This window comes from Methanoculleus sp. 10 (assembly GCF_913757945.1).
Classification (GTDB): Archaea; Halobacteriota; Methanomicrobia; order Methanomicrobiales; family Methanoculleaceae; genus Methanoculleus.
The window spans coordinates 53,642-109,996 of the sequence record NZ_CAJYDP010000007.1; the positions used below are offsets into that span (position 1 = coordinate 53,642).

Genomic DNA, 56,355 nt, shown 5'->3' on the forward strand with positions numbered 1-56,355 from the left:
TAGGCATCTTACTTGGTTCCCTGAATGATAACGGGGCCGTCTTTCCTCCGCGGATCGACAAGCCCGAGGATCTCTCTGTCGGCGTCAGGTCCGTACTTTGCGTAGTCGGACAGCGTCGGTCGGGTCTTCATGTACCGCCCCTGCTGGACGGTGCAGGAGAAACCCTTATCGGCAAAGACGTTGTCGACCGCCTCTCCGATAGCCGGGATGTACGACTCGTCCTCAAGCTCCAGGATGATTATTCCAACCTGTACCCGGAGCTGGACGTCCTGGTTTCCGACACGGATGATCTTACGGTCCGGGTGGGGGTTAGGTTGCCCCCGTGCCGGGCCGTATGGAACGGTGGCGGGAATACTCGGTCCGTTGATGGACATCCGGCGAATCCCGCCGACCTGAACGAGCCTGTTCAGGAGTTGTTCCGCTGTGTCGGGCCTGAGGAATCGCGCAGAAACGATTCGAACCTGAGGGTATATGGCTTCGGTCATCAGTATCCTTGTGTTATTTACACACCCTGTGCGATCTGCTGGAGCGGCTTGTTGAAGACGTCGACCTTGCCGTAGGTCTCGGCATAGATCTTCGAGGTGCTCTCGGGCGAGAACATCTGGGTTCCGGCATCGAGCGCCGCCGCGGCGACCACGCACGGGATAGCGACGCCTGCGGCGTGCCTGGTCACGACGTGGTTGCCGTTGAAGATACCGGGGCCGCCACCGCCGTAGATCGAGTGGCTGAAGAACGAGAACCCGACGGCAGTACCCATGACACGGCCGTAGTCACAGCCGGGGAGACCGGTCTCGTGCTCAAGCAGGTCGTTGAAGTACAGGAGCGTCGAGGAGACCGCCTGGGCGAACCGGCCGGCACCGCAGTTGACCATGGTGGCTGCCATGGTTCCGGCGGCGGCGTAGGCGTTCCAGAGCATGGGGTCCTTCGTGTCGTAGAACTGGAAGTACCCGCCCTTCTTGCCCGGAGCGATGACCTTGTCCTCGATGGCGCGCTCAACCAGGCTCTGGACGACCGTGCCGATGGTTCCGGTTGCTCCGTTCTTCTTGACGAGGTCGTAGACCAGGTTGTTCGCGTTCAGGCCCTGGTAAGCATAGGTGAGCAGATGGGCGCGCTCGAACGGTCCGATGGCGTTCCCCATCTCAAACATTCCTGCCTGCTCGAAGGTGGACGAGAGTGCGGCGCCTTCCATTGCGTTCTTGCCGGTCATCATGACGACGTGGTTGACCGGGATGTTCCGGAGCGCGTAGCCAAGACCTTCGTTGTTCTGGGGGATCGACAGGACGGAAGCGACGTTCGCGCCGCCGAGGTCCATCGTGTGCGGGTAGGAACCCCAGACTGCTGCCTTGACCATCGCTGCGTCGAACGCTCCGATGTTGAACTGCTCGACAAGCGAGTAGGTGGTCGCGGCTGCGACCGACGTGATCGTGGCATCGTAGGTGGATGCGGCCGCCAGGCGGACGCTCGGCACCTCAACGAGGATGAGTTTGCCGCCGTTGAACTCGCGGATCTTGGTGTCGTCACCCTCCTCGACCTGAACCATCTCCTTGATCTTGGCGATGACTGCGTCCTTGTTGCCGATGATGTCGAGGTTCATCTCGCGGCCGAGGACATAGCCCTTCGCTACCTTTCCGGTCTTCAGGGACTCCTGGATACCGTTCAGGTTGACAGCAACCGTCCTCTTGGTGAGGTCGATAAGCTTCCTGGTTGCCGGGTTGACCAGCGGGCTGATCTTCTCAAGCGGCACACCGCTCTTCAACTGCTTGCCTGCATCATCGTACAGGTCAATAGTTTCCTTGTATTTTGCCATAATTTTCCTCCATTACCCTCTTTGAGTGCATACAATCTGGAACTGTGAACTGAACGCTAAAAGTATCACTGACTGTGTCTGATGATAACTACTGCACGTCCTCGTGGGACAAAAAGATAATAACCTTCTCTGACGATATAAGCGTTGCTATTTACGCCTATGGTTAGATATATATCCGGTGTGCAATATTAGATATTTACTGAATATCGGTCAATCGCATCAGATACCGAATATTTCACACCGCCTGGGAGTGATGTGAAGTAATTAAAATAGTGTTACTTCGTGACACTCTGTGTTACAGTTTATCTGAGGGTCGCACCCAATCTCAAAAGATCGGCACCGCTCCATACGCGCGGCGAAAAAGGGGGAGATCAGGCCTCGACCCGCTGGTACAGCTTACCATAGATTGCCTGGCCTTTTCTCTTCCGGTGACGCTCGCCGAGATCGCCCTCGTAGAGAGCAAATCGTCCCTTGGTGCCGTCCACCTCGATATCGACGTCTTTGCGGTATGCAAACCCGGGCATCATGACATCGATGGTGCCAAAGACGTAGATCTCGCCTTCTACCATCTGGCCGCCGAGACGGCTCTTTGCATTGCCCTTGATGACGATCTTGCCGCCCTCAGCATGCGTGGCAACGTGGACGTCGACGTCTCCACCGACGATGATCTCGCCGCCGTTCATGAAGGTGCCGAGATCGCTCCCGGCATTGCCCGAGACAACGATCTTCCCGCCGGTCATGCCGCGCCAGTCCCCACGGTATGCAGCGCCGAGGTAGTTGCCGGCGTTGCCCTTGATGAGGAGCTCGCCGCCCTTCATCCCGGTCCCGGCAAAGGCGTCAACGTTTCCGTTCACCGTGATCCTGCCGCCCTGCATCCATGCACCGACGTACATGTCGGCGTTGCCGTTCACAACGACTTCGCCTGCGGTCATCTTCATGCCGATGTATTTGACCCGCGAGAGATCCCCGTTGACGATGATCTTCGTCTCTTCCGGGGTCGCCCCGGCCTTGCCGGAGACCTCAAAGAAGTCTCCGAGCCGGTGCTCTTCTCTTCCCACGTAGACCGGGAGGGCGGCGATCTCCTCCGCCTTCTTCCCGGCGAACGCATCGGGGGTGATACTGTCAGCCTCGAGGTACAGCCCGGGCTGGTTCTTTATGGTGAGTGTAACGGTTTCCATCCTTCTCTGCACCTCACTCTGTGGCGTCAACCTCAATCACGTACGGGTTCGGGAGGTAGTGGTGCCCCGTAACCTCGTAGTTGTTCAGGGTGACGGTGTAGTAGCGGAGGAACTTCTCCTTGACGTCACGCATCACCTGCGGGTTCTCATTCACCCTGGCGTTCACCCAGAGCGTCCGCTTGTTGCCGTTCGAGACGACCTCGTGGTCGCTGATGACCTGAACACCGGTCTTGAAGAGGTGGCGGGCGTTGCCGAACGCCTTCTCGATATCGTCGGGCGCGTAGGGCTCGTTCGGGTTGAAGTCAAAGACGGCCACATCCGCGTCGAGGCCGGGCGCGAGTCCGCCGTACATGTGCGCGAGGCCGAGCGCCTTTGCCGGTCCTGCGCGGGTCATCTGCGCGATCTCGTAGAGGTCGAGTTCGCGGTCGATGCCGGCAAGGTTGGTCGCATCGATGACTTTGTCCTTGTGCTTGAAGGCGTCGAACTGCTGCTCGCGCGCCTCCCTGCTCATCAGCCACTTCATGATCCGCGGGTAGCGGATGAACGGTCCGGCGTTCGGGTGGTCGGTGGTCATGAAGACCCGCATGGGATCCTTTGCAAGCAGCGCGAGTTCAAGACCGATGCACCACTGGATGGCGCAGACCTTGATGCTCGGGCTGTAGATATAGGGCACGACACCGGATCCGGTCTCGAGTTCCACGTCGGCGTTTGCCCACTTTAAGTGGTTCAGTTCGGTGAGATGGTGCTCGAACGGCCCGTCGGCGGTCATGGTCGTGGTCTCATCGAGCGTCACCTGACCCATGTCGATGGTGATGTTGTCGTGAGAGTTCACGTAGTCCATGATCTCCTTCGCCTTGGACTCCACGTTTGCCCAGGAGTCGCCGCCGTAGGAGTGGAACTGGACGTGGGTGTGGTGCATCACCTGGTCGCGGCCGAACTTGCTGTTCGGTTTGATGCCCTCCGAGAGCTTGAACGTATCGAGAGTCGTCGTATAGTTGCCGGGGTTCCCGAGGTTGTTCGCGTGCACGTGCATCGAGTGCGGGAGACCGAGGTACTCGTTCGCCTCGATGAGGCCTTTCACGATCTGCGCCGGGGTGATGTCGAAGTAGGGGACCGGGTCGTGAACGTTCTCACAGTTCAGGCCCCAGCCCCAGGCTTCGGTGCCGCCGGGGTTGACGACCTTGACCGCGTAGCCCTTCGTGGCGCGAAGCAGCCAGGCGATGTAGGCGACGGTGTTCTCGATCTCGTGGTTCTTCAGGTACTCGAGCACGAACCAGTTGTTGCCGAAGACCGGGTAGGCACCCTGGTCGAGGATCGGCGTGTCCCGCATCTCCTCATGGGTATGCCGGGCATACAACGGCGGCATGGCCGCTTCCATCACGGTGGTGTAGCCCATGCGGGCGTAGTTGTAGCCGGTTCGGATCACCGTCGGCACCGAGAACCCACCCTGCATCCGCTCGATGCCGCGTCCGGGCTTGTAGGTGAAGAGTTTATCTTCCGGGCGGAAGTTCCGGCCGATGTTCACCTTCGGGCCGGCAACGTGGGCGTGGATATCGACACCGCCGGCGAGGACGGTCTTACCCGTAGCGTCGATGATCTTCGGGCTCTTGACAGCCGTGGTCTCGACGATCTTCCCGTCCTTGATGGCGACATCGGTTGCATCGCCTTTGATCCCGAGAACCGGGTCGAAGACGAACCCATTCTTGATGAGATATTCTGCCATCGCTTATACCCCCTTGATCTCCCGGACGCGCGCAAGGACGCGGTCGAGGAACTCTTCATCGGTCAGCATGCCCTCCGGGGCATCGACGACCTTTCTGGTCTCAATCGGCACGTTGTCCATCCGGTAGGCGCACCCGCCCACCTCGACGCCCACGAAGGCGACCGGGACGTGGACATTGCAGACCTCGGTGGTCGGGGTCTCGTGCGGCTCGACGGCGACCGAAGGCAGATCGTAGATCTTCTTCACCGAGCTGAAGGGGAAGTGTGCACCAGGGTCGCTTCCGAGGACGAAGACGGCGTCCACCTCGCCCCTGCGGAGCAGGTCGTTTGATGTCGTCTCGCCGGGATTGTAGCGGGCAAAGCCACGGGAGAGGTCCACCGCGAAGGGGAACCCGAACTGCCAGCCCCAGACCTGGCCGGAGCCGGTGACGTTGTAGTGCCCGCGCATCGGCATAATGGCGGCTTTCGTGTACTCGTTTAAGTCACGGGTGACCGCGATGGCTGCATCGATGTTGTGGTTCTTTCCAATCGACTGGGTCACACCCATACCGAAGAAGATGATCGCGAAACGGCCGCTCTTGAGCATCTCGGCGGCCCCGTAGATCTTCTCCTTGGGGATGCCGGCGACGACGTCGGGGAGCTGCTCGCCCTTGAACGCCACGCGGAGCGCGTCGAGGAGTTCGTAGTCGCGCCCCTGCTCGATCTGGAGGTGGACGTCCGCGATCCGGGCGGTATCGGTGACCCGGGGATCGACGACGATCATCTTCCGGCCCGTGTGGCCCTTGCCGGTGAAGAAGCCCCGGGGGAAGATCGAGTAGCGGGACATGTGTCGCGGGTGAGCGTGAGCCGGGTTGCATCCCCAGAAGAGGATCCGGTCGGCACGGTTCTTGACCTCACCGAGCGTGCAGGTCGGGATGCCGATATCCTGGACTGCGATAAGGGATGTTCCGTGGCAGACAGTCGCCGTGTTGTCCATGACCGCCCCGACAAGCTCGCCGATCTCGGACCCGACAGACTGGGCCTCACAGTTTGTGGAACTCCAGCCGTACATCAGGGGCTTCTTTGCGTCGGCAAGCATCCTCGCCGTGTACTCGACTGCCTCGTCGTAGGAGATCTCCTTCCAGGAACCGTCGTCCTGCCGCATGCGTGGGCGGGTGATACGGTCCGCTGCCTGCGAGTGAAGAAACTTCTCGGCGCCGATGGCACACGCGTTGTAGACTTCAAAGAGCTTCTTTCCGTCATCACTGACGACGACCTCAAGGTCGTCGCAGAGTGTCCCGCAGAATGGGCAGACCACGTCGGTTACTGTCTTTGTCATGCTAGTTCACCCCTGCATCCTTTGCGCACCAGTTCAAGTGAGCCGAGGACAGGTTCGTTCTTGGCGACTTCCACCGTGACGGGCGTACCCTTAAACGTTGGCATCCCGGTCGAGTAGGTGTTCGGGTTGACCACCATGTTTGCCCATGGGCCCATCGGTATATACGCTACACCGGGATGGGGGCCCTGGGTTGCCTCGACCGCCTTGACAACGACGCTGCCGTACTGGCTGGTGACACGTACGTTCGTGTTGCGGAAAGCCCCGAGCTTCTTAAAGTCCGCCGGATCGAGCTCGATAATCCCGCAGGCGGCGGTGTAGGCGGGTTTTTCCTTCCCCGCCTCCATCGACACCCCCTGCTGGATGGTGCGACCCGTGATCAAATTTACTCTGATTGCCATTGTTATTCATCCCCTGTCTTATTGTATTATCTGGCAAACTCTTTGAGCGGGCTTGGGCCGAGCTCGTTGATGGTCTTGACGACGTCTTCCATGACCGTCCCCCACTTTGCACCCTCAGATGCGGAGACGAAGGTCATCCTGAGACGCTTGTCGTCAAGGCCGATGTTCTTGAGGACACTCTTCAAGAGGAACATCCTCTTTGCAGCCTTAAAGTTGCCCTCAAGGTAGTGGCAGTCGCCGAAGTGACACCCGGAGACCAGCACCCCGTCCGCCCCGTCCTGGAATGCCTTCAGGATGAAGAGCGGATCGATCCGGCCCGTGCACATTACGCGGACGGCACGGATGTCGGGGGGATACTGGATACGGGCACCGCCGGCGAGGTCTGCACCGGCGTAGGAACACCAGTTGCAGATGATGGCGATGATCTTTGGTTTCCAGTTCTCGTCTGCCATTTACTGTTCACCTCCAAGGAGGAATGCATCGATCTGTGCGATGATCTGCGGGGTTGCGAAGTGTTGCATCCAGATGGCACCGCCGGGGCAGAACCCGCCGCAGGTGCCGCAGCCCTTGCACTTGGCCTCGGTGACCTGCATGACCGTGCGGCCTTCCTTCTCGACGAGCGAGAGGGCACTGTAGGGGCACTGGTTGACGCACAGCCCGCATCCGGCGCACTTCTCCTCAAGGCACACGGCGAAGTAGGGCTCGAGCTCCACTTCTCCCCGGTGAATCGGGATGGACGCCGCGGACGCTGCACCCTCTGCCTGAGCGACCGTGTCGGGGATATCCTTCGGTCCCTGGCAGACGCCGGCGAGGTAGACACCGGCCGTGGTGGTGCCGCACGGGTTCAACTTCGGGTGGGCCTCAAGGAGCCAGCCGTCCTGCGAGCAGGAGACACCGAAGAGTCTCCGCGTCTTCTCGGTCTCGGCGGTGGGCTGGATAGCGGCTGCGAGCACGACCATATCGACCTCCATGTCGATCGGTCGTCCGAGCAGCGTGTCCTCCGCGTTGACGTGGAGGTTCTTCGTAACCGGGTCTTCGGTGATGTTTGCGACCCTGCCGCGGATGAACTTTGCACCCTCGTTCTGGATGCGGTAGTAGAACTCCTCGTACATCTTGCCGAAGGACCGGATGTCCATGTAGAAGATGTAGGGGATCGCGCCGGGGATCTTTTCGATGATCTGGTGGGCGTGCTTGAGCGAGTACATGCAGCAGAACCGCGAGCAGTACGGCTTGCCGACGCCGGTCGAGTCACGGGATCCTGCACAGAGGACGAATGCGATCTTCTTCGGGGTCTCGCCGTCGCTTGGGCGGATGAGGTGGCCGCCGGTCGGTCCGGACGCGCAGATCAGCCGCTCGAACTCGAGGCTCGTGATGACGTTGTCGTAGTTCTTGTAACCCCACTCGAACTTCTTCTCGATCGGGAAGATGTCGTATCCCGTGGCGAGGACGACGGTACCGACCTTGACGGTCATGAACTCGTCCTTCGCCTCGAGGTCGACCGCCTTCTTGTCGCCGCATGCCTCGACACAGAGGCCGCACTTGACGCAGGCATCAAAGTCGACGGTGTAGATCAGCGGGGAGACCTGCGGGTGGTAGATATAGATCGCCTTTCTCGGCGCCATGCCGAGCTCGAACGGGTTCGGCTTGATGACCGGACAGACCTCGACACAGTCGCCGCACCCGGTACAGCCGCCGCCGACGATGCCGAGGGCTGTGGCCTCATCAGGGGTGATGACGCCGCGCGCCTTCTTCCGGAGGGTCACGTCGAAGTTGCCGATGTAGCCCTCGACCGCCTCGACCTCGGTGTAGGTGAGGAGCTCGATGCCTTCGTGCCGGTAGACATCCACCATCTTCGGGGTAAGGATACACTGCGAGCAGTCCAGCGTCGGGAAGGTCTTGTCGAGCTGGGACATCCTGCCGCCGATGGAGGGGGTCTTCTCGACGAGGTAGGTCTTGATCCCTGCACTCGCAAGGTCGAGCGCTGCCTGCATGCCGCCGACACCGCCGCCGACGACCATCGCCGCCTTCTCTACGGGAACGCTCTTCGGTATGAGGTCTTCGAGGAGGGATGCCTTTGCTACGGCGATCCTGACTGCGTCCTTCGCCTTCGCGGTGGCCTCTTCGGGCTGGTGCATGTGCACCCACGAGTTCTGCTCGCGGATGTTTGCCATCTCGAACCGGAAGGGGTTTAAGCCGCCCGCCTTGGTCGCGTTACGGAACGTGGGCTCGTGCAGACGGGGAGAACATGCCGCGACGACGATCCCGGTCAGTTTCTGCTCGTTGATGGCCTCAGCGATCTTGTTCTGGCCGGGGGTCGAGCACATGTACTGGTAGTCATCAGCGACGATGACGTTCGGGAGCGTTCTCGCGTACTCCATTACTGCCTTGACGTCGATGGAGCCCGCGATGTTGGTACCACAGTGGCACACAAAAACGCCAATTCTTGGCTCTTCGTATTTCTTGACTTCTGCCATGTATTTGCACCTCACAGGATCTTCTTCAGGAACGGCTCAACACTGATGGCATGGAGGTCGAGCGCGAGATCGTCCGGGCTCATGCCCTGTGCCAGTCCCAGGAGTTCGTTGTAGTGCAGGACGGGGATGCCGTATTCGGCACCGAACTTCTCTTTGATCTCGAGCTGGCCGCGGTCGAACTGGAGCTGGCAGAACGGACAGACTTCGGTGACTGCATCGACGCCGACTTCCTGCATGTTGATCAGCTTCTCGTTCGTGATATCGAGCGCGTGCGCGAGATCGTATCCGCGGACACCGCCGCCGGCACCGCAGCACTGCATCTTGTTGCGGTACTGGACCGGTTCGGCGCCGAGCGCGGCGACAAGTTCTTCCATCCACATCGGGTTCTCGGTATCCCCGAAGTGCCGCTCTTTGCTGGGCTTCATCAGGTGGCAGCCGTAGTGGACGGCGACTTTCGCGCCGGTCAGGGGACGCTTGACGCTGTCGGCGAGCTTCCTGACACCCACGATCTCGGGGTCGTAGTAGAGCTCGGCGAGGTGCCAGACGTCGACGGTCCCCTTGAACTCCATATCGATCTCTTTGAGCACCTCGTTGACTCCGTCGCGGAGTTCATCGTTGTGCTTCAACTTGTGGTTGACCTCCCAGATGGACTTGTAGCACCCGTTGCAGATCAGGGCGATGTCCATCTTCATCTGCTCGGCGAGCACGACGTTCCGGGCCGCCATCGCGTACCAGACGTTTAAGTCGATCGAGCCGAACGCACCCGGTGCCGGGCAGCAGCTTGCGCCCTTCAGGGGCAGGAGGTCGATGCCGACGTTCTTGCTGGTCTGGATGGCCGCCGCCTCGATTCCCGGGTACCGGTTCGGGGCGATGCATCCGAGGAAGAATGCGTACTGGTGATTGTTCTTGCTCATGGTTTCACTCTCCCTCCGCGAGGATTCTGTCCGCGTTCTCTTTGAGCTTGTAGTGGTCGAGGATCTTCCTGATACCGGGCAGGTACTCGGGGTACTTGTGCGTCGTCTCGGGTTCGGCTTCGAGTCCGAGCCTCTTCCTCGCGGCGCGGTTCGCGTCGTTGTTCGGGACGCCGTGGCCCGTCTTGTAGATCAGCTGGACGGTCTGGAGGAAGTTGCGCGGTACGATGTCCCGCTTGAACGCAAGGTTCCTCATCGCCATGATCGCGTCGGTCGGCGCGAGATCCCGGGGGCACCGGTCGGTGCAGCTGTAGCAGGTGGTGCAGAGCCAGAGGTCCGGGTCGGTGAGGATCTCCTCCTCGAGGCCGAGGACTGCCTTGCGCATGAACAGCCGGATACGGTACGAACTCCGGGGTGCCGAGGGGCACGAGCCGGTGCAGGTGCCGCACTGGTAACACATGTGGGCGGCCGTCTGCCCGATCTTCTCCACATCCTTGATGAACTCGGGGTTGCTGTCAGGAATGTAGTATTTCCTGTCCCGGAGTTTCTCAGCGAGTTTCTGGTCCTTATAGTCTTTCTTCACTGCCATTGGCTATCCCTCACGCCTCTTCTGCTGCTCCCAGAACTTTGACCTCGACCTCTCCGGGGGCGGTCTCCTTGACCTTCGACGTCCTCGGGGTGAGCAGCTTCTCCTTGATCCTCTTGAAGAGGTCCGTTTCCTTATCCTGCATCCGGATACCCGTCCGCCGCAGGATGATCGCATCCTCACTCGGGCAGGCGTTGACGCAGGCGCCGCAGAGGATACAGAAGTCCTTGTTGATGGCGATGTTCGGCTCGATCTGACCCTTCATCTCCTTTGCCGGGAGGGGGGTGGGCAGGTAGAGCGCGTTGCAGGGGCAGACCTCAACACAGGTCGAACAACCGCCGGGACACTTCTCGGGGTTGATCTCGATGTCTCCCTCGAAGATCTTCTCGACGGTGATTGCCTCGGTGGGGCAGGTCTGGACGCACCACGTGCAGGTGCAGCAGTCGTCCTGCTGGATGTCGACCTTGCCGGGCAGCCTGTCGCTCACGACCTCGCGCTCGAGGGTGATGCACTCCTGGGGGCAGGCCTCTACGCAGATCTTACATCCGTCGCAGGTGCTCTCCTCCCACTTGACGTCCCCTTCGATCTTGCCGGTCTCGGGGTTTGCGGAGTTGCGGACGACGGTGATGCTCGGGCAGAGTTCGCCGCAGATGCCGCAGACGTTGCACTTCTCGGTGTCGACGGTGAACGTGGTCTTCGTCTGCAGTGCGGATTGGCGCGGTTTGCCGGCCTCGTCGCCACCCTCGAATGCGGCGACGTCGCGGTTGATGGCGTCTCTCGGGCAGACTTCCTCGCAGATGGTACACCGGTCGCACTTCTCTTCGTCGATTACGGTGACCATGTCGTATGTGGGGAATCCTTCTTTCTCGAGGATCGGGAGCCGTTCCTCTCCGTCGATCTTGAGTGTCATCGCATTGAAGGGGCACATGATGACGCAGACGCCACAGTACGAACACTTCTCGGGGTTGACATCGACAGGTGCTGCTTCGTCAACTGCCCCGCGGCGTGCCGCACCAACAGGTCCGAGCACGATTGCCTCCTCGGGGCAGGCGTCGACACAGATGCCGCAGCCTGTGCAGGTCTCTGCGTTCAGGATCAGGTCGTTGACTGCTTTGAGGAGCCTCTGCTCCATGACGACGTTCTGTCCTTCCCGCGTCTTGGAATACTTTGGAAACAGTGCCATATTCTAGTATCACTCCTAGGCTTCCACTTTTCGGGCCCTTGCCCGGCTCTCCCACGGTCCTGCAAGCTTGATGACTTCATAGGGGCACGCCTGAACGCATACGCCGCAACCGGCGCAGAGCTCGGAGTTAAAGTCAAGAATGACGGCTTTGCCGTCCTTGACTTTGTAGATCTTCTCCTTGGTTACCGGATCTTCGGTATGGAGCTCGAGAGCGTCGACCGGACATGCCACCACGCAGTTGTTGCAGCCTGTACATCGTTCCATATTGATGTGCAATGCAAATGCCATGGTTATCACGCACCAGATCTGATCGATTAAAAATCGATATAAAAAGAATTGTCAAAGAATATACATAAACTTTCTGAAATTCGGCAGTCTTATATTCCAGAACTATGATTATCCATCAAGTTTTATAAATTAAAACAGTTGTTATGTTAACCCGATGCCCCGGATATCGCCGTCAAACGCGCTTCGGGGCAGAAGGTCAAAGCGAAAACCTTAAATTTTAAATCGAGCAAACTGGTGAAAATCGGTGGCCAATCCGGGCCGGCACCGTTAAGAACCGGCCGGATCTCCCCGGGAATCGGCGATAGTTCCTGTCCTCCTGCCGGGAGGGGTCTCCCGCCTGTTGCGCGGTTTAGACGGCAACCGTTCATGCATCCATTGACTCTCCTCCCTTTGCGCCGGAGACGTGCGCTCATCTGGATGTGTCCACCACGAACCTGCGCCCGCGGTCCTTTGCCGCATCCCGGGCAGGCCTGCCCGGCGGGGATTATGGGGTCGGGATCAGTTAACCCGGCCCCCCCTGCCGAGGTCCGGGATACACGGATGTTCCACGCCCCGATAGCGCAACCGGGGGAGATCCCGGTGTCCTGCAACCCGGCCGCCGGTTCCCCGCGGGTTTACTCTGCCGTGGTGGTGACTATCGGTGGGTCGGCGGGGCCGCCGGGGGGGCCGCGCAGTCTGGCCCCCTGCTTTCCGGCAGCGCGGCGTACCGCCGTCGGGAGAAAAAGAAACCTTATTCTGTCCGCATCGTGACATTGTAGCAAACGAGGTGTATTCTGTCCATGGAACTGAATGGCGTTACTATCGACGATACCTATGCAGAGGCGTTCCCGACCTGGGTGGCGCGGCCCATCATCACCGCCGTCACTGAGGAATGGGCATACAAGGCAGCAGTGGAGGCTGTCGGCTTTGCCACCTCCACCATAGGATGTCCGGCAGAGGCAGGCATCGACTGCTTTGTCCCCGCCGACGAGACCCCCGACGGGCGGCCCGGCTATGCGATCATGATCTGTGCGAGCAAGAAGAAGCTCAAAGAGCAGGTAGTGGAGCGGCTCGCCGAGTGCGTCCTCACCGCACCGACGACGGCGGTCTTCGACGGCCTTGCCGACGTCGTCGCCGAGGTCCAGGAGAAGCTCCCGGTCAAGCTCCACTTCTTTGGCGACGGCTACGAGCAGAAGCGCGAGGTCGGCGGCAGGACGGTCTGGGCCATCCCGATCATGGAGGGCGAGTATATCGGTGAGGAGGAGTTCGGCGCCGTCAAGGGTGTCGCGGGCGGCAACTTCTTTATCATGGGCGAGAACCAGATGGCCGCTCTCGTTGCCGCGGAGGCGGCAGTCGACGCCATCAGCGGCGTCTGCGGTGTCATCACGCCCTTCCCCGGCGGCATCGTCGCGAGCGGGTCGAAGGTCGGGAGCAAGAAATACAAGTTCATGGGCGCAAGCACGAACGAGGCCTACTGCCCAACGCTGAAGGATAAGGTCGAGGGCAGCAAGGTGCCCGAGGGCGTCAAAGCGATCTACGAGATCGTCATCGACGGCGTCGATGAAGACTCGATCAAGACCGCGATGGCTGAGGGTATCCGGGCGGCAACCAAGGTGCCGGGCGTGAAGTTCATCAGCGCCGGGAACTTCGGCGGCAGCCTCGGGCCGTTCAGGTTCGACCTGAAGGACGTCCTTGCGGACTACCTTTAAACCTCTTTTTTCGTTGCGGTTTTTGGAGCCGCTGTTTGAGTTGATCCTGTTTTCAGCGCTGCGAGGATTGGGGATCGAGCGGGCGAGAGCGTTCAAATGCCCTGGAATATTTCAACCAAACTTCAGTCGCATGAGCATCCCTGAGCCAAAGTCCACTCCTTCGCATGTTGTTTTGCAAACCCAATCTACGGCTTTCCATCGGATATCGCCCCTGGGGGAGGCGGCTCGCGGGGAGGGGGGAGCATCCCCCCTCCCCTGTCTCCACCTGTAAAGGCTGACCTAAAACCCCACCCGGCCTTCGGCCTCTCCCCCGCCCCTTGGGCGGGGGCAGTGCGGCGATATCCCCACGAAATCCGTGCATCGGGGTAAGCGATGTCCCAGGAATAATGACACCCCCTCAACCACCCGCGCCTCCGGAGACCCTCAGGCGCGTATAACGCCTGCCTTTCTCTCTCGCCACCCCATCGGAGCCCGGTATCCGCCGCCCCTCTCGCCCCGACCGATCCCCTTAAATATCGATGTCAACGATAATCTTGTTAACGAAAATTTCGGTGACATCATGATTACACTCACACCCGATGACGTCAGGGCCCGGTTCGGGCCGTTGTTCTCGATGAAATACCTCGCCATGGTCGACCAGAAAGCCGGTCTCGCGGAGATCCGCGAGCATTGCCGGGCCCGGGGGACGATCGAGTGGGATGCGGCGAACCGCGTGCGTGCGGGCGGGGCAATCCAGTCCTGCCATGTCGAGGGCACGACGATGACGATGCTTGCCCGGCTGGGGGTATCGCCGGCAAAGTTCGGGGCGGCCGGCCTTGAGATCGGCGGGCAGGCGCTCGAAGGGGTCGAGGTCGACGGGGACGAAGTGGTGACGATCTGGTCCGGGATCGCAGGAGCAGGTGTCGGGGTCGCCGCCTGCCTGACCCAGGCGCCGGGGGTGATCCGGGCCGAGTACCCCACCGAGGAAGACCTCAGGATCGGCGGCGCCCGGGTCTGCCGGGTCCGGATCGTATCACCGCTCTACGAGAAGGTGACGATCGGGATCGACGACACCGATACGCGCGAGGAGGGTGCCACGTGGGTGCTTGCACTCAAGTGCGCCGAGGCCTGCACCCTTGGCGGGGTTGAGTACCTGGACATGCGCCTCGTGCAGCTGAACCCCGCTGTCCCGAAGAAGACCACCAACTGCGTCGGCTCCGCCCTGAACTTCGCCGTCCGGCCGGGGAGGGTGGACGCCCTCCTCGAGTACGTCCGCGACTTCATCGAGTCGGAGGCGGTCAGCAACGACACCGGCATCGCCGTGTACCGGGGGATTGCGTTTGCAGAGGAGTCCCCCTACATGAAGAGGGTCAAGACCGAACTCCTGACGCTCGATGAGGCGGAGGCGGAGGCCGCCCGGATGGGTGTTCGGTTCATCGACTCAAACAGGCGGAAGGGGCGGATAGGAGCACTTGGCGCCGTTCTCTGGGGGAACAAGGGCGTCGAAGCGGCAGGACTCTATGGAGAGACTCTCTGATCCCTACACGATACGGTATCCGCAGATCGTGGCGGTGGCTGACGAGAGCGCCGGGCACGTGGAACTCATCGAGTTCTTCGACTGCACCGGCGGCGCGATGTGGGTGAAGCGCCACTACGCGCAGAGTCCGCTCGTCCGCTCCGTCCGCACCGTGGGCGCGACCAACCGTTACCTCCTCTCGACCGGCAGCGTCGACCTCGCGCTCGAAGGTTCGGTCTTCCCGGCGGGGATCGCCGCCGTTGCCGTTCGGGGCGACGAGATCGCCATCACCTACCGGGGTCTTGGCGGCGGCGGCGTGGGGGCATCCATCTGCCGCGCATCGGCGCCGGGCGTCACCCGCTACGAAAGCGATCCCGCCGGCGGCGGGCGGCTCGCGGGCTCGACGATCTGGCTCCCCCGCCGCGAGCGTGTGATCGTCGGGATCGACGACACCGATACCCCGGAGGAAGGCGCCACCTGGACGCTCGCGCACAACATCGCGCGGGCCGTCGAGGACGACCATTCCCGCTACCTCTCCCACACCATCGTCCAGCTCTTCCCGGTCCCCTACCGGACCAAGAACTGTGTCGCCATCGCCTGTGAGTTCGCCACATCGGACCCGGACGGGCTCGCCCGGCACTACCGCGATCTCCTCGAGGAGTATACCCTCTCAGAGGAGACCGGGATGGCGGTCTGGCGGGGGTTCGACCCCTCCCCGCTCGAGGAGTTCGGCGGAAGGGTGAAGCGGGGCGAAGTCTCGCCAGAAGACCTTGCCGCCATAACCGATAGAAGGCTCTCCGTCCTCATGGACGGCCGGGGCGCGATCGGGGCGGTGGCGGCGATCCCGTTCGCCACGCGGTACGAGGAGGCACTGGCGTTATGGAATGGAGTCGGCTGAAAGCCCGGTTGCTCGAGGCGGGCTCTGTCCGCCTCTCCGGCGAGCCCGCGGACCGCTACGTCTCCCGCTCCGCCGCCGGCCCCTCGGCGGGGACGTCCGGTTCGCTCTTCTTCTCCGTCGGCAAAGGCCGGCGGGTCCGGGTCGGTATCGATGAAGCGGGTTCCATCGAGATCATTCACCGGGGAGGGGGCGAGGCGGACCTCTTCGTCGACGGTGATCTGGTCCGCGGCAGGCTCGAGCCCGCCGCGCTCCACTGCCCCCGCCAGGCCTACATCACCGTCAGCGGGACGTGCATCTTCCATTGCCGTTACTGCCCGGTGCCGGGCCTCCCCGGGCGGAGGAAAGAGATTGCCGAGATCGTGGAACTGGTCCGGAGCGTGGCCGACCGGATCGACGCCATTGCGATCACGAGCGGCGTCGCCTCCTCGATCGAGGAGGAGGAGGCGTACGTCCTCGACGTCGTCGCGGCGCTCGCGCCGTTCGGTCTTCCCATCGGTGTCTCGATCTACCCGGGCCCGGAGACTCCGGTCCGGCTCCATGCCCTTGGCGTCGTCGAGGTGAAGTTCAACCTCGAGACGGCGACCGAGGCGCTCTTTTGCGAGATGTGCCCCGGTCTTTCGTGGACGGCGATCCATGAGGCGCTCTCATCCTCCGTGGCGCTCTTCGGGCGCGGAAGGGTCTTTTCGAACATCATCGTCGGCCTCGGGGAGACCGACGAAGACCTGGAGCAGGTCATGGCCGATCTCGCTGCGGCCGGGGTCATCCCGGTCCTCCGCCCGCTCACCCCGGCGGCGTCTCTCGCCGGTCGGCCCCGGCCCTCCGCCGATCGGCTGCTCCGGCTCTGTGCCGCCCATGAACGAATCCTCAGGCAGGCAGGGCTCGACCCCCGCCAGGCGCTGACGATGTGTCCGGCATGCACAGGGTGCGACCTCGTGCCCGGGAGGGATGCATGAAGGCATGGAGGCGCTCGCTCTCGCCATCCTCCGGTCCGCCGACCGGTGCTACACCGTCCCCGGCTACCCGGTCTCGGGGCTCGCCGGGCGAGTGGGGCCGTGATCACCACAAACGAGAAGGTGGCGCTCGAGTACGCCCTCGGCGACTCGCTCGCCGGGCGGAGGACCGCCGTGATCGTCAAGCACGTCGGCCTCAACGCCTGTGCGGACCCGCTCGTGCACGCAACAGCCCAGGGCCTCCGGGCCGGCGTCGCGATCGTCGTCGGCGACGACGTGCGCGCAGCCGGATCAGACGTCGTGCAGGACTCCCGCTACTACGGCGAGGTCGCCCGGGTGCCGGTTCTCGAACCCGACGGTGAGACGCTCGCCCCGGCAGTCGAGGCGGCGTTCGAGGCCTCGGAGACCTTCTCCCGCGTGGCCATCGTCAGGGTCACGCCCGGCCTCCTGGACGCAGACGTCCCGGAACCCTCTCTCCCGTAACGACCGGGAAGGGAGCCTCGCGGACCCCGGGCTCACGATGGCCGGGCGGGCGCAGGCGGCCGACCGCCGGACGGCGGCCATGTTTGCCTGGTCGCGGTCCTCGCCCTCAACCGCTTCTCCGGCGGCACCGTCGGCACCGGCCCCGCGGGAGGAACGTCTCGGGCGGTCACCGTCTACCGCCGCCGGCGGACCCGGACGCGCTCGCCCTGACCCTTGAGGTCGGCCGCCCTTCCTCCGGGAGCACCGGCTGCTCGCGCCTCCCGACCCTGCCGGGGAGCCGGAGCGGTTCGCTTCACGGGGCTACTGCCGGACGTTCTGCCGGGACTGCCCGTGCCACCCCGCCCTTGCCATCCTGTCCGGGCGCGGGATGCGGGCCGCCTGCGATGCCGGGTGCGCGGTCCTCGCGATGAACCCGCCCTACCGGGTGGGGGTCGCGACATACGGCCTCGGGTCGTCGGTTGCCGTGGCGGCGACCGGCACCGGCGTCGCGCTCACCGGCGACTACGCGCTTCTGCACTCAGGGCTAAACGCCCTCATCGACGTCTACGAACGAGGGCTCCTGCTCCTCTGCATCGTGCTGCGAACAACCGGATGGGGATGACCGGCGGTCACCCTGTCCCTGATACCCTTCGCTACATCGCCTGGGCGGACCGGTCGTCTGCGCCGCAGACGACGCGGGCGCGCTTCGCCAGGCCTCACCCTCCCGGAGGAGGGACCCCGGACGGTGGTGATCAAAGGAACCTGCCCTCGAGGTGCACCATGAAACCCTGGAATATCGAGATCTGTGATGTAACGCTGCGAGACGGGGAGCAGACTCCCGGCGTCTCGTTTACCTGTGATGAGAAGGTAGCGATCGCAAGAGCGCTTGACGAGATCGGCGTGGAGGTGATCGAGGCCGGGTTTCCCGTGGTGTCGTCGGCGGAGAAGGAATGCGTCACCGCGATCGCGCACAGCGATCTGGACGCCCGGGTCTGCTGCCTTGCACGGGCGCTCAAGCCTGATATCGAGGCGGCCCTCGACTGCGACGTTGATATGGTCAGCATCTTCATCGCGACCTCTGACCTCCACATCCGGCACAAATACGAAAGCCCCGCGCCGAGGTGCTCGAGGACGCCCTTGATATGGTGGAGTCGCATCCGACCACGGTGTGCAGGTGCGGTTCGCGGCAGAAGACGCCTCCCGGACCGATCCTCTGTTCCTCATCGAGATGTATAACCGGGGCGCCGAATGCGGCGCTAACCTCGTCAGTTTCGCCGATACGGTAGGATGCCTCACCCCGCTTGAGATCCACGCGGTCATCTCCCGGATCCTCGACGACGTTCATCACCCGCTCTGTATCCACTGTCACAACGATCTCGGGTTTGCGGCCGCAAACACCATCACGGCGGCGGCCGCCGGGCGTTCCAGCTCCACACCACCGTCAACGGCATCGGAGAGCGTGCCGGGAACGCGGCACTTGAGCAGGTGCTGGTCGCGCTAAGGATGAAAGGCGGCGTCGACCGCTACGACCTCCCGCCTGCAGGATATCTCACGGCTGGTCGCCCGGTGTTCGGGCGTGGCCCCGGAGCGCACCCGGCCGATCGTCGGCGAGAACGCCTTTGCCCACGAGAGCGGGATCCACATCGCCGCTATCCTTGAGGACCCGGCGACCTACGAGTCCATCCCCCGAACTGGTGGGCGGCGAGCGGCGGTTCGTCCTCGGGAAGCACACCGGGAGGCGGGCGCTTGAGCATATCGCGAAGGCTTACGGGTTCATCCTCTCCGACGGGCAGGTACGGTGGGTGCTTGAGCAGATCAAACAGAGGAGCGAGGGGAAGTGCAGCGTCACCCCGGAGGTGCTCTGCGGGTTCCTCAGGCAGGCGAAGGTGGGGGTCCTCCAGTGAGCACGCTCTCAGAACGGATCCTCGGTGCACCGGCAGGGGCATACGTGGACCACGAGGTCGATATTGCCTTCGCCCACGACGGGACCGGCATCCTCACCCGGGAGGCGCTCCGGGAGATGGGCGTGGATCGGCTGCCGCATCCCGGGCGCCTGCGCCTCATCTTCGACCACATCGTCCCGGCAAACACCGGGACGACGGCGACGCTCCAGGCGGAGCTCCGCGGGTATGCCCGGGCCTCAGGGATCGACCTCTCGGACGCTGGCGGAGGGATCTGCCACCAGGTGATGAGCGAGGGGGTCGTCCGGCCCGGCATGGTTGTCGTGGGCGCCGACTCCCACACCTGCACCCTCGGCGCTCTCGGCGCGTTTGCCACCGGGGTGGGAGCGACCGATATGGCGGCGATCTGGGCGTCGGGAGCCACGTGGTTCCGGGTGCCGGAGACGATCGCGGTCAACCTCACGGGAAGGCTCGATGGTCCTGCGGAGGCAAAAGATGTCGCCCTTGCTTACGTCGCAAAACTCGGTATGGAGGGGGCGACCTACCGGGCGCTGGAGTTCGTGGGCGACGGAGCGCCGGGGATCTCCATGGACGGGCGGCTGACCCTCTGCAACATGGCGGTCGAGACCGGGGCAAAGGCCGGCATGTTTTACGCCGACGCGGTCGCCGTCCGTCATCTTGCGGAGCACGGTGTTGCGGCATCGCCCCAGGCGGTGGAAGAATCCCGCTACGAGCAGGAGATCGAGATCGACCTTGCCGGCATCGTGCCCCTTGTTGCGGTCCCGCATCGGGTGGATACCGTCCGGGAGGCGGAAGAAGTCGCGGGCACAGAGATCGACCAGGTCTTCGTCGGGACCTGCACGAACGGCCGCTACGAGGACCTTGCCCGGTTCGCCCGGATCGTCCGGGGGAAGCAGGTGGCGGTCCGCACCCTGGTCGTCCCCGCCTCCCGCGCGGTGCTTCTCCGGGCGATCGCCACCGGCGTCCTTGCCGATATCGTGGGCGCGGGGTGCATGGTGGCCCCGCCCGGGTGCGGGCCCTGCCTCGGGGCGCACGAGGGCGTGATGGGGGAGGGCGAGGTCTGCCTCTCGACCGCCAACCGGAACTTCAGGAACCGGATGGGCGTGGGCGCCGAGATCTACCTCTCGTCGGTCGCCACCGCCGCCGCGAGCGCGCTCGCGGGCGTAATCGCCGTGCCGGAGGCGGTGTAATGCAGGGAGTCGGGCCGGCGGTCTGCCTCGGGAACGACATCGACACCGACCTCATCATCGCGGGGCGTTACCTCCGGACAAAGGACCGCTCGGTCTGGGCGGAGCACGTCTTTGAGGACCTGGACCCGGCGCTCGCCGGGCGTCTATCGGGCGCAATCATCGTCGCCGGGAGGAACATGGGGTGCGGGTCGTCCCGGGAGCAGGCGGTGGTCGCCCTCCGGGAGGCAGGTGTTGTCGGGGTCGTTGCGGAGTCCTTTGCCCGCATATTCTTCCGGAACGCCGTCAACGTGGGTCTCCCGGTGATCGAGGCCTCTGTCGCCTGCACCGACGGGGCTTTCGTCGCCTTCGACCTTGATGCGGGATGGGTGGAGGTGGACGGGGAGCGCTACCCGGCCCGCCCGCTCTCGGCGAGGATGGTCGCGATCCTCCGGGCCGGCGGACTGGTCCCGTACTGGAGGTCAAGCCGGTGATCTTTCCCCTGCACTGCAAGTATGTCGGGATCGCGAACGGCACCCCGTGCGGGGAGCGGGTCTATTTCCTCTCGCGCTACCTGGTCCGCGAGACCGGGCCGGGCGGCATGGAGGTGCTCGAGGTCGAAGCCGACCCGGCCGGCACCGGCTTGATGCGCGACGTCCTCTCCACCCGGGTGCTCGCCGCCGGCGATGAGGTCTGCCGTTACCCGGATCTCGTGAACGTCCACGACCGGACATCCCTGGTGAGGGCGGCGCTCCGGTCCGGGCACCGGTGCACCGTGTTCTTCGGCCACGACGGTCAGACCACGTTTGTGCTCGACCCGGACCTTTCGGGGTTCCTCTGGGTCCACGTCTACGACATCTCCCCGCCCCGCCCCCACCTCTCGGCCACGCTCCTCGACCTTGAGAGAACAGGGCTCTTTGGCGACCTCGAAGTCGTCTTCGAGCATCACGTCCGGGATATCAGGGAGATCGGGGCCGATGTCTATCCCTGCCGTGCGGCCGGTTTCTCCCGCACCCTTGATGCAGACCCGGTTCGTCCGGGCGACCGGGTCGCGGGGTGCCTGACGGCGAGGGATCTGGTGCGGGAGTGCTATGGGGGAGAGGTTGGCGTGGAGAACATCTGCCCGCTCGAGGCGGTGGCGGCCGAGCCGTTCATCGCCCGGTGCTGCCGGAGCGAGCGGGGGGGTCTCGGGCGCTGGAACGGCAGGTTCGGCGCGGTGGTCCACTGGGGCGCATCACCCGGGGATATTGCAGAGGCGGTCCGGCGCGTCACGGCCGCATGGAGGGAGCGGGATGGTGAAGGTAGCGGTCGTTGAGGGCGACGGGATCGGGCATGAGGTTGTCCCGGTCGCCCGCGATATCCTCGCGGCCGTACGTCCTGACTTCGAGTTCTTCGATGTCGAGGTGGGCTACGGGCTCTGGGAGCGGACCGGGTGCGCCTGCGGGGAGGAGACGATGGTCGACCTTGGGTCAGCGGATGCCATCCTCTTTGGGGCCGTCACGACGCCGCCGGACCCCGGTTATCGGAGCGTCGTGCTTCAGATCCGCCACGCCCTCGACCTCTACGCGAACGTACGCCCGATCCGGGGCGATGGGGTCGACGTCGTCATCGTGCGGGAGAACACCGAGGGGCTCTACTCCGGCATCGAGTGGACGGAGCCCGACCGCTCCTGCACCGTCCGGGTCGTCTCCCGCCGGGGGAGCGAACGGATCGCCGAATACGCCTGCACCCTCGCGAAGTCCCGCCGGCACCTCACCGTGGGGAACAAGGCAAACGTCTTAAAGTCGGATTGCCTCTTCGTCGAGGTCTGCACGGCGGTGGCCGCCCGGGCGGGAGTTCCCTGCGCGGCCCGTTACATCGACGCGCTCTGTCTCGACCTCCTGATGCACCCGGACCGCTACGACGTGATCGTGACGACCAATATGTTCGGGGACATCCTCTCCGACGCCGCGGCATACCTGGTGGGGGGACTCGGAATGCTCCCGAGTGCAAACATAGGGGAGCGTGCCGCCCTCTTTGAGCCCGTACACGGGAGCGCCCCCGACATCGCGGGAAAGAACGTTGCAAACCCCGTCGCGGCGATCAGGAGCGGCGCGATGCTTCTTTCGCACCTCGGCGACCCTGCATCCGCAGCAGCCGTCGAGGAGGCGGTCATGCGGGTGCTTCGTGCGGGCATCCGGACCCGCGACCTCGGCGGGGCCGCCGGCACCCGGGAGTTCGGGGCGGCGGTGCTCCGCGAGGTCGGGCGGGGGAAGGCCTAAACGCTTTCCCGTCGAGGTGTAGGCTATGGTGCTGGTGGGATGCCACGTCTCCATCGCCGGCTCGATCGACCTTGCGGTCGGGAGAGCCCTTGATTCGGGCTGCGACACGTTCCAGATCTTTTCCAGAAACCCCCGGGGCTGGAAGGCGAAGGACCTCGACCCGGACTCGGTCGATGCTTTCCGGAAGGCGTTAGATGCATCCGGCATCGGTCCGGTCGTCGACCACATGCCCTACCTCCCGAACCCGGCATCGCCCGACGACGAGATCTACGAAAAGTCGGTCGCGGCGCTCACCGCAGAACTCCAGCGGTGCGAGCTCCTGGGGATACCCTATCTCGTGACCCACCTCGGCCACCACCGGGGTGCCGGGACTGAGGCCGGGCAGGAACGGGTCGTCGCCGCCGTCGACCGGGCGCTTGCCGGGGCCGGTGCAGACAGCGTGATGCTCCTCCTTGAGAACACCGCCGGCGAGAAGAACAGTGTCGGGTCGACCATCGCGGATCTCGGCCGGATCTTCGATGGTATCGGTGCAGAAGGGAAGATCGGGATATGCTTCGACACCTGCCACGCTTTTGCCGCCGGCTACGACCTCCGGGCCGGGGAGGGGGTCGATGCGGTGTTCGGGGAGCTTGACGACCGGATCGGTCTATCCCACCTCCGCGTCATCCACCTCAACGACTGCAAGGGCAGCCTCGGGAGCGGGCTTGACCGGCACGAGCATATCGGGCTTGGGTCTATCGGGGAGGAGGGGTTCCGGCATATCCTCGGTCACCCGGCTGTCAGGGGACGCCCGTTCATCTGCGAGACGCCGGTGGACGGGCGGCGGGGTGACGACGGGAACATTGCGAAGGTCCGTGAACTCGCCGGGGCGTGAGCCATCTGGCAGGGCCCGACCCGGATAATATTCCATCATTTTTATAAAAAGTTCGAACATCCGTCCCGGTAACTCGGGGCCGCAAGAGATAAATATTTATAGCCCGATCATGCCGTTCACGAACCCTTTATCCTGCGGGTTCCCGGTGGTCTTCCGGCACCCCGCAGGCTCTCAGTTTGCACGCCGGCGGGACGGGGGCGCCGTCTCCATCCTGCCTGCAGGCACCATCGCATGAGGCGAAAGGGGGCGTTCTCATCGTGGTGATTGGAGAATGGCAGAATATAGAGCGTTAATGGTAGTCTGCGCCGTCGTCGTCGCCGGACTGCTGGCCCCGCCCGTTCTCGCGGTGGAGGCGGCTTCAGGGGAGACGGTGCCGTTCTGCACCGCCGCCGGATCACAGGAGCGTCCGGATATCGACGGCGGTATGATCGTCTGGGAGGACGGACGGGACGGGAGGTACATCTACTACTCCACCACTCCCGGCAGCGACGGCCGGAGAATTACGGACGGCTATGCCGGGCAGGAGTACCCGTCGGTGTCGGGCGACTATATCTTCTGGCAGGACCAACGACACGGGAACACCGAGATCTACCTCTTCTCGCCCTCCGGCGGCGAGAGACGAGTCACGAACAGCACGACCGGCCAGAGGATGCCCGTCGTCCACGGGGACCACGCCGTCTGGTACGATACGCGGAAGGGGAGCGTCGATATCTGCCTCTACGAGATCGCGACCGGCCGGGAAACCTATCTTGACTGCTCGCCCGTGACTGAATGGAAACCGGCGCTCTCGGACGAGTACGTCGCCTGGGAGGAGAGTACCGGGGGCGGGGATATCTGGGTATACGCGATCTCGACCGGGGATAAAAGGCAGGTGACCCGGGACGATGAACGGCAGACCTACCCCGCGATATCGGGGAGCCTCGTCTCCTGGGAGGATTACCGGAACGGGGCGTCCGATATCTACGTCTTCGACCTCGACGGCGACCGGGAGTACCGGATCACCGACGACCCTGCCGACCAGGTCTCCCCGGCAATCGACGGGGAGATCGTCGCCTGGGAGGATAAACGGGGCGGGGTGTGGAACATCTACATCTGTGACCTCTCCCTCGGCCCGGAGGTGCAGATGTCCCTTGCCCCTTCCCCCTGGGAGCAACTCTACCCTGCCGTCAGCGGCAACACGGTCGTCTGGCAGAACGGCCGTGGCGCAGACGCGGATATTTACAGTTTCATCTACACCGGCGGCGCTCCGCCGGTGGCGGAGTTCGCGGCGGATCCGACCGCCGGCATGGTCCCGCTCACCGTCAGGTTCACCGACCGGTCCACCGGCAGCCTGGAGGAGTGGGAGTGGGAGTTCGGCGACGGCGGAACCTCTCCGGAGCAGAACCCGGAGCACACCTACGAGAACGCCGGCAACTATACCGTCTCGCTCAGGGTGAGCGGCCGGTTCGGGGCCGACACCGCAACAAAGATCGATCTCATCCGGGCAGACCTGCCCAGACCCCCGGCCGCCGGTTTCTCCGCCTCGCCGGTATCGGGCGGTGCGCCGCTTGTTGTGCAGTTCATGGATGAATCGACGAACAGCCCCGCCGCCTGGCTCTGGGAGTTCGGCGACGGCGGAACCTCCGCAGAGCAGAACCCAAAGCACACCTACGCGGCAGTCGGGAACTATACCGTCAGCCTGACCGCCGGGAACGCGGCAGGCAGCACGAACATCACGAAACCCGCCTGCATCACCGTGGTTGAGTCCCCTTCGGCCTCATTTCGGGCCGATACCCGGAACGGGACAGCACCGCTCACCGTCCGGTTCACGGACACCTCGGCCGGCGATATCAAAGCATGGTCCTGGCGTTTCGGTGACGGCGGAACCTCCGCAGAGCAGAACCCGGAGCACACCTATGCGGCAGCCGGCACCTACACCGTCTCTCTGACTGTCGCAAACGATGCCGGAGAGAACACGACGGCCCGGGCCGGTTATATAACGGTCCTTGAACCGCTGACCGCAAACCTCACCGCCGAATTCCATGCCGCCCCCCGGAACGGCACGGCCCCCCTCACGGTTACGTTCACCGACACTTCCCCCGGGGAGCCGTCTGCCTGGGCCTGGAGTTTTGGCGACGGGGGGACCTCGACCGATCGCCACCCCTCGCACACCTACACCGCCGCCGGGAACTATACCGTCAACCTGACCGTAGAGAACGCCGCCAATAAGAGCACCACGGCGAAGACCGGGTACGTAGTCGTCCATCCCGCCCCGGCAACGCCGGCACCGACCCAGGTCTCGACAGGAGGCGGCGGTGGCGGAGGGGGTGGCGGAGGCGGCGGTGGTTCCGGCTGGACAAACCCGCACTGGAACACGCCGGCACCGACCGCGGTCGCGACCGCGGCGCCGACCTCTCCTCCGGAAACGGTCAAACCCGGCACGCTCCTCCTCGGGGAGACCGGCCTTGTGAGCCGGTTCGTCCGGATCGGTTCGCCCGACGGTGTTGCGAGCCTCATCATCGCCGAGGGTGTCAGGGCTGTTGACGCCGCCGGGAACCCGCTTCGCACGGTGACCCTCAAAGCGCTCGATCCGCTCGACCTGCCAGAGGCACCGGGAGCGGGGACGTACGCATTCAGCGGGTATGCCTGCACCGCCGGGCCGGACGGTGCCGCCTTCTCACCCCCGGTGACCCTGGCATTCAACTTCACGGAGGAGCGGTGGGATACCGTCTCCGGCGGGCAAAACGGAATTCTGGTTCAGTGGTACAACCGGTCTGTGGGCGCATGGGAGGAGGTTCCCACCGTCGTCCACCCGGAGACCCGGAGCGTCACGGCAGAAGTCTCGCACTTCAGTCAGTACGCGCTCTTCGTCGGGGTGCCCGGGGGTGGCCCGGCGGAGGTTGCCGCGGCCGCCACCCCCTCCCGGCCGGAGGCCGGACCGGGCCCTCTGGATCGGGCCCTTGTCCCCGGTCTGCTCGCCCTCGTCATCGTGGGAGCGGGGGTGTTGATCTACTTGCGGAAAGGAAACCCCTGAAACACCCGGTCGGCAAAAAATAAGGGAAGAGAGAGGGTCACTCTCTCCTCGTCCTCCCCGCGAGCAGGAGGAGGAGCAGCGCCGCCCCGGCAGCGATCGCACCGAATCCCGGTGCCGCCGGGGTTGATGCCGGGGCCTCTTCGAGGCCGGCCAGCCAGGCGGCACCCATCGCGGGTGGAACCTGCCGGATGCCTGCAAGGACGTAGCCGCCGGGGGCGCTGTCTGCCGCGTAGACCCTGGCGCCCGGGATCGTCGTCTTCCACCGTACTATCCCATCCCCGTCGGTCCCGAAGGCGAAGGCCTCGCCGCTCCTGATATCGGTGCCTGCGATCATGTATCCCCCGGCGGGCCGCAGGGCGACGGCGTAGCCGGCGAGCCCCTCCATATTCCGGAGCCAGACCTCCTCTCCTTTCGCGTCGACGAGGCCGTACCAGAAGTTCCCTGAATAGACGAATCCGCCCTTCCCGGTCTCTTCAACGTCGAAGATGACCGGGACGGCGTAATTCTTCTCCCAGAGCGTGTTGCCGCCGGCGTCGAGACGGATGAGGAACGCGTCCCCGAGATCGTAGGTGAAGGGCGACTTCGTGCCGCCTATGACGTATCCGCCGTCGGCAGTCACGATTCCTGTGTTTGCTGCGGCTCCGGGGAACGTCCGGCTCCAGGTGGGCGTGCCGTTGCCGTCGGTCTTCGTGATGACCGCGGTCGTATCGTTCGCCGATCCAGGCAGGTCCCAGAGCCACCCGGTGATGACGTAGCCGCCGTCAGCGGTCGGCCGGACCACTGATACCTTCTCGTTTTGCAGAACCTGCCGCCACTCCTCCTTCCCGGCGGCATCGGTCCTGATCAGGAGCGAACTGCCCTGGCGGGCGGCGTTCTGGTCCTGCCCGGCCGTAGCGTTGTATCCGGCGACGATGTACCCGCCATCAGTGGTCTCGGCAACAGAGGCTGCCGCCATGCCGGGGAACCTCTCCGTCCATATCTCGTTCCCCCGGCCGTCGGTCTTTACGAGCAGCAGGTCTTCGCCGGATCCCGTGAGGGTTGAGCCGAGAACGATATAACCGCCGTCCGCTGTGCCTGCGACGGCGTCGAACTTGCTGTTCTCCTCCGGTGAGAACGTTACGTTCCAGGCGACCGGCAAAGCGATCTCGCTTGCAGAGGCAGCAGAGACCATCATCACCGCCGCTACGAGCAGCGCCACCATGATGGGCCCGGGCTGCCGGAAGTATCGGTATCTTTCCGTCATGGAATCGATCACTGGTGCGGCCCGGCATGCCAAAAATTTAGTGGTCTTCCCTCGCCCGGACCAGGTGCCGTGCCGGTGCGCCCCCGCGCCGGCAATCCATTAAAGAAGACAAACCTCCTATAGTTCTACCACGTGTTGGCGACATTCGACGGAACCTGGGTGCGTCTTGGTGGCGAAGGACGCACGCTCTACGAGCAAGGGGGGTACGGGAGGCTCGAGGGAACCGGCCTCCGGCTCTCTCCTGAAGAGGCGCTCTACCTCATGGAGCGCAGCAAGATCGACGTGAAGGATTTCGGCTTTGATACCCTGCTCGGCCTCTTCGCCGGCCAGCCGAATTTTGTCCGCCGGTATCTCGTCTACCGCGACATCCGCGAACGGGGATACGTTGTCCAGCCCGGCCCGCACGACTTCCGCGTCTTCCGCCGCGGCCACAAGCCCGGGGCCGGCAGGTCCCAGTACCTGATCCGGGTCCTCTCCGAGCGGGATCTTGTCGATTTCGAGCGGCTGGGCCAGGACGTGCTTGCCGCGGTCAACATGAGGAAACAGTACCTCCTCGCGGTCGTGGACGACGAGGATGAACTGACCTACTACGAGGTGCGGGTGCAGGACCTCCCCGGCGTCGGGGAGCCGGCCAGGTGCGACACACCGGTCGAGGCCTCCCTCTTCGGCACCTACGCGCTCGCCCACCTGCCCCCGGGGACATCCCTCGAGGAGGACTGGTACGGCAAACGGCTTGACCCTGAGAGGCTCCTCCTCCGCCCGGTCGAATCGATCTATCTCATGCGCAAGGGTTGCCTCACCGTCACGCGGGATGGGGAGCCGATGACCGCAGAGCAGTTCCTCGCTGCGGCGGCCGAAAAAGACATCGAGCTCCGCGAGAAAGAGCGGGTCTTCTCCGATCTCCGGGAGAAAGGCTACATCCCGAGGACCGGGTACAAGTTCGGCCACCACTTCCGGGTCTACTCCGGGAAGAAGACCCACTCCGAGATGCTTGTCCACGCCGTCCCTTCCGGGACCTCCACGCCGATGAGCGCCGTCTCCCGGTCGGTCAGGCTTGCTCACAGCGTCAAAAAGAAGATGTTGTTTGCCTGCATATACAATACCGATATCAGGTACGTCGAATTCGCCCGAATCAAACTGTGAGCGTCCGTCCATGCAGTCCGGAATGAATCCGTGGTCGAGTAACCAGACCGTCGATGTAGATCGACTCTTTGCCGAGTTCGGCATCGAGCCTGTCGGTGAGGTCGCGCGAAGGCTTCCCGAGGTACCGCCGTTTATGCGCAGGGGTGTTGTCGTCGGACACCGGGACTACGGCCTGATCGTCGACGCCATCCGGAACCGCACCCCGTTTCACGTGCTGACCGGGTTCATGCCTTCAGGCCTCCCGCACCTCGGGCACCTGATGGTCATGAAGGAGGTGGTCTGGCACGTCCAGCAGGGCGGGAACGGCTACGTGGCAATCGCCGACCGGGAGGCGCACGCGGTCCGCGGCATATCGTGGGAGAAGTGCCGCGAGTACGGGAAGGAGTACCTTAAAGCCCTCTACGCCCTCGGCTTCCGTGGCACAACTTACTACCAGAGCAAGAACGAGCGCTTAAAAGACCTCGCGTTCGAGGCGTCCACGAAGGTGAACTTCTCGGAACTTACGGCGATCTACGGGTTTGGGCCTGAGACAACGCTTTCGCACGCGATGAGCGTCATCACCCAGGTGGCCGATATCCTCTTCCCGCAGCTCGACGCCGGCCCGGCTCCTACGGTCGTTCCGGTCGGCCTCGACCAGGATCCGCACATCCGGCTCACCCGGGACGTGGCCTATAAACTCAGGATGTTCACGGTCGAAGACCGCGGCGACCACGTCAGCGTCAGGTCGAAGAATGCCCCCGAAGCGGCTCTCGAAGCCGTCCACCGCACGTTTTGCGGCTCAAAGAAGTACGCGGGCCACGTGGACGTCACCGGGGTGCCGTCAGGAAGGGTCGAGGACACCGTCCGCGAGATCGAGCTTGCCCACGGGGGGTTCGGGTTCTACCTTCCCTCGTCGACCTACCACATCTTCATGCCCGGCCTCCGGGGCGGGAAGATGTCGAGCAGCGTACCCGAGAGCCTCTTCGGGTTCTATGAGCCCGAAAAGTCAGTCAAGAAGAAGATCATGGGTGCGCTGACCGGAGGAAGGATGACGCTTGAGGAGCAGAGGCGCCTTGGGGGCGAGCCCGGCTCCTGCCCGATCTACCTCTTAAATCTCTTCCACATGCTCGAGGACGACGTGGAACTTGCCGACCTCCGCCGCCGGTGCGAGAGCGGCGAGCTCACCTGCGGGCAGTGTAAGAAAGAGACATATGAACGCGTGCAGGCGTTCCTCGCGGATCTGCGGGATAAGATGGATGCAGTTGAACACCTTGCAGAGGAGGTGTGATGTGGAACTGACGTTAAACGAAAAGAGACTCCTGGCCGCCTTGGGACCGGTGGGGTCGGCCGATGTGGCCGCCCTTGCCGACCTGATGGACTCCCGCCGGGAGGCGGTGGTGCAGTATGCAAACCTTGCCGGCGAGCGGGGGCTTGTGGACGTCGAAAAGCACGTCTCCCGGCGGTATGTCCCGACCGACGAGGGGCGGGCCTACGTCGGGAAGGGCCTTCCCGAGCGGCAGGTGCTTGAGAGTTTCGAGGAGACCATCCCGATGCGGGACCTCCAGGCGCACCCGCTCGCAAAGATCGGGATCGGCTGGATGCGGAAGAAAGGCTGGATCGCCATCCGGGATGGGGTCGTGCAGAAGACCGGCAACGCCGCTCCCGGACCTGATGAGATCGCGTTTGCCCGGGCAAGCGAGAGCGGTTCGGTCGAGGACGGCGAAGGAGTTGCCGACCTCCTCCGGCGCGGGCTCGTGCAGGAGGAGGAGACCGTCATCTATACCGTCTCGATCACGCCTCTGGGCCGGGATCTCCTCGCGAAAGGGCTCGACCTCCAGGAAGAGGCAGGCACGCTCACCCGTGACCAGATTCTCTCCGGCGCGTGGAAGGATCTCCCCCTCCGGCGCTACGATGTCAGGAAAATCCCGAAGCGCGCCTACCCGGGAAAGGTCCACCCCTACCAGCGCATTCTCGACGAGATGCGCCGTATCCTCTTTGACATGGGATTTACGGAGATGGCGGGCGGTATCGTGCAGAGCTCGTTCTGGAACTTTGACGCCCTCTTCCAGCCGCAGGACCACCCGGCGCGGGAGATGCAGGACACGTTCTTCCTCGGCGAGCGCTGGCCGCTCCCGGAGGGGTATGAGCGCGTCCGTGATATGCACGAGCACGGGGGCGAGACCTCTTCTGCCGGGTGGGGAGGCACCTGGAGCGCCGCAAAGGCAGAGCAGTGCGTGCTCCGGACCCATACGACAAGCCTCTCCATCCAGCACCTCGCAAAGCACCCAAAACCGCCGGTGAGGGCGTTCTGCATCGGCCGGGTCTACCGGCGGGAGGCGATCGACCCCACCCATCTTGCGGAGTTCGAGCAGCTCGAAGGCATCGTCATGGACGAAGGCGTCAACTTCCGCCACCTCCTCGGGTTCCTCAAGGAGTTCTACGCCAAGATGGGTTTTGAGAAGGTCAGGTTTCGCCCCGGGTACTTCCCCTACACCGAACCCTCCGTGGAGCCCGAGGTCTACGTCGACGGGCTCGGGTGGGTGGAGCTCGGTGGGGCGGGGATTTTCCGGCAGGAGGTGACCGCGCCCTTCGGTATCGAGCACCCGGTCCTCGCGTGGGGGCTCGGGATCAGCCGGGTGGCGATGCTCCGGCTCGGCCTCCGGGATCTCCGGCAGCTCTACCGGAGTGACGTCGAGTGGATCCGGGAGACGCCCACCTACAGCGGGAGGCGGTGAGATGGCGATAATCACGTTGCCCTACCGGTACATGGAACGGCTGACCGGGACCGACCGGCAGACGATCATCAACCGTGTCCCGATGATCGGGGCCGACATCGAACGGATCGAGGAAGACCACGTAGACGTCGAGTTCTTCCCCGACCGTCCCGACCTCTACTCCCCTGAGGGCGTCGCCCGGGCGTTGCGCGGGTTCCTCGGGATCGAGGAGGGGCTCCCGGTCTATACCGTCCGTCCCTCCGGCATCACGTTCTCGGTCGACCCAGACCTTGCCGGCATCCGGCCGTACCTCGGATCAGCGGTGATCCGGAACGTCGACTTCGACGAAGAGGCGATCGAGAGCCTGATGAGCCTCCAGGAAGCCCTCCACTGGGCGGTCGGGCGCGGGCGGGCCAAGGTGGCGATCGGCGTCCACGACCTCGACGCGGTCACGCCGCCGTTCCGTTACATCGCCTCCCCCCGGGACCGGTCCTTCATCCCGCTGGACTTCGAGCGGGAGATGACCATGGAGGAGATCCTCACCGACCACCCGAAAGGCCGGGACTACGCCCGCCTCGTGGAGGGGTTCCCCCGGTTCCCCCTGATCGTCGATGCAAAAGACCGGGTGCTCTCCTTTCCCCCCATCATCAACGGCGAGTTGACAAGGGTCACGACGACGACGAAGAACATCCTGCTCGACTGCACCGGCACCGACAGGAAAGCAGTGATGACGGCGGTGAATATCATCTGCACCGCGCTCGCCGAGGCCGGGGCGACGATCGAGACGGTGAAGGTCGAGGGCGAGGAGATGCCGACGCTTGCCCCCGCAGAAAGGGTCGTCTCGGTCGAGGAGTGCGCCTCCCTCCTCGGCATCCCTCTCATGCCGCAGGAGATGGTGAGGCTCCTTCGCCGGATGCGGTTTGGGGCCGAACCAGACGGCGCGTCCCAGGTCCGGGTCTTCGTCCCGTGTTACCGCTCAGACATCCTCCACGATTGGGACGTCTTTGAAGACGTGGCGATCGCCTACGGCTTTGAGAACTTCGATGCCGCCCTCCCGCCGACCTCCACGGTCGCAGAGGAGCACCCGATCACCACCATCGCGGGAGCGGTCCGGTCGGTGATGACCGGTCTTGGGTACCTTGAGATGATGCCGTTCACCCTCTCAAACGAGCGGGTGCTTTATGCGAAGATGCAGCGGGAGCCCCTGCCCGGGACCCTCCGGGTGCTTCACCCGATCAGCGAGGAGCAGACGGTAGTCCGGACCGACCTTCTTCCCCTGCTCATGGAGATGCTCCAGGCGAACAAGCACCGCGAGCTCCCGCAACGTCTCTTTGCGGTGGGCGACGTGGTCGAGGACTGCGTCACCTCCCAGATGGTTGCGGCGGCGAGCATTCATCCGGCGGCCGACTTCTCGGAGGCCTACGCCGCGGCGGACGTCCTCTGCCGGGAGCTCTCGCTCTCCTATACGGTCACGGAATCGACCGATCCCGCATTCATCGACGGTCGTCGCGGGGATATCATCGTTGATGGAAGAAGAGTTGGGGTGTTCGGGGAGATCCACCCGACCGTCCTGAACGCGTTCGACCTTGAGCATTCGGTCGCGGCGTTCGCGCTTGACCTTACAGCCGTACCGGGATACCCCGTCCCGCCAGGTACTCCTTGACCTCGCGGACGGTGAATTCACCGTAGTGGAAGACGCTTGCCGCGAGGCAGGCATCGGCCTTTCCTTTTGCAAATCCATCGTAGAAGTGTTCGAGCGTGCCCACGCCGCCGCTTGCGACCACCGGTATCCCGACCGCTGCCGAGACCGCCGCGGTGATCGGGATATCGAACCCCTCTCTTGTCCCGTCGGTCTCCATACTGGTGAGGAGGATCTCGCCGGCCCCGCGCTCCTCGGCCTCGCGCGCCCAGGCGACGGCGTCAAGCCCCGTCGCCCTGCTCCCGCCGTGGGTCACGACCTCGTACCAGCACTCCCGCCCGTCGGCAAGGGGGATGGGGTTTTTCTCCGGTTCCATCTCATAGTTTCGCCGGACGTCTATGGCGACGACGATCGCCTGCGTGCCGAACCGCTCCGCCCCCCGCGAGATCAGTTCCGGGTCCTTTACGGCGCTGGAGTTGATGCTCACCTTGTCCGCGCCCGCCCGGAGGATCTGCTGCATGTCGTCGATCGTCCGGATGCCGCCGCCGACGGTGAGCGGAAGGAAGAGCTCGTCTGCCGCCCGCTGGATCACGTCGATGATGGCGCCCCGCCCCTCTCTGGTGGCGGCGATATCGAGGAAGACCACCTCGTCCGCACCCTGCTCGTTGTAGCGCTGGGCCAGCGCGACGGGATCGCCCGCGTCGCGCAGGCCGACGAAGTGCGTGCCCTTGACAACCCGCCCGTCCTTGAGGTCCAGGCAGGGGATGATCCGCTTCGTCAGAACCATGCCTACTGGGTGGGAGGCGATGGGTGATGAGGGTTTCGGGGTGTGACGGGCGGGAGGACAGGTGCGTGAGCACAGCCGGGTGAGGGGGGACAGGTATCCGGGCCTGCCCCTCCCCGGAGCCGCACCGGTACGCCGCGAGGAAAACTGCGGCCGTCCCCTCAGGTTTAAGTAATCCGGGAAGATATCTTTACAGGCAAACCGGAGGAATACCCGGGCGGGATAACGGGTCTGGTGGTTTAATGGAGTCTGGAGATCTTAAAATTGCATGGGCGCGGCAGTACATGCCCGTACTCTCGTCCATTCGGGAACGGTTTACCGAGGAGAAACCTTTCTCCGGCATGACCGTCGGCATGGCCCTCCATGTCGAGGCAAAGACTGCGGTGCTGGTCGAGACCCTGGCGGCAGGCGGCGCAGAGGTGTACATCACCGGGTGCAACCCCCTCTCGACCCAGGACGACGTCTCGGCGGCGCTCAACACCCGTGCGGGGGTTCACTCGTACGCCCGGCGGGGGGCCGGCGTCGGGGAGTATTACGCGGCCATCGATCGGGTGCTCGATGCCCGGCCTGCGATCACCATCGACGACGGCATGGACCTGATCCACCGCATCCACACCGAGCGGCGGGAGGTGCTGGACTCGGTCATCGGCGGGTGCGAGGAGACCACGACCGGCATCCACCGGCTCCGCGCGATGGCCCGGGACGGAGCGCTTAAATTCCCGGTCATCGCCGTCAACGACACCCCGATGAAGCACTTCTTCGACAACGTCCACGGCACCGGGGAGAGCTCGCTTGCATCGATCATGATCACGACAAACGTCCTCATCGCCGGCAAACGGCTCGTCGTCGCCGGTTACGGCTACTGCGGCCGGGGGCTTGCACAGAAGGCGCGGAGCCTCGGCGCCCGTGTCATCGTGACCGAGGTCGACCCGCGGAGGGCGCTCCAGGCGCATATGGACGGGTTCGATGTCATGACGATGGATGATGCGGCACCCCTCGGCGACATCTTCGCCACCACCACCGGCAACGTGGGCATCATCACGGGTCAGCACTTCCCGGGGATGAAGGACGGGGCCATCCTCGCGAACGCCGGTCACTTCAACGTCGAGATCGACGTCGAATGGCTCGCGTCACACGCGGACTCCGCCATCCACCGGGATGGCATCGACACCTACCTGCTCGGCGCCAAAGCCATCCACGTCCTTGCCGAGGGAAGGCTCGTGAACCTCGCAACGCCGAAAGGGATGGGCCACCCCATCGAGGTGATGGACCTGAGTTTCGCCGTCCAGGCGCTCTCCGCGGAGTTCATCGCAAAATGCGGCAAAAATCTTGCTCCCGGCGTGCACGACGTCCCGTCCGTCATCGACGAGGGGGTGGCACGGCTGAAACTCGCCGCGCTCGGCCTCTCGATCGATCGGTTGACGCCCGAGCAGGAGACGTATATGAGCAGCTGGACGATCGGGACGTAAATCGACCCGCCTCTCTTTTTGTCTTGCGGGGGTGAAGGGGGCGGAGCGGGAAGACCCCACCCTTCAGGGTGGGATAGTTCATTCCCGGCGGGCATCCCCGTCATTGTCGATCCTGAGCATAAACCCATGCCCGCACCTGCAACACCGGTACTGCGCATACAGGCCGCCGCCGGGAATAATAACATCCCCGAGAAAATCTCCCTGGGACCCGCACAGAGGGCATGCCGGTCCCTGGTCAATGAACCAGCGGCCGCACCTGAGACACTGGTGGATAGTATGGATCCGCGGACTTGCGGCGATGGTATCCTCAATGTTGTTCCGGCACCCGCAGAAAGGACAGAGAGTAGATGCGTCGTCCTCTTCCGCGTCACCCGGCGGGCACGTTGCCTCCGGGGTACTGTCTAACCCCCGCACGCGCCAGCCCCTCCATTCCCCGGGATAGTGCTGATTTTTCTCCTGTTCGCCTGCCGGATGGCTGTCCAGCCGTTTTTCATGCAACAGCATGGAGCTCCCGAAGGCTTAACGGTATCTATTGGTATCTATTGGTATCTTATGGGAAAAATAAAAACAGTGCAATATAATTGTCTTGCCGGGATACCTGTATGGGAAGATGGAGTCCCCCGATAACGTCTCGAGCAAGCAGGTGGGTGTGCGGTTGCCGGGCCATCTCTACCGGTGGTTGAGGGAGAAGGTCGACAGCGGCGAGTACTCGAATATGGCCCAGTCCGTCATCGGGGAACTGACAAAGGCCAGGGCGCTCGAAGAGGTGCGGCGCCGGGAAACCCCGCTTTACAGCGTCTACGAGGACGAACCCCTCGCCCGGATGGTGAACGAACGCATCGAGGGTATCCGTCGCGAGCTCCTGGATGAAGTGAAGCGGCGGCGTGCCTGATACCCGCTCGCTACTCGCTTCTCGTGTGCAACCTGCGCGAGATCGGGACGGGGGTACCTCTGCCGTTCTGCCACTCGTGCCGAGGACTATCCCGGAGGGCGCGGTACTCTCCCTTCTGTCCAGGGGACAGAGCAGAAACTTGGCTTACTCTCTCGCGCTCCCCGGATCGATCCGCATGAAGAGTCCTCACAAGCTCCCATTTTCGCTCGCTCCGATACTTTACCCCTGTTCCGGTGGTGCTGCCCATGGGAAGACCGCATCCTTTTAATATTCTCGCGGGATGTAAACAAAATTCCCTTGATGTGGGCACGATGTACACTAAATTAAATATCTGGAGTCGTAACCCCTTATAGAACAGGTGTTTTTATGAGATCATCAACCCCGGCAACTCTTGTTGCAGTAAGCCTTCTGATCATCGCCGGTCTTCTGGTTGCAGGGTGTACAACCACCCAGCAAACTCCCGAGCCGACAACCCTGACCGTCTTCACGGCCGCATCGCTCACAGGAGCCTTCACGGACATCGGCAAAGCCTACGAGGCAAAGAACACAGACGTCAAGGTCGACTTCGTCTTCGACGGTTCGCAGACCCTCCGCACCCAGGTCGAGCAGGGAGCGACCCCCGATATCTTCGTCTCCGCGAGCACGAAACATATGAAAGCGCTCCAGGGCGGTGGGTTCATGGACAACAGCACTGTGGCCCCGTTCCTCGGGAACAGCCTGGCCCTGATCGTCCCGGTCGATAACCCGGCAAAGATCACCGGTCTCGCCGACCTGGCAAACCCGGGCACAAAGATTGTCATCGGCACCAAGGACGTTCCCTTCGGCGACTACACCCGGCAGATGCTCGACAAGATGGCCGCCGACCCTGCATACGGCGAAGCGTATAAGAACGCCTTCATGGCGAACGTCATCTCCGAGGAGACCGCGGTGAGCAACGTTATGCCCAAACTGATCCTCGGCGAGGCGGATGCGGCGATCGTCTATAAATCGGACGTATCAAAAGACGACCGGGATAAACTGATACGGTTCGATATCCCGTCCGAGTACAACGTCGTGGCCACATACCCGCTCGGCATCCTTGCTGCATCGCCGCACAAGGCTGAGGCGGAGTCATTCATAGCATTCGTCCGGGGTCCGGACGGCAGCGCCATCCTGACAGATTATGGATTTGACCCGATTCCGGCAGGAAAGTGAGGTACTCCGGCACGGCAGCCGGACGCGACCGGGGAGGGTGGCACTCACCCTCCTCATCACCGCCCTTCTCTCGCTCTTCCTTCTCTTCGTCACGATACCGGTAGTCTCGCTCTTCCTGCGCATATCGCCGGAGGCGTTCTTCAGTTCGCTTGCCGAACCGGTGGTCCTCGATGCGCTCTCGCTCTCCCTCGTCACCGCGACGGTGAGCACGGTGATCGTCGTCCTCTTCGGGACGCCGCTTGCCCTGGTAAACGCCCGGCATGACTACCGCGGCAAGGTGATCGTCGACACCCTCACCGACCTTCCCATCGTCCTCCCGCCGGCGGTGGCGGGCATCGCGCTCTTGATGGCGTTCGGCCGCCGGGGCGTCGTCGGGCAGTACCTCGACCTCTTCGGCATCCATATCGCCTTCACCACCCTCGCGGTGGTCCTCGCCCAGGTCTTTGTGGCCTCGCCGTTCTACATCAGGCAGGCGAAGGCGAGTTTCGAGGCGGTCGACCGACTCTACGAGGATGCAGCACGGACCCTTGGCGCGTCCCGCTGGACCGTCGCCCTCCGGATCACCATCCCGCTTGCGTGGGGCGGGCTTATCTCCGGGGCGATACTCTCGTTCGCCCGGGCGCTCGGGGAGTTCGGCGCCACGATCATGTTCGCCGGGAACTTCCAGGGTCGGACCCAGACGATGCCGCTTGCGATCTATACAACCATGCAGGGCGACCTTGACGCCGCGATCAGCCTCGCGATCATCCTTGTCCTCATATCATTTGCCGTGATCGCCGCGGTGAAGGTCGTCACCCGGAGGAGCGCCTGATGCTCTCCGCCCATGCCGTCCGGCAACTGCGGGATTTCGCCCTCGACATCACCCTCCCGGTCAGGGAGGGTGAGACCCTCGTCCTCATCGGGGAGAACGGGGCGGGCAAATCCACGGTGCTGAACCTGATCTCGGGCATCCTCACACCTGACCGGGGCGAGATCACTCTCGGAGGTCGGACGCTTTTTTCGGACGCAAAAAGGATCGACGTCCCCACGGAGAACCGGAACATCGGCCACCTCTTCCAGTCCTACGCCCTCTTCCCGCACATGACTGTCGCCGAGAACGTGGCGTTCGGCCTCCGGTGCAGGAAAGTCCCAAAATCGGAGATAGCCGAGTCGGTGGCGGAGCAGCTTCAGGCGATGGATCTCTCCGACCTCGCGGACGTCAACGTCGGCCGGCTTTCGGGGGGGCAGCGGCAGCGGGTGGCCCTCGCCCGGGCGCTGGTGCTCGAACCGGAGCTCCTCCTCCTCGACGAACCGCTCGCCGCCGTCGATATGCGGGCCCGGGGGGCGATGCGAAAGGAACTCCGAGAGCATATCCGGAACGCCGGCATCCCCTGTATCGTCGTCACCCACACCCTCCGCGACGTCCTCGAACTCGCGAACCGCATCTGTCTCGTTGAGGAAGGAAGGGTTGCGGCCGACGGGGCGCCGGAGGAGGTGCTCGGGATGCGGGAGAATGCGTTTATCGCGAGCTTTGCCGAGAGGTGAAGGAGGGCGCTTCCGGCGGGAGCGTCTCCTTCCGGCCGGAGGTTCCGAAACGACCTTCTACCCCGGGCGGCCATGAATGGTCATAGCATACCGTCCCCCCGGGATCTCTGGGTTTGCGGTGTCGTGCTGCCGGGGCAGATGTCGCCCCGTAAGGGGTGTTGTGATGAAGCAAGGGTACCTGCTGCTCCTGATACTGCTGACGGTCTTTGCTCTCGTACCGGGACCGGTTTCCGGAGAGGCTGCAGGCCGGGAGATCCCCATCGAATATTCGTTCAACGAGTCGCACTCACAGATATACGCGCGGATGCTGGAGCAGAACGCAACCCTCGGCGAGTATTACGAGCAGGTCTGCCCCGAATTCCTGGAGAGCATGCCCCCGGAGGTGAGGGCCCACGTCTACAACACGACGATGCTCCGGCACGAGCCTCCCGGCGGTGACAGGGTGCTCGTACCGCCCCTGGTAAGGGGGAAGGTCGCCATTGCTGCCGCACCGTCTGTGTTCTCGGTGAGCGGAATGCACTTCGGCCTCATTGGTGCCGGCATCCTTGGCCTGCTCGCGGCGGCCTGGCTGATCCGGCAGCGGGTCCGTAACCGGAAGGAGTGAGCCTCACTGCGGGCGGCGTGCCGGACCACGCGCGCAGTAAAGATACTCCTGTGCATACCCGGCATACTCCCCGAAGTAGTCCCGCGCGAACCGCCGGATCCTCTCGTAATCTGCCGGGGTGCAACTCTTCCCGGCAATGTCAGGCAGGTAGGTCTCCGCCACGATCCGGCGTATCCAGACATCGACCGGGAACGCCTCAAAAAACCCGAACGCAAAGAGCAGCACGCAGTCCGCCGCCTTCGGCCCGACGCCCTTAAATCGCATAAGCGCTTGCCGTGCATCCTCGAAGGGAAGAGCCGCTATCCGCTCCGCCCAGTCGGGGTGCTCCGCCACAACGGCGGCAGCTTCGTGGACGTACTCCGTCCTGTAGCCGAGCCTGCAGTCCCACAGGTTTGCAGGGGAGGCCGCCGCGAGCGCCTCCGGTTCCGGGAACGCGTACGCCGTTCCTGCCGCCCCGTCCGCCGGTCTCCCGTAGCGCTCCGCCATGAGCGCGACTCGCCGCTTTACTGCCGGGATGTTCGTGTTCGTGGCGCAGATGTACGAGACCAGGCACTCCCACGGCTGTTGCCTGACGAGGCGTAGGCCGCGGCACTCCCGGATTGCGGCACCGATCGCCGGGTCGCGGTCGATGGACGAGAGGACGGCGGGCAGGTCCTGGTCGAGCCGGAAGTAGTCGCGGACGAACGCCGCATCCGCCCCCAGAAACGTGAGACGGTCTGCATCCTGCCGTATCCGGACGGCCCGGCCGTCGACGACGCCCTGCCACCACCCGTCCGCCTTCTCCCAGCGGAAGGCCTGCCCGCAGGCGAGTGTCCGGTCGAGGTCGAACGGCTGGTCCGGCGGAAGCGTGATCGTCGTCATGGTCCTATCGGTATCGGAACGTTGCGTTTTAGAAAAAAGTATGGATATCCGGGATTACGCTTGCTTCTCTTTCAGCTCCCGGTAGACGCAGGACTGCACGTCCTGGCCTAACTTCCCGATCGCGTCCGCCCGGCAGCGTGCACAGTGGCGCATCTGCTTGATGAACGGGGCGCACCGGTCCTGCATCTCCCGCTTATCCTTCTGGGTGGGCGGGGTTATTCCGGCGAACTTGTACTGCGGGATGAGCGGAATGACGTTGAAGGTGAACGCCCCCATCTCGCCGACTTTCTTTGCGATCTCCGGGATATGCTCGTCGTTGATCCCGGGGATGTAGACGGTGTTTATCTTGACGAACATCTTCTTCGCAACCGCCATCTCGATCCCCTTCATCTGCTGGGAGAGAAGGAGTTCCGCAGCCTCGCGCCCGTGGTACTTCTTCCCCCCGTACTCGATCCAGGAGTAGATCTTCTCCCCGATCGCAGGGTCGATGGCGTTGAGCGTGACCGTAACGTTCCCGACGTCGTACTTCGCCAGTTCCTCGATCGACTCCGGGAGCATGAGGCCGTTTGTGCTGATGCACATGATCAGGTGCGGGAACTCCTCGTGGACCAGCCTGAGCGCCTCAAACGTCTCGGGGTTTGCGAGCGGCTCGCCCGGTCCTGCGATGCCGATCACTTTCACGTAGGGGTGCTCCTTGATAACCTTCTTGACCAGGTCGAGTGCCTCCCCTGGCGGGAGGACCCGGCTCGTCACACCCGGCCGGCTCTCGTTCACGCAGTCGAAGTCTCGCACACAGTAGTTGCACTGGATGTTGCACTTCGGGGCGACGGGGAGGTGGCACCGCCCGAAGGTGTGGCATGCTTTGTCGGAGTAGCAGGGATGCTCGCTGATCTTGCGGAGCTGCTCCGGATCGTAGGGGACCTCTCTGCCCTGGACCGTCGCGGTTCGGTAAGATTCATCGGCCATAATCCATGATCTATGCGCCGGAGGATGTTATATACTGATGGGTGCCGGCCGCCTGCCGGGTGATCCGATGCCTACTCCAGAAAAAGGTGGCGGGTCAGGCCGCCTGCCGGGTGAGATCGAGTGGGGCAGCCTCCGCCTCCCGGGCACCTGTCTCCTCGCCTATGCCGAACCGTTCTTCCGCCGCCTTCAGGATCCGCCCGAGCATCTCGGGGTAGGAGAGCCCCGCGTACTTCGCCATCTTCGCAAGGTGGCCGTCCCAGCACCAGCCGGGGTTCGGGTTGACCTCGAGGAGTTTCGGGTTGCCGTGCTCGTCCAGGCGCCAGTCGAACCGGCAGTAGTCGCGGCACTCCAGGCGCTCGAAGAGGGCGAGGCAGCAGCGCACGACCACCTTCTCGGTCTCCTCGGGGAGATTTGCCGGCCGTGACACAATCTTCCAGTACGGCGAGTCCGGGAGCCACTTTGCTTCGTAACCGCAGAGCCGGGGGAGTTCCGGAGGCAGGGCGGAGTAGTCCTCCTCGGTGATGGGGAGCACCGTATAGTAGCCCGACGGGTTCCCGATAATGCCGACACTGATGTCCTTGCCCGTGAGGAACTCCTCGACAAGGAGCGACTGGCTGTACCCGATCGTCGTCCGCAGGGAACTGATGATATCGGAGAGTTCCTCGATGGTGTGGGCGATGCTCTTTTGCGTGATGCCGTAGGAGGAGTCGCCGGAGTTGGGCTTGACGATCACCGGGAACGTTACCCCGATGTCGTAGGTGCGGTCGCCGGAAGTGATGAAGCAGGCGTCCGGCACCGGGATCCCCATCTCCTTCGCGACGCCCCGCACGAGTGATTTGTCGTAGCAGAACGCAAGTGACTGCGGCGCGGATCCCGTGTACGGGATGTCGAGCAACTCCAGGAGCGCCGGCACGTGGAGTTCTTTTCTCGGGTCGTTGTTGAACCCCTCGTCACAGAGGTTGAAGATGTAGTCCACCTTACCCTTCAGTTTCGTGAGGTCCTGGATCATGGTGTCGTGCTTGCAGAGGTAGGTGAACCGGTAGCCTTTGAGCTCCCGGAGTGCCGCCTTCATCTGGTCGATGGTGTAGAAATCGTCGTCGTCAAAGACGCAGGACGGCTTCAGGGCGTCGGGCTTGGTCGGGTCGCCGAGCATCACCGCGACATGTTTTGCCCTCTCCTGCCCTTTTGTCTTCGCCGTCGTCCATTCTTTCCTGACGACCGCGGTGACGATGTGGCGCCGCTCCATCATGCCGAGGTCCTGGTTCCGCTGCGATTCCGTGGCGATCTCGTGGAAGGCGATGCCGGAGAAGCCCGCCCGTTCCAGGAGCCGCTGGAGTGCCTCGGGGGTGTAGAGGCGTTCGGCATAGAACTGGTCGGCCACGACGCCCTTATTGACATCGGTGATCACCTCCCTTGAGATCAGGCGCTGTTCGTCGAGCGAGAGGGACCGTTCACGGCAGACGAACATCGTGCGGTCGATCCATTCCCACGATCGGGGCTGGAAATGACCTTTGAGGTACTCCCCATCGGCCACATCCAGGAGCACCCGTCCCCAGGGTTTGAGGATGCGCCGGAGCTCGGTGAGGATCCGCAGGTCTTCCTCGACGGAGTCGAAGTAGCCGAAACTGTTCCCGAGGACGAGGACGACGTCGTAGGTGTCGGTCCGGTACGGCAATCGGCGTGCGTCTCCTTCCCGGAACCTGACCTGTAGTCCCTCCCTCTTCGCGGTCGATCGGGCTCGCTGGATCAGGTAATGCGACTGGTCGAGGCCTTCGGCATTATAGCCCCTGCGCGCGAGTTCGAGGGTGTGCCTGCCCTGGCCGCAACAGAGGTCGAGGATCTTCTCGTCGGGCCCAAGGTGCAGAATCCGGGCGACCCGGTCGATCTCTCTCCCGGTGATCCCCTGGTCGTCGACGACGTCGCCGTCGGTCTTCAGGTAGAGGTGGTTAAAGATGCGCCTCCACCAGTCGGATTTCACATGCTCTTCAAGGTTCGGGACTGGACCGATCGTCCGCCTGTCCCGGGCTTTTCCCTTCCGTCTACTATCCGGGGGTTCATCCGTGTGGATCTCGTCTGTCATGCTGGGCCACTCATCCTGGTCCCGTCTCCGGGACAGAATCGACATTTCGTCCGGTTACAAAAGAGACTGGTTACGTGCACCATAGTTGGGTGATCATTCGGTAGGAGGGTATCGATAAAAGCATTGTGTCATGGATCTCTCCGCCGGAATGAACTGCCGTCTTACCCGGGATTTTCGCGCCCCGGAAGTCCCGCCGCACGCGCCGGGATGGCAGGATGGGGGTGAGCAGGGCGTACCAGGGTGGAACCCGCCGGATCCTATGAGACGCACCTATATATGCCGGCAGGTAATTGTATATGTGCAGACTATCTGCATGGTTGAAGTATATGGATGAGAGATATTCAAGCAGGGGCCCCCGCTCGTTCCAGGACCGCCCCCGCGAGTTCCATAAGGCGGTCTGTTCCGACTGCGGCAAAGCGTGCGAAGTTCCTTTCAAGCCGACCGAGGGCAGACCCGTCTATTGCCGCGACTGCCTCCCGAAGCACAGGAAACCCCGTTACTGAGTCGTTTAGTGAATACGGTTTCTCAACGTGAGTGAAATTCCAATGGAAGAGAGATATCCGAGCAGGGGCCCCCGCTCGTTCCAGGACCGCCCCCGCGAGTTCCATAAGGCAGTCTGTTCCGACTGCGGCAAAGCGTGCGAAGTTCCTTTCAAGCCGACCGAGGGCAGACCCGTCTATTGCCGCGACTGCCTGCCGAAGCACAGAAAACCCAGATTCTAATCTCTTTTTTTGCACATACAGAGTGCGCCCATTGCACGGTGAGCGTCAAGGCTCCCTCCTCTCATCGCGCCGGGCTGATACATCTCTTCAGCTCCACGGATCCCGCACGCCCCGGAGGGTCTGCCCCGGTGAGCAGAATCCTATCCGTCACACGATGAGCCGTCTCTTCATCAGCCTGATGGCGAGGACGAAGAAGAGCGCGGTGGCGACCGCGATCCAGGCGAGGTTGAGGAGATTTGCCGGCGCAAACGCCGGGAGGGTGATCGCCCGGTTGATGCTGACGACGTGCGTGAGCGGGAGCACGGCGAGGGCGAAGTACTGGATCGGCTCCGGGAGCAGGTCGAGGGGAAAGAACGTCCCCGAGAAGAGGAACATCGGGGTGATGAAGAGGAACGCGGGATAGTTCAGCGCGTCGATGCTCGGCGTGATCGCCGTGAAGCACATCGCGATGCTCGCAAAGAGGAGGCCGGCAAGGTACGCAAAGGGGATGAGGAGCAGGGATGAGGGCATGGCCACGACGCCGAAGAGGAGGAGCACCGGGAGCATCAGCGTCGCGTAGATCATTCCCCGGGTGGCGCCCCAGAGCATCTCTCCCGCGATCACCTCGTCGATGCTGACCGGTGTCGCGATGACGGCGTCAAACGTCTTCTGGTAATACATCCGGACGAACGACGAGTAGGTGCACTCGAAGAAGGACGAGTACATCACCGAGACCGAGACGAGCGCGGGTGCGATGAAGACGGGATAGGGTATCCCGTCGATGGACTCGATGTACGTCCCGAGGCCGAATCCCAGGGCCAGAAGGTAGAGGACCGGTTCGACGAAGGGCGGGATGAAGTTCACCCGGTAGGTCCTGAGGAAGGCGTCCCAGTTCCTCCGCCAGACGCTGCGCACCCTCTCAGTGATATCGATCATCCTCTCCTCACTCCCGCAGGCTCCGGCCGGTCAACCGGAGGAAGACGTCCTCAAGGGTCGCCGGACGAACCGTAACCGCCTCGTGCCGGCAGACCTCGAGCAGTTCGCGTGCCACGTCGTGAGGACGGTTCGTGAAGACCTGGATCGCACCGTCGGCAAGGTCGTAGTCCAGCCCGAGCCCGTCCAGGCAGACGAGCACTGCCGGTGTCTGCTCCACCTCGACGACGTCGCTCCCGGCGTGTTCCCGGATGAGATCCGCCGGGGCACCCTCGACGAGGATCTTGCCGTGATCCATGATCACCAGCCGATCGCAGAGACGTTCCGCTTCGTCCAGGTAGTGCGTGGTGAGGACGAGGGTGTTTCCTTCTGCCCGGAGGCTCCTGAGTTTCTCCCAGATCAGGTGCCGGGCCTGCGGGTCAAGCCCGATGGTGGGTTCGTCGAGGATGAGCAGTTCGGGTGCATTGATGAGGGCCCGGGCGATGATCAGCCGCCGTTTCATCCCGCCTGAGAGCTTGTCGATCACTACGTCCCGTTTCTCTTCAAGCTGCATGAACGCGAGGAGTTCTTCTGCCCGCCGCTCCGCCTCCCGTTTCGGGATGCCGAAGTAGCGGGCGTAGACCAGCAGGTTTCGGTAGGCCGAGAAGTCCGGGTCGAGGTTGGTCTCCTGCGGCACCACGCCAAGACGGCTCTTGATCTCCCGCTGACGGGTATCCACGTCCATGCCGAGGACCTCGAGGGTTCCGCTGGTCTTAGGGGAGACGCACTGGATCATCTTCATGGTCGTCGTCTTTCCCGCCCCGTTCGGCCCGAGGAATCCGAAGACCTCGCCCTCCCCGACCCGGAAAGTGATATGGTCGACCGCGATGAGATCTCCAAACCGCTTCTCGAGATCGCGCGCTACGATGACGTCGCTGATTGCCTGTTCCTCCTGATGAGTCAGTGGCGTCGTGCAAGTACAACATTCTTTCGCTTGCTCGTCCCTCCTCTCTTCCCGCTCCCCATTCCCGGAGGGAGGCCAAAATCCCCCTCCGCTCGAGCGGCCTTTGCCCGGTTTCATGCCTGTTCTTCCCGGGAAAAGCGAACCCCCGCCCGGTATGTCTGTATTCGATCCCGCATTCTTTTTGAACAGGTAGAGCCAATTACTGTAATTCGTACGTTCCTCTGGTGCCCGGGCACATACCGCCTGCCGTCCCCTCTGCACAACTCCGGTGCGCCGGAGCGGGGTTGGTTCACAGGGATGGGTCCGGGCACCGGGGAGGTGCGGGGCTACAGCGATACCATGACGGAAAGTGCCGAAGAGAAAGGTGCGAGGATGAACAGGGCCGTATACCCACCCAATATCGTCTACGTCGGTTCGACGGGTAACCGGGGCCGGGGAGTATTTGCCCGCAGGGAGATCGCGGCCGGTGAGTTGATCGAGGTCTGCCCGGTGATCGCGATGGACGGGACGGATGAGCAGGGGCTCCTTGACCGGACGCGTCTCTTTAACTACTACTTCGCCTGGGGGCAGCACGAGGAGTCGGCAGCCGTGGCGCTGGGCTACGGGTCGCTCTATAACCACTCCTACCATGCGAATGCGGACCATGTCCGCGATGTTGCCGGCGGCGAGATCCGCATCTACGCCTGCCGGGCCATCCGGGAGGGCGAGGAGATCACCATCAACTACGGCGGCCGGCCCGACTGCCCCGACCCTGTCTGGTTCGATGTGGTGGAGGAGGAGCGATAACTCCATTTTCTGCCCGCAGCTCCCCTCTTCCTCGTGCCGATCACCGCCTTCCGGTGTTTGGCGACGGTATCTTGCGGTGTCCGAGCGGGGTATCTGTCATGACTCCATCGGTGTTGCGCCCGGAACCCTGACCGTTCGCCGTTCGCTCTCCCGGCACCGCCCGACTGCGGTTGCTCCCGGGGGACGTACGGCGTCTGCCGATATTACGGGACGGGGGCAGGGGCAGCATCCCGGCCCCTCCGGGCAACTCCGGTGGATGCGCCCATATCTCCAGTGGAAATCAAGGGGTTTGCCAAAATATCCCCGGATCATTGAATTTTTCTCCCGCCTCCATACCGGCTGCCGGTCCCTGGAACCGTCCCTCCAGCCGTGCGGGCCGCCTGGAAACGCTCTTTAATTTGAGGGTTTTTCAGGAATTTGAGAGTGTTTCTGAGATATCTCGGCGGGGTATCGGGGAAGCGGGGGCATGAGAACGGGGGTGTGGCCCGGGGTTTCCGGGTCCTGCCTGCAGGAGCCATGCCGGTTGTTATCCGGTGCGGGAGCCCCATCGCCGGGTGGCCGGTTGCACCTGCCTCGCCTGTACAGTCTCCCCTCGGGTTGCTGTCACCATGGCATCCGCGGTCGCTGTGGGGATGAGGGCCGGGAGGATCAGGGTTGCGATATCGTGCGTGAGAGGGGGCGGGGCGCAAGTTACCCCCGCCCTGCCTCCCTGCTGTTTTGGGAGTTGCGTACCAACCTGCGGCTGCCTGCGGAGTGTAACCGGGTCCGGGAAAAAACCGCATGATGCCCACAGGGCCACATGCATACCGGATGAAAAAGGGGGGGCTTTTTCATACGAAAGGGTGAGTTTTTCTCAGTCGATGGCGACCATGACCTCTGTCGACTTGACCACAGCGTAGACCTTCTTGCCGACGGTAAGCCCGAGGTTCTCCACGGCCTTTTTGGTGATGACCGAGGTGATCTCACCGCCGCCGTCCAGTGCGATGGTGACCTCGGCGGTGACCACGCCTAAATCAATCTTCTTTACTTTCCCGGGGAGTTGGTTTCGCGCACTTAACTTCATGATGCACCATAGTGCTGGTTTACGGTCTGGACGATATAAGTTTCGGTCTTTGAAACCCCTATGCAGACGTGTGCCGCAGAAAACGGAGCTCCCGTGTGCGAACAGGCAAACCGGCACCAGGAGTGAAGACTCCCAACGCCGGGTTCCGGTGCCGGCCTGGTCGGAAGAGCGCGTGAGGATCTGCAGTGAAGACCGGCTCCGGGTGCTCAAACGGCGCACTGAGAAACCCGAAGGACTGGATTGATAATCAAAAAAGCGGGCTGGAAGGCGCTTATCCGGCAGTGCCGTGCTGCGATGGGCCTGGCCGGATTCGAACCGGCGATCTCTGCCGTGTAAGGGCAGCGTCATGACCAGCTAGACCACAAGCCCCGTGGATGCCTTACAGTGTTTCGCACCGGGAGGGATAAACGTTGTTGCCTGCCGGGGGCTTTGGGCACAGGATACTCTCCGAAAAGAGGTTCCCGGGAACTGTATCGAATACTCTAGCAAGGTGCCTCGCTTTCCGCATCCGGAGGCGGCCCCGCGCCTCCGCCGCCCTCCCCCCGGTGCTGCCCTCTGAAAATAATGGGAGGAGGGTTCAGATGAACCCGAAGGACTTTAACGTCACGTCGGGGTTGACGGCTCCCACGTGGTAGACAACACCCTCGGAGACCTCGTTGATGACGACCTCGGCCGGGGAGAAGAGCGAGGTATCGATCTGGTAGAAGTCGAATTTGGCTTCCTTGAAGATCTCGTAGAACGGTTTTCCGTATCCCCGGGACTTGTTGCTCGGGATTTTGTCAAGGTAGTCCTTGATCTCCGGGGCGTTCATTGTCAGCATGATGCTGCCATGGTAGATCGTGGCGTCGTTGGTGCTGCCCATCGCCTTCGTGCCGTCCTTCTTGACGGGGGCGATCGGGGCATGGCCGATACCGGCGGTGATCTTCCTTGTGTCAAAGCCGAGCTCGTTCAACTTGTAGACCGCAGTCTCGACGCAGCGGCCGGCAACCTGGACCGAACCGACGATCGAGGCCGTGGGGGCGACAACCGCGCAGGTGTTCGCCACATCCACATCACAGGCATCGGCGATCTTCTCCATCACGCCGGCGTTCGGGAGATGGTCGCTCTCAAGGGCGATGACCGCATAATCGAACTCGTCCTCGTAGTCGATGACCTCGTAGGTGTGCTTCGGCTTTAAGGAGAGCGCCCGTGCAGGGCCGCTACCCATGGCGAAGTACTTGTTGACGTTGACCGTCCAGCCCGCTTTCTGGGCGCCGAGGCATGCGATGGCCGGGAAGTCGGTGCTGACCTCGATGAACGGGATCGGGATATCCCGGATCCGGCCCATCGTTATGTCGACTTCACCGAGTCCGCCCATGCAGATCTCGGTGAACCGTCTTCCTGCCAGGTACCCGCCGGTGGTGCTGACGCCGCAGTCTACGATGCGTGCCCCGTTGTCAAGCTCGTGCGGGACGGCATGGAACTCCTCGGCGTATTCGAAGAGTTCTTCAAAAATATCCAGTGCCAGTTCGTTTACGCTGAGCATGTGGAAAACCTCATCAGAATACAAACGGTGGCAGAATAGATAAGGATTATGAAACCGAAGTCTGCTCCTGCCGCAGGTGCTCCAGCACGCGATCCGGATCGTAGCGGAGGCTGATCAGCCGTGTCCGTCCCCTTCCCTGGCGATAATGGAGGTTTAAGAGCCGCATCGCGTCGAACTTCTGGACCATTTTGTAGTACCTGGTATAACTGATCCCCGCCTGCTCCCTGACGAAATGGTAGACTTCGCCGGCGTTCATCTCCTGGTCGTCACGAACCGCCATCTCTGCGATCCTGCCGAGCACCTCCCGTTCCTCAGCCCTGAGCGCCCGGAGCGAGTACGCAAGGTGCAGGTACCGGGAAACCTCGTAAGCCTTGCAGATATCCTCTCGTTCGATAGAACGGCGGGCCGCTTTCTCGGCGCTCAGGGTCGCCCGTTTCAGGAGGTCGATGCCGACGCGAAGGTCACCGCTCTTCATTGTCTGCTCTACCACAAGGTTCAGCATATCGGGCCGGAGGACGTTCGGGTAGAGCCCCTGCAGGACCCGCTCCTCAAGGATCCCCTGGACCTCCTCCTCCGAATAGGGGGGGAAGTATATCTCGGTGGGCCGGAAGACCGACGCCACGCGGGCATCCACCTCGGTCTGCAGGCTGACGGACATGTCGCTGACGATGGCGACGACGCCGATCCGGACGCCGGGATAGGCCTCGTGGGAACGGAGCAGGGGATAGAGGACGTCGTTGATCTCGTTATTATAGAGGAGGTAGTTCGCGTCGTCGAGCCCCACCAGGAGCACCTGCTCCTCCCGCAGGAGGGCCCGGGCTATGGCATCGAAGATCTGTTTGAACGATATGCCTGAGGCCGGCGGCAGGTGCCCGATAACCCGCCGGTAGATCTGCGAGAAGACGGCGAACCTGGTGTTATCGATCTGGCAGTTGATGTAGACGGGGAGCAGCCGCTTTGTGGCCTCTTCGATCTCGGCAAAGACTTTCCTGACGCTCGTCGTCTTCCCCGTACCCGGGAGGCCCCGGCAGACGGTATTGAGGGGCCGTCCCCCCCGGAGGCCCGGCCGGACCTGGAACGCGAGCTCCCGGATCTGCGCGTCGCGGTGGTTGAACTGCTCGGGGACGTAATCGATCTCGAAGACCTCGGGGTCACGAAAGAGCGTCTCGTCCCACATGAGCAGGCTCCTCTTCATGATACAATCCTCAGGTATTGTAGTATATATATCCTCCAGGTTGTTGTTTCCTCATCGCGCGGGTCTGGCAGGCGTTACGGGTGCTCCATGCATTTCTTGCAGAGTTTCTTGCTCATGAACAGCTGGGAGAGTTTCGCCTGCGATTTCGTCACTTCTGCCCCGCACATCTCGCAGACGTCCTCTGCCGGGGCTCCGGGCGGCTTTGCCCCGGCGGTTTCCCGTTGAGGCACCGGCACGGGCGGTGCCTGTTCCCGGGCTGCCTCCGGCTGAGAAGCCCCCTTCTCTCCCGGTTGAACGGGTGGTTCGGGAACCCGGAGCGGCTCAGGGCGCTCCGGCGCCGGCGGGATTGCCGCCTCGATGGTGCCGGCAGGAGGACAGGTTTTCTCCTCCTCTCCGTGTGCCGGTTCAGCCACGGGGATCGCCGCCGCTGCCGTCCCGGCAGGTTGCGTCTCCGGCACCGGCCGCGCAGTCGGTGCCTGAGGTTCTCCAGGCCGGGCTTTCAGGACGCGCCGGCGGTATGCGTCAACCCGCTCGGCAGTCGCCGGATCCCCGCGCCCGAGCCGGGCAAGCATCCCGTCGAGGAACGTGATAAGGTCGTCTACATCCTCACGGGTCTCTACATCGCCCTCAACCTCGAGGCGGAGGTTTTCGTAGTTCTCGAGGTTGATGGTGATCCCGATGGTGACTTCCTTCTTTCCGGGCATATGCTAATAATTATTGTTTTTCTTATATACAATTCCACCGGCGCCCGGAATCGCCGCGCTATCCGGTCAATCCGGCCCTTCTTCCCCGTCCTCTGCACCCGGCAGCGGCCCGCGCCGTGGATCGGTGATCCAGAGGAGAATGGGCGTTTTTTCCGGTATCCAGCCCCGTTCCTTTCCCGGCAGCCCGGCGTGCAGGCGAAACCCGTGCCGGCTCTGTCGCCAGGAGTGCCTGAAACCGGGATCCGCGAGTGGTGTGCCGATCTCCTCACCCATCACTTTTTATAATGCCACGGCTATACCAGCCGTGCCCCGGTTGCGCCGGGCCGTCCGGTTGTGGCAGCGGGACCGGCTTACGGGGTCCCGAAACCGGGCTTCCGGTGGACCCGGAGTGGCGGGACCTGCTGCTCCATGACGGGGCGGAGAAGTTTTCGGTATGCCCGCGAGCCTGCACGATACGACCATGGAGTGTTATGACGACCCGCCTGCTTGAAAGATCGGGAGACCTGCCCGGCCCGTGCCGGCCGATCGCTCTCCTGGCCGGCGCGGTCATCTGCCTCCTGCTCGCCCAGGGCGTTGCTGCAACGCCGCTCTTTGTGGCGGCAGGCGACAGCAGCCCGGCGGCAAAGGCACAGGCAAATTACACCTGTGACGGGATAGACGACCAGGTGGAGATCCAGGCGGCGCTTGCCGCTCTGCCGGACGGCGGTACGGTTGCCCTCTCCGGAGGCACGTTCAACTGCTCCGGGAGCCTCGTTCCCCCGGCAGGCGCGACGCTCCGCGGGGAGGGGCCGGATAAGACGATCCTTCTGTTCCGCGAGAACGGGATGCTCAACGTCTCGGAGGAGCGTGTCACCCTGGACGGGTTTCACATCACGGGGAGCGGTTATAAAAATATGAGCACGGAAACCACGCTCGATCTCAGCAGGTGGCTTGGCGTCCTCACCATCTATGCCAGTCATACGAAGGTTCACAACGTCACGGGCACCGCCGATGCAAGTATCCAGGCGGTCTTCCTCCTGCTCCACAACCCGAACGTCTACGCCCCCATCCTCGAAGACGTTGAGTTCACGAACTGCCGGGCCGCGGACACCGGGACCTACGGGTTCCTCCACAACGCCTGGGGATCGGAGAACACGACGATTAAAGATGTCCGCTACGAGAACTGCGCTGCGGTCAACTGCGGCAGGTACGGGGCGTTCAACGCCTGGGTGACCGGGTTTGACTTTGCCGAACAGAACAACATCGAGGGCCTCAGGGTGAGCAACTGTTTCGCCGAGGGGAGCCTGGAGTCCGGGTTCCACTTCGAGTGGGACCCAAAGAAGCGGGACTGCGTCTTTATCAACTGCGTGAGCAAGGATAACGGGCAGAAACCCTGGCCCGACACCTATCTGGTGGGCGGCCCGGACTACTTCGGGGCTGGTTTCTACCTCCCCGGCGGGCGGGTATCCCTGGTAAACTGCCGGGCCGAGGGAAACAGGGCGTTCGGGTTTTTTGTCGGCAACCCGGACGGGATGCTCCTGTACAACTGCACCGAGAACGGCACCGGGAGCCGCCCGGTCGTCGGCCGGTCTGCGCGACCCATCGGTTACTGCATACTCCAGTCGCTGCCGGTCACGAAGAACCCGTCCATCGTGATGGACCACTGCAGCAGCCTCGGCACGAACGGGTGGGGCCTCTTCATCTGCGGTGCGTCGAACGTGCTCATCAGGGACTTCACCATGACCGATCCGGCAGGCATCGGGGGTATCGGGGCGATGCTGGGGTGCCCCGGGGACGAACTCCAGGTGAATTCGACGATCAAGGCGGGCATCTCCAACTCGACCATCGATCTTGCTGCATCGGGGAGCCGGCCACAGACGCTGATGTACATCGTGAACAACAAAAACGTCACGTATTCCGGCAGCGTCGTCTCCGGCGCTGCTCATCCGGTCCTGGTCGAGGGGTCGACGGCGGGGGATGTAGACCTGTCAGCCCTCAAGGTGCTGCCGGCCAACGGTACCGTATAGGAGTTTCTGGCGACGTCACCGGGACCAGGAGCGCCCCGGGTGCCCCTGCCCCGGGAAGCATCCTGTATATGCTGCTTCCGGCTCGGCCGGGTCCGGAGACCCCGACATTAGCCCTGCGGGCCCCTGCGCCTGACCCTTCGGGGGGGCGGGCCGACTAAACCCTTAAATGGTACCTCCGCATTATAGGGGGTGTTGACCGGGCGGAAGGCGCGGTGGATCATCGGTATCCGCGCCCGGACGCCTGGAGCGTTTCCGCTGGCGGGGGATCGATCCCGGCTAGTCCGATTCAGCCCGGGAAGATACGACAGCGTGAGGAGAGTAACGGGCAGGTCATAGTCTCATGTCAGCGAGGCCGAATCCAGGAGCCAGGGGCAGGCGCATACGTATTGCCGCCGCACTCCTGATCGCTCTGATCAGTATCGTCGTGCTGGTCCTGCACTTTTATCCGCCGGTGCCGGTATCCCCGCCCCCTCCCCGCCGATCACCCCGCTGCCCACGACGCCGGTCGTGCCTCCGGAGGTACCCGGATCGACGGTCGTCGTCGCGGCGAGCGACAGCAGCCCCGCGTCGAAAGCCCGGGCTGACATCCAGTGTGACGGCATCGACGACCAGCGTGACATCCAGGCTGCGTTCGACGCTCTGTCGTCGGGAGGCACGGTCGCCCTGACTGAGGGTACGTTCAACTGTGCCGGGAACATCTACCCTCATGCAAACACCATGCTCCGTGGGGAGGGGCCGGACGCGACGAACCTTCTGTTCAGCAGGAACGGCCGGCTCATCGTCTCCCAGGAATCCGTCACGCTCTACAATCTTCACGTCAGGGGCACCGGCTATCCCGCCGGAGACGACCGCTGGCTCGGCGTGGTCACCATCTATGCGAGCCACGCGAAGGTCCTCGCCGTCGAGGGGACCGCCGATGCGACCACCCAGGCAGTCTTCCTCCTGCTACACAATCCGGACGTCTACGCGCCACCGCTCCGGGACATCGAGTTCATCAACTGCAAGGCCGTGGACACCGGGACCTACGGGTTCCTCCACAATGCCTGGGGGACGGAGAACAAGGTGATCAAAGATGTCCGTTATGAGAACTGCGCCGCGGTCAACTGCGGCAGGTACGGGGCGTTCAACCCCTGGGTGACCGGGTTCGACTTCGCGGAGCTAAACGACATCGAGGGGCTCCGCGTGAAGAACTGTCTCGCGGAAGGGAACCTGGAGTCCGGCTTCCATTTCGAGTGGGACCCGGAGAAGCGGGACTGCATCCTTGAGAACTGCGTGAGCACGAATAACGGGCAGAAACCCTACCCGACTAAACCCTACCGGGAGGACGATACGTCCACGCACTACTTTGGGTGCGGCTATTACGCCCCCCGGGGAGATATCGCCTTCATCAGTTGTTACTCCGAGGGAAACAGCCGGTACGGGTTCTATGCGACGAACGGCGGCAAGCTCTACGGTTGTGTCGACCGAAGCGTCGGAGCCGGGAAGACCGATTACCGGATCATCCAGCCGGCATCGTTCTACGCTGCCCCGACCCGGTCGATAGCGCCGTCTCTGGTGCTTGAGAACTGTTCGAGCATCGACTCGAACGGCTACGGCCTCCAGCTCGACCTTGCAAGCGACGTCTGGATCAAGAACTTCCACCTGGAAAATCCGGCCGGGATCGACGGAAAGGCGACAAACCTTGGCGGGTCGCAGGGGGGGCCGCTCGCTAATTCGGTGGTGAATATCTATGCGTCGGGTGACCGGGCCGAGACGCTTATCTGGGCCAGGAATAACGAAAATGTCGAATACTCGGGTCGGATCGTCTCAAATACCACGAAACCGTTTGTGATCGAGGGGGATCGCACCAGAAAGGTCCGGGTCAAGGACATGGAGATCGTCTCCGCGAGCCTCGCGCCTTTCACCAACGGTGTGGTCCTCACAAATACGGTGCCTGCCGGGGCGGTGACGTTTGAGAACGTGGCTGTTATTCCGGGGGTGCGGTGATGCATCAGGCGTCGTTTTAGGCCCGAGCGCCTGCAGGCACTTCCCGGAGTGTTGCATGGGTTCTGTCAACGGCCGGATAGTTGGGTAGTCGAAGGATCGGAGACTGTTCGGCGATCGTCGGTGCTGGAGCCGGTTCTTCCCCTCCCCGCGGGGGATACCTGTACGCTGCTCTCCGGCCTCCCCGCCCCGCCCCCCAAGGGCAGGGGCAGTGCCGCGGGTATCCCTCCCCGCCTCTGTTGGGTGCGGCCGCTGGTGGCTGCCGCCCCGGCCCGCTGAACGTGGGCCCCCTCAATCTCCCGGGACATTTCATGGGTTTTGCCGGACAATCCGGGGCTTGTTCACTCACAAGGGTTCCTTCCCCCGACCCCCGGTCAGGGCGGATTTCCTCTGGGGCGCACGCGCTAAAGTTTTATTTTATATATACTAGTTTCTATAATCACTTAGATTTAATATTGAATCCAAATTTCTTATTCTAGTGGAATATGATTGATATTTTAGGATTCTGGGTCACCATATTTGTTCAACTAAATTGAAAAACATTTTAAATCAATCCTCTCAGATAATGCAGTATCTCCCGAGAGGTGAGATAATGCGAGATAGACGGACAACGAAGCTTCTAATCGCAGTGTTCCTGATCGTCGGGCTCGTCCCGATCGTCGGGGCACTCGAGACGACCCCCACCACGATTGTCGCGGCAAGCGACAGCAGCGCGGCTGCTAAAGCAGCGGCTGCCTACGTCTGTGACGGGGTCAATGATCATGTGGAGATTCAGGCAGCACTGAATGCCCTGCCATCATCTGGCGGTGTTGTCCTCCTTTCCAGCGGCA

General features: G+C 63.1%; 53 protein-coding genes, 1 tRNA gene and 1 pseudogene (2 of these 55 only partly in view). 30 read left to right on the plus strand and 25 right to left on the minus strand.

Annotated elements, in window-relative coordinates; all coding sequences use genetic code 11:
• The 13 genes from mcrC to QZ408_RS09425 all read right to left on the minus strand — a co-directional run.
• On the minus strand, positions 1 to 7 hold the beginning of the coding sequence (mcrC, locus tag QZ408_RS09365; protein ID WP_292491144.1) for a methyl-coenzyme M reductase I operon protein C. Its footprint begins 617 nt before the window's first position; the window shows 7 of its 624 coding nt (coding positions 1-7); its start codon is at positions 5 to 7; its stop codon lies beyond the left edge, outside the window.
• A 1-nt stretch (position 8) separates the two neighbouring features.
• A complete protein-coding gene (gene mcrD, locus QZ408_RS09370; RefSeq protein WP_292491145.1) occupies positions 9 to 485 on the minus strand; it encodes a methyl-coenzyme M reductase operon protein D in 477 nt (158 codons plus the stop codon).
• A 17-nt stretch (positions 486 to 502) separates the two neighbouring features.
• The gene (gene mcrB / locus QZ408_RS09375; RefSeq protein ID WP_292491147.1) at positions 503 to 1,807 is read right to left on the minus strand and encodes a coenzyme-B sulfoethylthiotransferase subunit beta; all 1,305 of its coding nucleotides are present in this window, start codon (positions 1,805 to 1,807) and stop codon (positions 503 to 505) included.
• Positions 1,808 to 2,178: 371 nt separating this feature from the next.
• Positions 2,179 to 2,985: a formylmethanofuran dehydrogenase subunit C gene (locus QZ408_RS09380; RefSeq protein WP_292491149.1), complete on the minus strand. Its 807-nt coding sequence runs from the start codon at positions 2,983 to 2,985 to the stop codon at positions 2,179 to 2,181.
• Positions 2,986 to 2,998: 13 nt separating this feature from the next.
• Positions 2,999 to 4,708: a formylmethanofuran dehydrogenase subunit A gene (locus QZ408_RS09385; protein ID WP_292491151.1), complete on the minus strand. Its 1,710-nt coding sequence runs from the start codon at positions 4,706 to 4,708 to the stop codon at positions 2,999 to 3,001.
• A 3-nt stretch (positions 4,709 to 4,711) separates the two neighbouring features.
• Entirely contained in the window at positions 4,712 to 6,025 is a 1,314-nt protein-coding gene (locus QZ408_RS09390) for a formylmethanofuran dehydrogenase subunit B (protein ID WP_292491152.1), read from the minus strand.
• Positions 6,022 to 6,423 carry a molybdopterin dinucleotide binding domain-containing protein gene (locus QZ408_RS09395; RefSeq protein ID WP_292491153.1) on the minus strand — a complete coding sequence of 134 codons (402 nt, stop codon included), beginning with the start codon at positions 6,421 to 6,423 and terminating at the stop codon, positions 6,022 to 6,024. Before QZ408_RS09395 ends, QZ408_RS09390 begins: the two co-directional genes overlap by 4 nt.
• Before the next feature lie 26 nt (positions 6,424 to 6,449).
• Complete coding sequence (locus tag QZ408_RS09400; RefSeq protein WP_292491154.1) at positions 6,450 to 6,875, minus strand: hydrogenase iron-sulfur subunit; 426 nt, start codon at positions 6,873 to 6,875, stop codon at positions 6,450 to 6,452.
• Entirely contained in the window at positions 6,876 to 8,897 is a 2,022-nt protein-coding gene (locus tag QZ408_RS09405) for a CoB--CoM heterodisulfide reductase iron-sulfur subunit A family protein (RefSeq protein ID WP_292491155.1), read from the minus strand. It lies immediately after the preceding gene.
• 11 nt (positions 8,898 to 8,908) lie between these two features.
• Positions 8,909 to 9,811, minus strand: a complete 903-nt coding sequence (hdrB, locus tag QZ408_RS09410; protein WP_292491156.1) for a CoB--CoM heterodisulfide reductase subunit B — start codon at positions 9,809 to 9,811, stop codon at positions 8,909 to 8,911.
• 4 nt (positions 9,812 to 9,815) lie between these two features.
• Complete coding sequence (gene hdrC, locus QZ408_RS09415; protein ID WP_292491157.1) at positions 9,816 to 10,397, minus strand: CoB--CoM heterodisulfide reductase subunit C; 582 nt, start codon at positions 10,395 to 10,397, stop codon at positions 9,816 to 9,818.
• Positions 10,398 to 10,407: 10 nt separating this feature from the next.
• On the minus strand, positions 10,408 to 11,577 hold the full coding sequence (locus QZ408_RS09420; protein WP_292491158.1) for a 4Fe-4S binding protein: 1,170 nt from the start codon (positions 11,575 to 11,577) through the stop codon (positions 10,408 to 10,410).
• A 15-nt stretch (positions 11,578 to 11,592) separates the two neighbouring features.
• Positions 11,593 to 11,865, minus strand: a complete 273-nt coding sequence (locus QZ408_RS09425; protein ID WP_292491159.1) for a 4Fe-4S binding protein — start codon at positions 11,863 to 11,865, stop codon at positions 11,593 to 11,595.
• Positions 11,866 to 12,644: 779 nt separating this feature from the next.
• Here QZ408_RS09425 and fhcD point away from each other — a divergent pair.
• From fhcD to QZ408_RS09495, 14 genes and pseudogenes are all read left to right on the plus strand, one after another.
• Complete coding sequence (gene fhcD / locus QZ408_RS09430) at positions 12,645 to 13,553, plus strand: formylmethanofuran--tetrahydromethanopterin N-formyltransferase (RefSeq protein WP_292491160.1); 909 nt, start codon at positions 12,645 to 12,647, stop codon at positions 13,551 to 13,553.
• Positions 13,554 to 14,112: 559 nt separating this feature from the next.
• On the plus strand, positions 14,113 to 15,069 hold the full coding sequence (locus QZ408_RS09435) for a tRNA(Ile2) 2-agmatinylcytidine synthetase (protein WP_292491161.1): 957 nt from the start codon (positions 14,113 to 14,115) through the stop codon (positions 15,067 to 15,069).
• Positions 15,053 to 15,946: a methanogenesis marker protein 11 gene (gene mmp11 / locus QZ408_RS09440; protein WP_292491162.1), complete on the plus strand. Its 894-nt coding sequence runs from the start codon at positions 15,053 to 15,055 to the stop codon at positions 15,944 to 15,946. Before QZ408_RS09435 ends, mmp11 begins: the two co-directional genes overlap by 17 nt.
• A complete protein-coding gene (locus tag QZ408_RS09445) occupies positions 15,928 to 16,899 on the plus strand; it encodes a radical SAM protein (protein WP_292491163.1) in 972 nt (323 codons plus the stop codon). Before mmp11 ends, QZ408_RS09445 begins: the two co-directional genes overlap by 19 nt.
• Positions 16,900 to 16,998: 99 nt before the next feature.
• Positions 16,999 to 17,379, plus strand: a complete 381-nt coding sequence (locus tag QZ408_RS09450) for a hypothetical protein (protein WP_292491164.1) — start codon at positions 16,999 to 17,001, stop codon at positions 17,377 to 17,379.
• Between the two features lie 367 nt (positions 17,380 to 17,746).
• Positions 17,747 to 17,980, plus strand: a complete 234-nt coding sequence (locus QZ408_RS09455) for a hypothetical protein (RefSeq protein ID WP_292491165.1) — start codon at positions 17,747 to 17,749, stop codon at positions 17,978 to 17,980.
• 158 nt (positions 17,981 to 18,138) lie between these two features.
• Positions 18,139 to 19,262, plus strand: a pseudogene (locus QZ408_RS09460) (homocitrate synthase family protein).
• A complete protein-coding gene (locus QZ408_RS09465) occupies positions 19,259 to 20,470 on the plus strand; it encodes a 3-isopropylmalate dehydratase/homoaconitate hydratase family large subunit (RefSeq protein WP_292491166.1) in 1,212 nt (403 codons plus the stop codon). The pseudogene QZ408_RS09460 and the gene QZ408_RS09465 overlap by 4 nt, the downstream one beginning before the upstream one ends.
• A complete protein-coding gene (locus tag QZ408_RS09470; RefSeq protein WP_292491167.1) occupies positions 20,470 to 20,940 on the plus strand; it encodes a 3-isopropylmalate dehydratase in 471 nt (156 codons plus the stop codon). The genes QZ408_RS09465 and QZ408_RS09470 overlap by 1 nt, the downstream gene beginning before the upstream one ends.
• On the plus strand, positions 20,937 to 21,761 hold the full coding sequence (locus QZ408_RS09475; RefSeq protein WP_292491168.1) for a hypothetical protein: 825 nt from the start codon (positions 20,937 to 20,939) through the stop codon (positions 21,759 to 21,761). Before QZ408_RS09470 ends, QZ408_RS09475 begins: the two co-directional genes overlap by 4 nt.
• A complete protein-coding gene (locus QZ408_RS09480; RefSeq protein WP_292491169.1) occupies positions 21,739 to 22,707 on the plus strand; it encodes an isocitrate/isopropylmalate family dehydrogenase in 969 nt (322 codons plus the stop codon). The genes QZ408_RS09475 and QZ408_RS09480 overlap by 23 nt, the downstream gene beginning before the upstream one ends.
• 25 nt (positions 22,708 to 22,732) lie before the next feature.
• Positions 22,733 to 23,581: a deoxyribonuclease IV gene (locus tag QZ408_RS09485; RefSeq protein ID WP_292491170.1), complete on the plus strand. Its 849-nt coding sequence runs from the start codon at positions 22,733 to 22,735 to the stop codon at positions 23,579 to 23,581.
• Positions 23,582 to 23,690: 109 nt separating this feature from the next.
• The gene (locus tag QZ408_RS09490) at positions 23,691 to 23,816 is read left to right on the plus strand and encodes a hypothetical protein (RefSeq protein ID WP_292491171.1); all 126 of its coding nucleotides are present in this window, start codon (positions 23,691 to 23,693) and stop codon (positions 23,814 to 23,816) included.
• Positions 23,817 to 23,852: 36 nt separating this feature from the next.
• Positions 23,853 to 26,594: a PKD domain-containing protein gene (locus QZ408_RS09495; RefSeq protein ID WP_292491172.1), complete on the plus strand. Its 2,742-nt coding sequence runs from the start codon at positions 23,853 to 23,855 to the stop codon at positions 26,592 to 26,594.
• 37 nt (positions 26,595 to 26,631) lie between these two features.
• On the opposite strand, the gene QZ408_RS09500 is transcribed toward QZ408_RS09495, so the two are convergent.
• Positions 26,632 to 27,837, minus strand: coding sequence for a hypothetical protein (locus QZ408_RS09500; protein WP_292491173.1), 1,206 nt, complete (start codon positions 27,835 to 27,837; stop codon positions 26,632 to 26,634).
• A 132-nt stretch (positions 27,838 to 27,969) separates the two neighbouring features.
• On the opposite strand from QZ408_RS09500, the gene endA reads away from it, so the two are divergent.
• The 4 genes from endA to pheT are packed head-to-tail and all read left to right on the plus strand — an operon-like array spanning position 27,970 to position 33,336.
• Entirely contained in the window at positions 27,970 to 28,980 is a 1,011-nt protein-coding gene (gene endA, locus QZ408_RS09505) for a tRNA-intron lyase (protein ID WP_292491174.1), read from the plus strand.
• A gap of 10 nt (positions 28,981 to 28,990) precedes the next feature.
• Positions 28,991 to 30,247, plus strand: a complete 1,257-nt coding sequence (locus QZ408_RS09510; RefSeq protein WP_292491175.1) for a tryptophan--tRNA ligase — start codon at positions 28,991 to 28,993, stop codon at positions 30,245 to 30,247.
• A gap of 1 nt (position 30,248) precedes the next feature.
• Complete coding sequence (locus QZ408_RS09515) at positions 30,249 to 31,694, plus strand: phenylalanine--tRNA ligase subunit alpha (protein ID WP_292491176.1); 1,446 nt, start codon at positions 30,249 to 30,251, stop codon at positions 31,692 to 31,694.
• Position 31,695: 1 nt separating this feature from the next.
• Positions 31,696 to 33,336: a phenylalanine--tRNA ligase subunit beta gene (gene pheT / locus QZ408_RS09520; protein WP_292491177.1), complete on the plus strand. Its 1,641-nt coding sequence runs from the start codon at positions 31,696 to 31,698 to the stop codon at positions 33,334 to 33,336.
• On the opposite strand, the gene hisF is transcribed toward pheT, so the two are convergent.
• Positions 33,293 to 34,099 (minus strand): imidazole glycerol phosphate synthase subunit HisF, encoded by an 807-nt coding sequence (hisF, locus tag QZ408_RS09525; RefSeq protein WP_292491178.1) that lies wholly within the window; start codon positions 34,097 to 34,099, stop codon positions 33,293 to 33,295. The genes pheT and hisF overlap by 44 nt on opposite strands.
• Positions 34,100 to 34,338: 239 nt before the next feature.
• On the opposite strand from hisF, the gene QZ408_RS09530 reads away from it, so the two are divergent.
• From QZ408_RS09530 to QZ408_RS09555, 6 genes are all read left to right on the plus strand, one after another.
• A complete protein-coding gene (locus QZ408_RS09530) occupies positions 34,339 to 35,565 on the plus strand; it encodes an adenosylhomocysteinase (RefSeq protein ID WP_292491179.1) in 1,227 nt (408 codons plus the stop codon).
• A 610-nt stretch (positions 35,566 to 36,175) separates the two neighbouring features.
• Positions 36,176 to 36,457, plus strand: coding sequence for a hypothetical protein (locus QZ408_RS09535; protein WP_292491180.1), 282 nt, complete (start codon positions 36,176 to 36,178; stop codon positions 36,455 to 36,457).
• Positions 36,458 to 36,823: 366 nt separating this feature from the next.
• Entirely contained in the window at positions 36,824 to 37,651 is an 828-nt protein-coding gene (gene modA, locus QZ408_RS09540) for a molybdate ABC transporter substrate-binding protein (RefSeq protein ID WP_292491181.1), read from the plus strand.
• Positions 37,652 to 37,688: 37 nt separating this feature from the next.
• Positions 37,689 to 38,462 carry an ABC transporter permease gene (locus tag QZ408_RS09545; protein WP_365995911.1) on the plus strand — a complete coding sequence of 258 codons (774 nt, stop codon included), beginning with the start codon at positions 37,689 to 37,691 and terminating at the stop codon, positions 38,460 to 38,462.
• A complete protein-coding gene (locus QZ408_RS09550) occupies positions 38,462 to 39,175 on the plus strand; it encodes an ABC transporter ATP-binding protein (protein WP_292491183.1) in 714 nt (237 codons plus the stop codon). The genes QZ408_RS09545 and QZ408_RS09550 overlap by 1 nt, the downstream gene beginning before the upstream one ends.
• Before the next feature lie 163 nt (positions 39,176 to 39,338).
• The gene (locus QZ408_RS09555) at positions 39,339 to 39,779 is read left to right on the plus strand and encodes a hypothetical protein (protein WP_292491184.1); all 441 of its coding nucleotides are present in this window, start codon (positions 39,339 to 39,341) and stop codon (positions 39,777 to 39,779) included.
• Between the two features lie 3 nt (positions 39,780 to 39,782).
• On the opposite strand, the gene QZ408_RS09560 is transcribed toward QZ408_RS09555, so the two are convergent.
• The 3 genes from QZ408_RS09560 to QZ408_RS09570 form a co-directional block, all read right to left on the minus strand.
• On the minus strand, positions 39,783 to 40,640 hold the full coding sequence (locus tag QZ408_RS09560) for a DNA glycosylase (RefSeq protein WP_292491185.1): 858 nt from the start codon (positions 40,638 to 40,640) through the stop codon (positions 39,783 to 39,785).
• A 54-nt stretch (positions 40,641 to 40,694) separates the two neighbouring features.
• Positions 40,695 to 41,606 carry a nitrogenase cofactor biosynthesis protein NifB gene (gene nifB, locus QZ408_RS09565; RefSeq protein ID WP_292491186.1) on the minus strand — a complete coding sequence of 304 codons (912 nt, stop codon included), beginning with the start codon at positions 41,604 to 41,606 and terminating at the stop codon, positions 40,695 to 40,697.
• Between the two features lie 94 nt (positions 41,607 to 41,700).
• On the minus strand, positions 41,701 to 43,686 hold the full coding sequence (locus QZ408_RS09570) for a methyltransferase domain-containing protein (RefSeq protein ID WP_292491187.1): 1,986 nt from the start codon (positions 43,684 to 43,686) through the stop codon (positions 41,701 to 41,703).
• 326 nt (positions 43,687 to 44,012) lie between these two features.
• On the opposite strand from QZ408_RS09570, the gene QZ408_RS09575 reads away from it, so the two are divergent.
• Together QZ408_RS09575 and QZ408_RS09580 are read left to right on the plus strand one after the other, a co-directional pair.
• Positions 44,013 to 44,189 (plus strand): CxxC-x17-CxxC domain-containing protein, encoded by a 177-nt coding sequence (locus QZ408_RS09575; protein WP_214076962.1) that lies wholly within the window; start codon positions 44,013 to 44,015, stop codon positions 44,187 to 44,189.
• A 42-nt stretch (positions 44,190 to 44,231) separates the two neighbouring features.
• The gene (locus tag QZ408_RS09580; RefSeq protein WP_214076963.1) at positions 44,232 to 44,408 is read left to right on the plus strand and encodes a CxxC-x17-CxxC domain-containing protein; all 177 of its coding nucleotides are present in this window, start codon (positions 44,232 to 44,234) and stop codon (positions 44,406 to 44,408) included.
• Between the two features lie 147 nt (positions 44,409 to 44,555).
• Here the strand turns inward: QZ408_RS09580 and QZ408_RS09585 are convergent, their stop codons facing one another.
• Entirely contained in the window at positions 44,556 to 45,323 is a 768-nt protein-coding gene (locus QZ408_RS09585; protein WP_292491188.1) for an ABC transporter permease, read from the minus strand.
• A 7-nt stretch (positions 45,324 to 45,330) separates the two neighbouring features.
• Positions 45,331 to 46,380 carry an ABC transporter ATP-binding protein gene (locus QZ408_RS09590; RefSeq protein ID WP_292491189.1) on the minus strand — a complete coding sequence of 350 codons (1,050 nt, stop codon included), beginning with the start codon at positions 46,378 to 46,380 and terminating at the stop codon, positions 45,331 to 45,333.
• A 255-nt stretch (positions 46,381 to 46,635) separates the two neighbouring features.
• Between QZ408_RS09590 and QZ408_RS09595 the strand changes: the two genes are divergently transcribed.
• Positions 46,636 to 47,049, plus strand: coding sequence for an SET domain-containing protein (locus QZ408_RS09595; RefSeq protein ID WP_292491190.1), 414 nt, complete (start codon positions 46,636 to 46,638; stop codon positions 47,047 to 47,049).
• A gap of 853 nt (positions 47,050 to 47,902) precedes the next feature.
• On the opposite strand, the gene QZ408_RS09600 is transcribed toward QZ408_RS09595, so the two are convergent.
• The 5 genes from QZ408_RS09600 to QZ408_RS09620 all read right to left on the minus strand — a co-directional run bounded on the left by QZ408_RS09600 (position 47,903) and on the right by QZ408_RS09620 (position 51,536).
• A complete protein-coding gene (locus QZ408_RS09600; protein WP_292491191.1) occupies positions 47,903 to 48,112 on the minus strand; it encodes a molybdopterin-binding protein in 210 nt (69 codons plus the stop codon).
• Between the two features lie 295 nt (positions 48,113 to 48,407).
• A tRNA-Val gene (locus QZ408_RS09605) sits at positions 48,408 to 48,481 on the minus strand.
• A 208-nt stretch (positions 48,482 to 48,689) separates the two neighbouring features.
• The gene (gene mch, locus QZ408_RS09610) at positions 48,690 to 49,637 is read right to left on the minus strand and encodes a methenyltetrahydromethanopterin cyclohydrolase (RefSeq protein WP_292491192.1); all 948 of its coding nucleotides are present in this window, start codon (positions 49,635 to 49,637) and stop codon (positions 48,690 to 48,692) included.
• 46 nt (positions 49,638 to 49,683) lie between these two features.
• Positions 49,684 to 50,832, minus strand: coding sequence for an ORC1-type DNA replication protein (locus QZ408_RS09615; protein WP_292491193.1), 1,149 nt, complete (start codon positions 50,830 to 50,832; stop codon positions 49,684 to 49,686).
• Between the two features lie 74 nt (positions 50,833 to 50,906).
• Complete coding sequence (locus QZ408_RS09620) at positions 50,907 to 51,536, minus strand: hypothetical protein (RefSeq protein ID WP_292491194.1); 630 nt, start codon at positions 51,534 to 51,536, stop codon at positions 50,907 to 50,909.
• Between the two features lie 470 nt (positions 51,537 to 52,006).
• Between QZ408_RS09620 and QZ408_RS09625 the strand changes: the two genes are divergently transcribed.
• The 3 genes from QZ408_RS09625 to QZ408_RS09635 all read left to right on the plus strand — a co-directional run.
• On the plus strand, positions 52,007 to 53,542 hold the full coding sequence (locus QZ408_RS09625; RefSeq protein ID WP_292491195.1) for a glycosyl hydrolase family 28-related protein: 1,536 nt from the start codon (positions 52,007 to 52,009) through the stop codon (positions 53,540 to 53,542).
• Between the two features lie 507 nt (positions 53,543 to 54,049).
• On the plus strand, positions 54,050 to 55,528 hold the full coding sequence (locus QZ408_RS09630) for a hypothetical protein (RefSeq protein ID WP_292491196.1): 1,479 nt from the start codon (positions 54,050 to 54,052) through the stop codon (positions 55,526 to 55,528).
• 589 nt (positions 55,529 to 56,117) lie between these two features.
• Positions 56,118 to 56,355, plus strand: partial view of a CARDB domain-containing protein gene (locus tag QZ408_RS09635; RefSeq protein WP_292491197.1) — the 5' portion only. It continues 2,339 nt past the right edge of the window; the window shows 238 of its 2,577 coding nt (coding positions 1-238); it begins with the start codon at positions 56,118 to 56,120; its stop codon lies beyond the right edge, outside the window.

What these genes read in the sequence shown, in the direction of transcription:
- QZ408_RS09395 (WP_292491153.1), bottom strand. Translation starts at nt 6,423, where the DNA reads ATGGCAATCAGAGTAAATTTGATCACGGGTCGCACCATCCAGCAGGGG.
- QZ408_RS09550 (WP_292491183.1), top strand. Translation starts at nt 38,462, where the DNA reads ATGCTCTCCGCCCATGCCGTCCGGCAACTGCGGGATTTCGCCCTCGAC.
- mch (WP_292491192.1), bottom strand. Translation starts at nt 49,637, where the DNA reads ATGCTCAGCGTAAACGAACTGGCACTGGATATTTTTGAAGAACTCTTC.
- QZ408_RS09400 (WP_292491154.1), bottom strand. Translation starts at nt 6,875, where the DNA reads ATGGCAGACGAGAACTGGAAACCAAAGATCATCGCCATCATCTGCAAC.
- QZ408_RS09580 (WP_214076963.1), top strand. Translation starts at nt 44,232, where the DNA reads ATGGAAGAGAGATATCCGAGCAGGGGCCCCCGCTCGTTCCAGGACCGC.
- QZ408_RS09500 (WP_292491173.1), bottom strand. Translation starts at nt 27,837, where the DNA reads ATGACGGAAAGATACCGATACTTCCGGCAGCCCGGGCCCATCATGGTG.
- mcrD (WP_292491145.1), bottom strand. Translation starts at nt 485, where the DNA reads ATGACCGAAGCCATATACCCTCAGGTTCGAATCGTTTCTGCGCGATTC.
- QZ408_RS09405 (WP_292491155.1), bottom strand. Translation starts at nt 8,897, where the DNA reads ATGGCAGAAGTCAAGAAATACGAAGAGCCAAGAATTGGCGTTTTTGTG.
- QZ408_RS09495 (WP_292491172.1), top strand. Translation starts at nt 23,853, where the DNA reads ATGGCAGAATATAGAGCGTTAATGGTAGTCTGCGCCGTCGTCGTCGCC.
- nifB (WP_292491186.1), bottom strand. Translation starts at nt 41,606, where the DNA reads ATGGCCGATGAATCTTACCGAACCGCGACGGTCCAGGGCAGAGAGGTC.
- QZ408_RS09485 (WP_292491170.1), top strand. Translation starts at nt 22,733, where the DNA reads ATGGTGCTGGTGGGATGCCACGTCTCCATCGCCGGCTCGATCGACCTT.
- QZ408_RS09385 (WP_292491151.1), bottom strand. Translation starts at nt 4,708, where the DNA reads ATGGCAGAATATCTCATCAAGAATGGGTTCGTCTTCGACCCGGTTCTC.
- QZ408_RS09560 (WP_292491185.1), bottom strand. Translation starts at nt 40,640, where the DNA reads ATGACGACGATCACGCTTCCGCCGGACCAGCCGTTCGACCTCGACCGG.
- QZ408_RS09615 (WP_292491193.1), bottom strand. Translation starts at nt 50,832, where the DNA reads ATGAAGAGGAGCCTGCTCATGTGGGACGAGACGCTCTTTCGTGACCCC.
- mcrB (WP_292491147.1), bottom strand. Translation starts at nt 1,807, where the DNA reads ATGGCAAAATACAAGGAAACTATTGACCTGTACGATGATGCAGGCAAG.
- QZ408_RS09625 (WP_292491195.1), top strand. Translation starts at nt 52,007, where the DNA reads ATGACGACCCGCCTGCTTGAAAGATCGGGAGACCTGCCCGGCCCGTGC.
- QZ408_RS09585 (WP_292491188.1), bottom strand. Translation starts at nt 45,323, where the DNA reads ATGATCGATATCACTGAGAGGGTGCGCAGCGTCTGGCGGAGGAACTGG.
- QZ408_RS09435 (WP_292491161.1), top strand. Translation starts at nt 14,113, where the DNA reads ATGATTACACTCACACCCGATGACGTCAGGGCCCGGTTCGGGCCGTTG.
- QZ408_RS09445 (WP_292491163.1), top strand. Translation starts at nt 15,928, where the DNA reads ATGGAATGGAGTCGGCTGAAAGCCCGGTTGCTCGAGGCGGGCTCTGTC.
- pheT (WP_292491177.1), top strand. Translation starts at nt 31,696, where the DNA reads ATGGCGATAATCACGTTGCCCTACCGGTACATGGAACGGCTGACCGGG.
- fhcD (WP_292491160.1), top strand. Translation starts at nt 12,645, where the DNA reads ATGGAACTGAATGGCGTTACTATCGACGATACCTATGCAGAGGCGTTC.
- QZ408_RS09380 (WP_292491149.1), bottom strand. Translation starts at nt 2,985, where the DNA reads ATGGAAACCGTTACACTCACCATAAAGAACCAGCCCGGGCTGTACCTC.
- QZ408_RS09420 (WP_292491158.1), bottom strand. Translation starts at nt 11,577, where the DNA reads ATGGCACTGTTTCCAAAGTATTCCAAGACGCGGGAAGGACAGAACGTC.
- QZ408_RS09620 (WP_292491194.1), bottom strand. Translation starts at nt 51,536, where the DNA reads ATGCCCGGAAAGAAGGAAGTCACCATCGGGATCACCATCAACCTCGAG.
- QZ408_RS09555 (WP_292491184.1), top strand. Translation starts at nt 39,339, where the DNA reads ATGAAGCAAGGGTACCTGCTGCTCCTGATACTGCTGACGGTCTTTGCT.
- modA (WP_292491181.1), top strand. Translation starts at nt 36,824, where the DNA reads ATGAGATCATCAACCCCGGCAACTCTTGTTGCAGTAAGCCTTCTGATC.
- QZ408_RS09510 (WP_292491175.1), top strand. Translation starts at nt 28,991, where the DNA reads ATGCAGTCCGGAATGAATCCGTGGTCGAGTAACCAGACCGTCGATGTA.
- QZ408_RS09535 (WP_292491180.1), top strand. Translation starts at nt 36,176, where the DNA reads ATGGAGTCCCCCGATAACGTCTCGAGCAAGCAGGTGGGTGTGCGGTTG.
- QZ408_RS09480 (WP_292491169.1), top strand. Translation starts at nt 21,739, where the DNA reads ATGGTGAAGGTAGCGGTCGTTGAGGGCGACGGGATCGGGCATGAGGTT.
- QZ408_RS09470 (WP_292491167.1), top strand. Translation starts at nt 20,470, where the DNA reads ATGCAGGGAGTCGGGCCGGCGGTCTGCCTCGGGAACGACATCGACACC.
- QZ408_RS09530 (WP_292491179.1), top strand. Translation starts at nt 34,339, where the DNA reads ATGGAGTCTGGAGATCTTAAAATTGCATGGGCGCGGCAGTACATGCCC.
- hdrC (WP_292491157.1), bottom strand. Translation starts at nt 10,397, where the DNA reads ATGGCAGTGAAGAAAGACTATAAGGACCAGAAACTCGCTGAGAAACTC.
- QZ408_RS09590 (WP_292491189.1), bottom strand. Translation starts at nt 46,380, where the DNA reads ATGAAACCGGGCAAAGGCCGCTCGAGCGGAGGGGGATTTTGGCCTCCC.
- hisF (WP_292491178.1), bottom strand. Translation starts at nt 34,099, where the DNA reads ATGGTTCTGACGAAGCGGATCATCCCCTGCCTGGACCTCAAGGACGGG.
- QZ408_RS09600 (WP_292491191.1), bottom strand. Translation starts at nt 48,112, where the DNA reads ATGAAGTTAAGTGCGCGAAACCAACTCCCCGGGAAAGTAAAGAAGATT.
- QZ408_RS09455 (WP_292491165.1), top strand. Translation starts at nt 17,747, where the DNA reads ATGCGGGCCGCCTGCGATGCCGGGTGCGCGGTCCTCGCGATGAACCCG.
- QZ408_RS09570 (WP_292491187.1), bottom strand. Translation starts at nt 43,686, where the DNA reads ATGACAGACGAGATCCACACGGATGAACCCCCGGATAGTAGACGGAAG.
- QZ408_RS09490 (WP_292491171.1), top strand. Translation starts at nt 23,691, where the DNA reads ATGCCGTTCACGAACCCTTTATCCTGCGGGTTCCCGGTGGTCTTCCGG.
- QZ408_RS09575 (WP_214076962.1), top strand. Translation starts at nt 44,013, where the DNA reads ATGGATGAGAGATATTCAAGCAGGGGCCCCCGCTCGTTCCAGGACCGC.
- QZ408_RS09390 (WP_292491152.1), bottom strand. Translation starts at nt 6,025, where the DNA reads ATGACAAAGACAGTAACCGACGTGGTCTGCCCATTCTGCGGGACACTC.
- mmp11 (WP_292491162.1), top strand. Translation starts at nt 15,053, where the DNA reads ATGGAGAGACTCTCTGATCCCTACACGATACGGTATCCGCAGATCGTG.
- QZ408_RS09595 (WP_292491190.1), top strand. Translation starts at nt 46,636, where the DNA reads ATGAACAGGGCCGTATACCCACCCAATATCGTCTACGTCGGTTCGACG.
- hdrB (WP_292491156.1), bottom strand. Translation starts at nt 9,811, where the DNA reads ATGAGCAAGAACAATCACCAGTACGCATTCTTCCTCGGATGCATCGCC.
- QZ408_RS09425 (WP_292491159.1), bottom strand. Translation starts at nt 11,865, where the DNA reads ATGGCATTTGCATTGCACATCAATATGGAACGATGTACAGGCTGCAAC.